This window comes from Actinopolymorpha sp. NPDC004070, assembly GCF_040610475.1.
Lineage (GTDB): Bacteria > Actinomycetota > Actinomycetes > Propionibacteriales > Actinopolymorphaceae > Actinopolymorpha.
On sequence record NZ_JBEXMJ010000014.1, the window covers coordinates 1 to 57,062 of the forward strand.

Sequence of the window (57,062 nt, forward strand, 5' to 3'; positions counted from 1 at the left end):
CCCACCCCGGCCAACCCATCCTCACCACCCACCCCACCCCCCACCCCCACGACACCATCCCCCCCAACACCACCGTCTGGTACCACCACGACGCGCACGCGGAGAACTGAACCGGCCGGCGCGCAGGTCACACGCGATCGCCCATCGTCGAAGAGATCGCGGACTCCTCAGGAGTCGCGCGGGATGACCAGGCCGGACTCGTAGGCGAGGACGACGAGCTGGGCGCGGTCGCGAGCACCCAGCTTGACCATGGCCCGGTTGACGTGGGTCTTCGCGGTCAGCGGGCTGATCACCATCCGGTCGGCGATCTCGTTGTTGGACAGGCCTTTCGCCACCAGGGCGACGGCCTCGCACTCCCGGTTGGTCAGGTCTGTCAGCCGCGGGTTGACACCGGCACCGGGCGGCGGCTGGGCGACGTACCGGCTGATCAGCTTGCGGGTGATCGACGGCGCGAGGAGTGCGTCGCCGCGCGCGGCAACGCGTACGGCGTGCAGGAAGTCCTCGGGCAGGATGTCCTTGACGAGGAACCCCGCAGCTCCGGCACGCAGCGCGTCGAAGACGTACTCGTCCAGGCCGTAGTTGGTGAGGATGACGACGTGCACCCGCGCCAGGGCCGGGTCCGCCGCGATCCGCCGGGTGGCCTCGATGCCGTCGAGGACCGGCATCGAGACGTCCACGAGCGCCACGTCCGGTACGTGCTGGGCGGCCATCGCCAGGCCCTCGGCGCCGTCGGCGGCCTCGGCCACCACCTCGATGTCGTCCTCGGCGTCGAGCAGCGCGCGGAACCCGCTGCGCACCAGCGGCTGGTCGTCGACGAGCAGCACCCGGATCACGGCGCTGGTTCCGTGGACACGGGGCGTTCGGGGGACGCGGGGAGTTCGGGGGACGCGGGGAGTTCGGCGGACATGGGAAGTTCGGCGGGTACCGGCAGTTCCGCGTGCACGGTGAAGCCGCCCTCGCCGCGCGGCGCCGCCCGCAGCCGACCGCCGAGGGCGGTGACGCGTTCGCGCATGCCGAGCAGCCCGACACCGGGCGCCGGCGGGGTGTCCGCCGCGGCCTGCCCGTCGTCGTCGACGCGTACGACCACGGCATCTCGCCGGTGTTCGATCCGGACCGACGCGGTGGTGGCGGCGGCATGGCGGGCAACGTTGGTCAGCGACTCCTGGACGATCCGGTAGGCGGTGCGGTCCACAGCCGCCGGCACGCCACGGCGTACTCCCGCGATCGTCAGCTGCGCGTCCAGCCCCGCCGCCCGGGCTCGCCGCACCAGGTCCGGAACCTGGTCGAGCCCGTTCGGCGGGCTCAACTCGTCGTCGCGCAGCGCTTCGAGAGTCGCCCGTAGTTCCCGCGCCGCTTCCCGGCTGGCCTCGCGGATCGCGACCAGGGCCTCCGGCACCGGTTCACCTCGCTTGCCGGCCAGGTGAACTGCGGCCTCGGCCTGCACCTTGATGACGGAGATCTGGTGAGTCAGGGAGTCGTGGAGTTCCCGCGCGATGTGCAGCCGCTCCTCGTCGGCACGGCGGCGCGCCGTCTCCTCCCGGGTGCGTTCGGCCTCGTCCGCCCGGCGTTCGGCCTGCCGCAGGGCCTCACCGGCCGCCCCGGCGGCGATCAGCCAGGCGATCTGGAGGACGTCCCGGGCCTGGGTGAACGCCTTGCTCACCGAGGCGTCCTGGGGTGAGACCACGATGGCGAACGGGAGTACGGCGAGCATGATCACCGAGGCTGCCACGGTGACGAGGTGGTGGCCCGCCCGCACCGCGGCGTACACCGCGAAGAGGTACGCCACCACGGGCACGTCGAAGCCGACGACCTGGTAGCCCAGCGCGCACAGGCCGGTGACCATCAAGACGGCGACTGGCGACCGGCGGCGCGCGACGAGCGCCAGCCCACCGGCCGCCAGCAACGCGTAGCCCAGCGGGTCGAGACTCGTCGCGGACCGCGTCTCGGACAGCCCGGCGGCGACCAGGGCGCCGGCCACGCCCACGGCGATCACGACGTCCCTGACCACGGGGTTCCGGGTTCGTCCGGGTGCACTGGTCACCTGCGCACCATAACCGCGGGCCCGCACGCGTGGCTCCCCCTTGGGAACCAGGATCAACTACCGCGACCGCGGTAGCCGGGCGGTTCGTACGGCATCCGCGGCAGCCGGCTACGGCACCGGCAGCAGCCCGAACTGTCGTCGTCCGTACGACGACCGGGAGCGACCGGCGCGACATGCTCGAGGCGTCCGGTCGTGGACCCACGACGTCGGTCCGCACACGTGAGAAGGAGCCCTGATGTTCGCCCCACACCTGCTTGCCGGGTACGTCCTGGCCCAGCCGGCCTCACCCGGCGCGTACACCCTGACCGCCGGCCGTTCCTGGGCCATGGTCGCCATGCTGTTGGGAGTTGCCGGTGCGGCCACCGGCGGGCTGGCGCTGGCCAACCGGGCCGGCACGGTCACCCGCAGGAGACGGGCCGTCGCGGCCCTGGTCGCGGGCTCGGCCGGCACGGTCGTCGGCGGACTGGTCGTCGCGGCCGCCGACGGCGGTCCCGGCACCGGTTACGGGATCGTCGGCGGGGTGATGGCCCTGCCGGTCGGGTTGGCCGCCATCGTGCTCGGCGGGCTGGCGCTGGCCCGGGTCCGCCGCACGGTCTCGACGACCGCGGGGATGCCCGGCTGACGGACCGGCCCTACGCCGGGAGGAGGGGTTCGAGCAGCCGGTGCGGCTCGGCCATCGCGCGGTTGACGGCGTCGTCGCGGACCGGTCCGGCGCCCGGACCGAGACGGCTCTCCACCTCGCGGGCGGGAACGACATAGCCGCAGGCCGGGCACGCACCGGTGAGGTCGAGCCGCCGGCCGCACCCCGCGTGCCAGAACACCCGGCGCGGCTTTCCGGTGGTCCGGTGGCGTTCGCCCCAGCGGGACAGCGCGTACAGCGCGGGCCACAGCTCCTCGCCCACCTCGGTGAGGACGTACTCGTCGCGCGGGGGCGACTCCTGGTAACGCTGCCGGGCCAGGACGCCCGCGTCGACCAGGGCCTGCAGGCGCTCGGTGAGCACGGCGCGCGGGATGCCGAGGTGGTCGACGAAGTCGCTGAACCGGCGTACGCCGTAGAACGCGTCCCGCAGCACCAGCATCGTCCAGCGCTCGCCGACGAGCTCGAGCGCGCGGGCCAGCGAGCAGTCCTGTCCCTGGTAGTCCTTGCCGAGCGCCATGCCGTCGATCGTACTCCCAAATGAGTTCATTCACCGAACCGACACCTGCTACGGTGGGCAGCCTGACGTCAGTTCGTTCACCGAACTCACTACTCGGGAGCAGCCGCCATGCCGCACGTGCCGAACATGCCGGACAGATCGGACCTGCTGAGGGCGCCGGCAGCCACCGCGCCGAACCCACCAGCGGACGCTGCGCACGCACCGCCGGAACGCCCGGCCCTCACCCTGCTGGCCGCGTGCGTCTCGACGCTGCTGGTGCTGATGAACTACGTCCAGCCGATGACCGTGCTCCCGCAGATCGCCGCCGACCTGCACGCGGACACCACCGGGCAGACCTGGATCCTCAACGGCATCGCGCTCGGCCTGGCCTCCCTGCTCCTGGTCGCGGGCAGCCTGGCCGACAACCACGGCCGCCGGCGGCTGTTCCTGGTGGGCACGGCGGTGTCGGTGGCGGGAAGCGTCGTGGCCGCGACCGCGGGTACGACACTCGTCCTGGTGCTCGCCCGGGTGGTGCAGGGCGGGGCCGGCGCGGCGATCCTGGTCGCCACGCTGGGCATCATCGGCCACGAGTTTCCCGCCGGGCACCACCGGGTGCGCGCGACCGGACTGTGGGGCGCGAGCCTCGGCGCCGGCATCGCGCTCGGCCCGCTCGCCGCGGCCGGCCTGGCCGCGGCGTCCTCCTGGCGCGCGTTCTTCTGGGCGTACGCCCTCGCCGCGGCAGTCCTCGGCGTGCTCGGTGCGCTCGCGCTGCGGGAGTCCCGCGCCGCCGTCCGGCGCCGACCCGACGTGGCCGGCGTGGTGACGCTCGGCGCGGGCGTGGCCGTCCTGCTCGCCGCGGTCACGGCCGGGCGGCAGGGCTTCGGCCGGCCGCTGGTGCTGGTGCTGCTCGCGCTGGCCGTGCTGCTGCTCGGCGCGTTCGTGGCGGTCGAGGCCCGGACCCCGGAGCCCATGCTCGACCTCGGCCTGTTCACCCGGCCGGCGTTCCTGCTGTCGGTAGGCGGCGCCATGATCACCGGCTTCGGCGTGATCGGGGTGATGAGCTACCTCCCGACCGCCTGGGAACACACCCTCGGCTGGACTCCGCTGGCCACCGCCTGCTGGTTCGCGCTGTGGTCGGGTACGTCGTTCGTCGCGGCCACCCAGGCCCGCCGGGTGGGACTGGGCGCGGACCACCAGCTGGCCCTGGGCTTCGCCCTCGCCGGTGCGGGCAGCCTTCTCCTGCTCGGCTCGGCCGGCACCTGGTCACCGACGCGGCACGTCGCCGGGCTGGTCGTCGCCGGGGTGGGCAGCGGCCTGCTGAACTCCGCCCTGGCCCGGTTGGCCATCGAGTCGGTGCCGGCCGGGCGGGCCAGCATGGGCACCGGCGCGAACAACACCGCTCGCTACATCGGCTCCTCGCTCGGGGTCGCCGCCACGGTCGCCGTGGTGACCACCGCCGGGGGCGCCCGCGGCACCGGGTCCCCGATCGGGACCGGCATCGCCCACGGGGTCGACGTGGCCCTGGTCGCGGGCGCCGCGCTGCTTCTCGTCACCACGGCGGCGCTGGTCCTCGCCCTGTCGGCGGGCAGTGAGAGGATCACCGGGCTGAGAACGCTCCGGGCGGCTCCCCGGGGATCGGGCGGTGATCCCGGGAGCTGACGGGCAGTCGATCGTGGCCGAAGGCCGGAAGGGAAGGCGGGCGTGCTCGAGGAGGACGCGACGAGGCCGGAGGGCGACTGGCTGGCCCGCCAGGTCGGCGAGCGCGCCGCGTTCGTGCTGACGACCTACACCGTCCCCTGCCTGCACTTCGCGCACGCCGAGGCGGCCCGGCTGTACGACTCCACCGACTACCTCAACGCCACCGCCTACGGCCAGCTTCGCTACCACATCCTGTGCGAGGTGCTCGGCCGAGTGATCGAGCAACGCCTGCCGGCGGCCGACGTGCACCGGCCCAGCGACCGGATCGGCACCGCTTTCACGGTCGAGTTCGGCGGCCGGGTGGTCTACCCCTACAAGTACTCCGAGGGCGGAGCCGACCCCTACGCCGGTTTCCGGCTGGCCGACGACGACGCCCTCAAGGGCCGGTTGACTCCGGGCGACGTGCCCCGGCAGGGCATTCTGGCCGGCATGCCGGAGCTTCCGCCGGGCGAGCTTCTCGTGCTCGCCTGGGCCGGCAACCACCACGAGGGGCTCACCCGCGCGGTCCTCGGCGTCCCGATCCTGCACGCCGGCCGGCTGCGCTGGGCCCACGGCCAGGTGCTCGAACTCGACCTGCGCATCGGGCAGGACCACGCCGGACGCGACGACCAGGGGCGCCCCACCCTGGACCTGGACCGGATCGACGCCGAGCTGGGCATCGACTTCGACGCGATGTTTCCGCGCTACCGACGGGGCTGACCACAACCACCCGGCGCCAATGTCACCGGTCAGTTCGTCGGCCGCGACGCATTGCCGGCCACAATTGTCGGCCGAGATCACAACTGTTTTGGCCGGTCACAACTGTTTGGCCGGTCACAACTGTTTGGCCGGTCACACAACGCACCGTGTAGATAACGTTCCGAGGCCGGAAATAGCGCGCATTACCGTTTTCGAGCAATGGCGATTCCCCTGTCTATTTCGTTCCGGCCGGGATTCTCGATATTGCCGATTCACCCGCTCCCGCTCGCTTCCGCCAACCGCGACCGGGTATCCGCTAGCCCGTCGGCGAACGCGGGATATCGGCCCGCCGTGCCACACAAGTCTGCGGGGGTAAAAGCGCCATGCGAACAAGGCTGCTCATCGTGGTGGGCACATTCATGACCGCACTCGCGATGACGCTCGGAATGGTGCTCTATTTCGGCCGGGACAATTACACCCCGCCGCCCAGTCCCCCGCGCGCGCTCGACCACGGACCGATCGTCCTGGCCCCGCCCAACGCCAGCATCGGCCAGCTCCAGGACCACCTGCGCAAGCAGCCCCGGGACTACGAGGGCTGGGCACGGCTCGGGGTGTCCTTGATCGAGCGGGGGCACGACACCGTTGACCACACGCTCTACACCCAAGCCGACCGCGCGCTGGCGAACTCGCTGCGGATCGAGCCCGACTACAACGACGTCGCCCTCCGGGGGCGGGCACGACTCGCTTATCTGCGCAACGACTTCACCGGCGCGCTCGACTGGACCGACCGGGCCCTGTCGGTCAACGCCCGCGACGAGAGCAGCAACCTGTTGCGGATCGACTCCCTGATCAGCCTCGGCCACTACGACGAGGCGCTGCTCGCGGCGAAGGAGCTGCACGCCATGGACCCGTCGGCGGGCTCGGTGATCCGCCTCGCCCGGCTGTCCGAACTCGACGGGGACGCGGCCCGGGCGAAGGTGCTGCTCGCCCACGCCGGCGAGCTCGCCACCGCCAAGGCCGACAAGCTTCAGGTCTTCACCGCCCAGGGCGACCTCGCCCTCCGGCAGGGCGACTTCACCGCCGCCACGGCCGCCTACCGCGAGGCCCGCCGGACCGACCCCGCGTACCCGCCCGCGGTGGCCGGTACGGCACAGACGCTGTACGCCCAGGGCAAGCTCGCGACCGCGATCCGGTGGTACCGCGACCTCGCCCAGCGGGTTCCCGAGCCGGAGTACGTCGCCGAGCTCGGCGACCTCTACACCGCCGCCGGCAAGAACGTCAGCGCCGCCAGCCAGTACGACGTGGTGAGCACGTGGCAGGCCATCGCCGCCGAAAACGGCGTCCGGGTGACCATGGACCTGGCCAACTTCGCCGCCGACCACGGCAAGCACTCGCTCGCGCTGCGGCTGGCGAAGGCGGAGTGGAAGAAGCGGCAGAGCATCGAGGTGGCCGACGCGGTGGCCTGGGCGCTGCACGTGTCGGGCAAGGACAAGGAGGCGCTGCCGTACGCCAACCGCGCCGCCCGCACCGGCTACAAGGACGCGACGCTCCTCTACCACCGCGGCATGATCGAGCGGGGAGTCGGCAACACCGCCCGCGCCCGCGCGCTGCTGACCCAGGCGCTGAGGCTGAACCCGCGCTTCTCGCCGGTCCAGGCGCCGCTGGCCCGCGAGGCCCTGGCGGAGCTGAAGAAGTCGACCAGCACGGCGAAGCCCACGAAAGCCACGAAACCGACGAAAGCTATGAAGCCCACGAAGCCGAGCGCCTGACGGGCGCCTGACGGGCGGGATTCTTCCGCGGAAGAATCCCGCGGCGCGAACCAGCGACCGGGAGCTCAGGCGCCGAGCGTTCGCAGGCCGTCGCGTACGGCCTGGACGTGGCCGGCGAACCAGTCCCCGCCGGCCGTGTGCTCCCAGACCAGCGCGTACAACGACCACAGCACGCGGTAGAGCACGATCCGGCGGTCGAAGTCCGTGTCCCGGTCGGGCTGGTAGCCACGCAGGACGAGCGCCAGCGAGTCGTCGCCGGCCCGTGAGTAGCGGCCGAACTCGTACGCCGGGTCGCCAGCCGTCGCGTCGCCCCAGTCGATGATGCCGGTCAGCCGCCCCTGCTCGGCGAACACGTGCCGCGGATGCAGGTCCGCGTGCAGGAGCACGCCACGACTCTCGTACGCCAGCAGGCCGGCGCCGGCAGCGAACGCCGCGCGCACCCGGGCGGCCAGCGGCTCGTCCATGATCCGCGCGGCCACCAGGTCGGCAAGCCTGCCCAGCGGGTGGGCGACGACGTCGGCCCAGCTGGACTCCCGGCCCCGTACGGATCCCCAGCTCCCGTCGCTTTCGGAGCGCGTGGACGCGGTGAGCAGGCCGTAGCCGTCGACCTCGATCTCGTGCACCGCGCGCAGCCACCGCCCGGCCGACTCCAGTGCGGTGTCCGCGTCGCCGACCGGACCGCCGGGCAGGCGGCGCATCAGCAGGTACGGCAGGGGCAGGGTGTCCCGGCCGGTGTCGACGGCCACCACCTCCGGCGCCGGCACGCCCACCGCCCGGACGCGTTCGCAGGCCCACGCCTCCGACACGACCGCGTGGGCGTCGCCGGCCTTGAGCACGAAGTCGCCCTGCCCGGTGATCACGAGGAAGTCCTGGTTGCCGACGAACCCGGCGAGCGGCCGGACCACCTCGACGGTCGCGCCCACCTGCGTGCGTACCGCGGCGGCGACCGCCGCGTCCGGCAGGCGCTCACCCATCGCCTCGTACGCGTTCGCGTTCACGTCGGTGTCCGCCATCGCACCCATCCCTTCCGCCGAAACCGCAGTGACACTACCCGACCTGCGGCCCGCGGCAAGCTCGCCCGATAGCGGTCACTCGGCGAAGATCCGTAGTCACGCCCCGGTCCGAACGCCTACAGTCACGCCGACTGTTCGCTCGGTGTTTCGCCGGTGGTCAGCTCACTCCCAGGTGGACGCCGGATCATCGCCGTCGCGTACGTCGCACGTACGGATGCTTCAGTGGAGGGGCACGCAAATGCGAATCAGACGAATCGCCGGAGCGGGTGCCGCGGTCGCGGCCGCCGCGTTCCTGGCGGCCGGCACGATGGCGCCGGCACAGGCGAACGGACCGGGTGACGGGCACCACGCTCCGGGCGCGGCAACGGCGACACCCATCAAGCATCTGGTGGTCATCTTCGGCGAGAACGTCTCGTTCGACCACTACTTCGGCACCTATCCCAACGCCGCGAACCCCGCGGGCGAGCCGGCGTTCCACGCCGCCCCGGGAACCCCCACAGTGAACGGCCTCAGCCCGCTGCTTCTCGAGCACAACCCGAACGTCATGGACGGGCACCGGGTCAACCCCACCCGGCTGGGCCGCGACCAGGCGCTGACCTGCGACATGGACCACAACTACAAGGACGAGCAGGTCGCGGTCGACCGCGGGCTGATGGACCAGTTCGTGCCGGCGACCAACCGGACGTGCAAGGACCCCAAGCACTACTCCTCGCCGACGCAGGTGCTCGACTACTACGACGGCAACACCGTGACGGCGTACTGGAACTACGCGCAGCGGTTCGCCATGAACGACAACTCCTTCGACACCAACTTCGGGCCCTCCTCACCCGGCGCGATCAACCTGGTGTCCGGGCAGACGTCAGGCATCTACTCGGTGGGCGCCGACCGCAAGAAGACCGCCACGCCGGACCCGTACGTCGTCATCGCGCCGAACGCCGAGGGCGTGGGCACGATGATCAACGACCCGGACCCGGCCTGGGACGACTGCTCCAACGCGTCCCGCAACCTCGCGGTGATGACCGGCACGAACGTCGGCGACATGCTCAACAAGAAGAACGTCACCTGGGGCTGGTTCCAGGGCGGGTTCCGGCCGCAGTCCTACACCGGCTCCTCGACGTACGACCCGGAGTTCGGCAAGACCGCCCAGTGCACCGCCAGGCACCCGGTCGGGGCCGCGCTCGGCTACACCGGCGAGGCGGGCTTCACCGGTGACTACAACCCGCACCACGAGCCCTTCCAGTACTACAAGTCCACCGCCAACCCGCACCACCTCCCGCCGACCAGCGTGGACATGGTGGGCAAGCAGGACCAGGCCAACCACCAGTACGACATGACCGACTGGTACGACGCCCTCGGCAACGGCAACCTGCCCGCGGTGAGCTTCCTCAAGGCGGCCAACTACCAGGACGGGCACGCGGGCTACTCCGACCCGCTGGACGAGCAGCAGTTCGTCGTCAACGTCGTGAACAAGCTGCAGAAGTCCCGCGACTGGGCCTCGACCGCGGTCGTCATCGCCTACGACGACAGCGACGGATGGTACGACCACGTCGTACCGCCGATCGTGAACACCTCCCAGACCGACCAGGACGCGCTGAACGCACCCGGCCAGTGCGGGGCCGGCGAGCCGATGGGTGGCTACCAGGCCCGGTGTGGTTACGGTCCCAGGTTGCCGCTGCTGGTGCTCTCGCCGTACGCCAGGCGTAACTTCGTGGACGGCACCATCACCGACCAGACCTCCATCATGCGGTTCGTGGAGGACAACTGGCTGGACGGCCGGCGGCTCGGTGAGGACTCCGGCGCCGCGATCGACAAGGCGTCGTTCGACACCTTGGCGAACAGCCTGGACGCGATGTTCGACTGGCGGAACCGCGACCTGCGGCCGCTGCTGCTCGACCCGGCGAGCGGCCAGCCGGTGAGGGGCCACCACGGCACCTGACCCAGGCCGCGAGAAAGTCGAACCACACAAGGGGGTTCCGGTGCGGACGCGCCGGAACCCCCTTGTTTCGTGCGGGCTCTCAGTCGGCCGAGGCCGGTGCGGCACGCCACCAGCGGCGCGACGCCAACCCCGCCAGCACGGCTCCGGCCGCGTTGACCAGGACGTCGTCCACCGACGACACCCGGTCCAGCCAGAAGACGTACTGCGCGATCTCGACCAGGGCCGAGCAGGCCGCCCCGAGCACCAGGATCCGCGGTACGGACGCCAGCACCGCGAACCGCATCGGGGCGAAGAACCCCAGCGCGGCGAAGAGCACCAGGTTGCCGCCGACCCCGAGCGGCCCCATCGTGGCCAGGTCCCGCAGCGGGACCACACTCAGCCGGCCGGGGACGACGCCGGCCCCGGGCCCGGGCATCAGGGCCAGCCACACCATCGGCACCGTGCCGTAGACCATGCCCACCTCGGCCAGCGACGTCCGCCACGCCGACGCGACCCCGGTGGCCCGCCGGCGCACGGCCAGCGCGCACACCACCAGCGCGGGCAGCGGCAGCGCGACCAGCATCATCAGCAGGACGCCGTTCTCGGTGTCCAGGCAGCCGTGCCACCGCCCGGCCGCGCACGCCGGAGCGGCCATCAGCAGTGGCCGCCGCACGGCGAACAGCACGACGGCCAGGCCGAGGACCGCCAGGCCGGCGAGCACGGTGCGGCGCATCCGCCGGGACCGTGCGGCCCGGGCTGACCGGGCGGGGGGCGCCGGCGCGGCCGGCGGGGCTGGGCTGTGGCTCACGCTCCCATTGGACGCCGGGAGGCGTCACCGCGGTGTATGCGTTTTTCGATACGCCCGCGATACACCGGTCTCCGAACGTCAGCCCCGGCGGTCGGGCACAAGTGTCACCTCGACGAACCGCGGCCGGTAGATGGTCACGTCGTCGTACAGGTCGGCGTTCGGGTCCAGACTGTTGACGTTGTACGTCACCAGCAGGCGGTCACCTCGGCGCAGGTCCGGGTGCTCGTGCGCGTTGTAGGTGAAGATGTCCGGATCCGCGTACGAACCGGAAGCGCCCGTCTCCGGCGTCGTGTAGAGCGTCGCGGCCTCGGTGAACGGCCCCGTCGGGGAGCAGCCCACGTAGGCGAGGATGCGTGAGCTGAACAGCTCCCGGGTGTCCTGGGTGACCAGCAGGTAGCCGTCGCGCCAGCGGGAGACGCTGTACTCGTTGGCGACTCCGGACATCAGCCGGGCCGAGTCGGTCTCGGTGGGCGACCAGGAACTTCCGGTCCAGTACTCCCAGCCCCCGGTCGCGAGGTCGGTACCGGGCACCCGCGCGAGGTGCATGTACTTCGTCAGGCCGAGGTCCGCCACGCCGTACACGTAAGTGAATCCGTCCGACCGCAGCAGCCAGGACGCCCACTGCACACCGGCCGCCGACGGCAGCGGAACGACCTCGCGCAGCCGCAACGTGTCCGGGTGGAACCGGCCCAGCTTGTTCTCCCGCCAGGCGAAGTCCAGCGGCCCGGAGCCGGTGCGGGCGAACTCGAGGAACATCACGTCCAGGGACGCGGGCGTCGCCTGACCCGCGCCCAGCCAGTTCCAGGTGCCCGGCTCGTCCGGCGGAACCAGTGAGTCGGGTTCCTGCGGGTTTCCGCCCGCGACCGTGCGCAGGTACCCGCCACGCTCGACCACGAACGAGTTGTTGAGGAACGGAACGGTCGTGGGCCGGCTGAGGTCGGAGTTCACCGGACCCCAGAACGTGTCGGAGAACAACCACACGGTGCGGTTGCCGGTCAGCCGCACCGAGTAGGTGCTGTCGCCGCCGGTCCACCCGACGCCGCTGTTGCCGTACGCCGCGAACCGCTCGGTGCGGGCGCTGTCGACCCGGGCGTGCGCGGTCCAGTGCCGGCCGGTCAGCGAGCAGGTCGCTCTCCCGGACACCGGGCCCGGGTCGGCGGCCGCGGCGGGTGGGCCGGCACCGAGCAGCGTGCCCGCGCCGACCAGCAGGCCGAGTCCGCTCGCCACCAAAGCCGCGCGGGTGGAACGGCCGGCGGATGGTGTCGTCGCGGCGTCCGTCATGTCGGCTCCCGGGGCTCGCGCGTCGATCGGTGGACGCCTTCACCTCAGCGCCCCGACGGGCGCTGGTCAACGGAAGCGGGCCGATGTCGGGCGCTTTCGGCCACGGGCCGGCGCGACCGGACCGGTCAGAGCCGGTCAGTTGCCGGTCAGCGCCGAGCGGGATCGGGTGGCTCGGGGGTGTAGCCGTCGGTGTAGCCGTCCAGTTCGTCGCGTCCGGACCCGTCGTGCCACGACACGTCGGCGGACCAGCCCGGTCGCTGTGCCTCCGACAGGTCGGGCACCTGACCGAGTCGGTCGACCTGTTCGCTCAGCGCCTCCAGCACCGAGCGGAACTGCACCTGCGCGACCCGGGCGAACGTACGGACGTACTCGAGGTCGGGCACCGGGGTGTCGTACCCACCCCCGCCGTGGCCCGCTCGGCGCTCCGCCGCCCCGCCGGGCGAACGGGTACCGGCCTCGCGCGCGGCCGACTGCGCCGCCTCGTTCGCCCGCTGAATGATCTCCCGCTCCTGCGCCCGCGCCGCGGCCATCAGGTCACGGGCGTGCTGCACCGCCTCCTCGACCAGCCGGTCGGCGACCTGCTGGGCCTGGCTGAACAACGCCACCGCGCGCTCGTTGATCTCGGGCGGGTTCTCCTCGCGCTGTACGAGTTCGGTGCGCCACCGGTCCACGTCGGCCCGCAGCTGCTCGTTCTCGGCGCGCAGGTCGGCGCACTCGGCCTCGGCGGCTTCCACCTGGCTCGCGACCTGGCCCAGGAAGCCACGGACCTCGACCTCGTCGAAACCGCGCCTGCGCTGGGAGAACGTGGCGGACCGGATCACCTGCGGCGACCGCCTGGGCGCACGCGGCCCACGGGGGAAGTCACTCACTGCCCATCACCTTGCCTGTGGCTTCCTGCTGTGACTGGTTGACGTCCCCCGCCGCTCCGAAGGACTCGAAACGGATGTGCTCGCGTGAGATCCCTGCTTCGACCAGCTTGGCGACGGTGTGCTCGACCATCGCCGGCGAACCACACACCAGCGCCGTCCGGCCCCGCCAGTTTCCCCCACGTGCCGCCACGGTGCCGACCGGTCCCCGCGGGCCAGGATAGGACGCGTCGTCGGAGACGGCCTCGGTGTAGTCGAACCACGGCCGGTGCGCCAGCTGGGACAGGAGCTCGCGCTCGTAGAGACTCCACGGCAGGCGTACGCCGTGGAAGAGGTGCGTCCGGGGCGCCTCACCGGTGACCTGCCACCGCCGATCGAGTTGCTCGAGGACCGCACGCAGCGGTGCGAGTCCGGTCCCGCCCGCCACCATCAGCAGGTCGCCGGCGAAGTCGTCGGGCAGCGTGAGCGCGGTGCCGATCGGCGCACCGAGCCGCACCGTGTCGCCGACCCTGGTGGACCGGACGATGGACGTGCTGACCTGGCCGCCGTCGACGAGCTGGACGTGAAGCTCGATCGAGCCGTCCCGGCGCGGGGCATTGGCCGGGCTGAAGTAACGCCACTGCCGTGGCCGCTGCGGGACCTCCATGGCGAACGACTGACCCGCGCGGTAGTCGTAGCGCTCGTGTGGCTCCAGCCGCAGCACCGAGACGTCCAGCGTGCGGCGTTCGATCGCGGTCACCTCGGCCGACCACCAGGCGGGGGTGGTGTCGGCGGCCTCCTCCGCGGCCTGCACCATCGTCTGCGCGATCAGGCCGTACGCCGCGGACCAGTCGGCGGCGAGCTCCGGCGTCCAGGCCGGGCCGAGGAAGTGTTTCAGCGTGGCCAGCAACGACGCGCCGACCGCGCCGTAGTGCTCGGCGACGACGGAGAACCTGCGGTGTTCGCGGCCGAGCTGGGCGATGAACGGCGCGACCTCGCCCAGCTGGTCCACCTGGCTGACGATACGGCCGAGGGCACCCACCAGCTTGTCCCGCTGCGCGGACATCGAGATGGGAAACAGCTCCCGCAGCTCCGGATGGGACAGGAACAGGTGGGAGTAGAAGTACAGCGGGACGTCGTCGCCGGACTTCGCGACGATCTGCCAGCTGCTCTGGAGTGCGGCGGTGTCCATGTCCGGTCAGCCCACGGGCTGGGTGACGATGTCCTTCTCGGTGGCACCGAGCGCCGCACCGACCCGGGCGATCACCTCAGGGGGAACGCCGGCCTCGGTCAGCGCCGTGACCAGGTGAGCCACGACGGCACCGAAGTGCTCTGCGGTGATCTGCAGGTGCTCGTGCGCGACGCGCAGCTCCCGGCCGGTGAACTCCGCCGGACCGCCGAGCACCTGGGAGATGAGCAGCGCCTGGTGCCGCTTGAGGCCGGACATGTCGACACCGACGAAGAACGGCGCGAGGTCGGCGTCGGTGAGAACCAGCTCGTAGAAGCGGTCGACCACGCGGCTCACCGCGGGCCCGCCACCGATCCGGTCGTAGTCGCTCTCGATCCCCGTGCCGTTGTGGTCGGCCATCCGATTTGCCTCATTTCGTCCCGAACGGCAAAGATCAAGGGCATTGGTACCAGCGTGGCACCTTTGGGCGCAAGCGCAGGTTGGCAGTCGGACACCGCCGGTCTCCGCGCATCGTGGTGAAACCGCCGATCACAGGGCACTTCCGGCCTTGTGCACAAGGAGATTCGGCACCGTCTGACGTGGCGGCATACCATGCGGTTGTCGGGCGGCAACCGTTCGTGGCCGTCCGCACCTCGCCACATGACCAGGCCCGGATCGGACGCCGCCGCGCAGGTGGGCAACCTCCCTGCGGACACGACCAGCTTCGTCGGCAGACGACGGGAGCTGGCCGAGGTCAAACGGCTGCTGTCGAGCACCCGGATGGTGACGCTCACCGGCTTCGGCGGCGTCGGTAAGACCCGGCTCGCCCTGCGTGCCGCGCATGCCTTTCGCCGGTCGTTTCGCGACGGCGTGTGGCTGGCCGACCTCGCCAACGTCACCGATCCCGCGCTGGTCGCACCGACGGTGGCGGAGTCTCTGCGGGTCCTGGAACGCTCCCGGCGTGAACCGGCCAGGATGCTCGCCGACCACCTGCGCGACCGGCAGCTCCTCGTGGTGCTGGACAACTGCGAGCACCTCCCCGGGGCCTGCGCCGAGCTCGCCGACCGGCTGTTGTCCGCGGCACCCGGTCTGCACCTGCTGGTCACCACCCGGCAGCGGCTGGGCGTCGCCTCCGAGCACACCCTCGCGGTGCCCCCACTCCCGCTTCCGGAGGCACACGAGCGGGCAGTCGGCGACGTCGCCGACGGTCACGGGGAGGCGGGTGCACGGCAGGTGCCCGGGCGGTTCGACGCGGTCGCGTTGTTCGTCGACCGGGCCGCCGCCGTCCAGCACGACTTCGCTCTCACCGAGGAGAACCAGGACGCCGTGGTGACGATCTGCCGGCGGCTGGACGGCATCCCGCTGGCCATCGAGCTCGCCGCCGCGCGGGTGCGGGCGCTCACTCCCGCCCAGATCCGGGACCGGCTCGACCGCAGTTACGGCGTACTGACGACGGGTCCCGGCTGCGGCGACCCGCGGCACCGGACGCTCGCGGCGATGCTGGACCGGAGCTACGACCTGTGCTCGGCGGGCGAGCAGGCGATGTGGGCCCGGTCGGCGGTGTTCGTCAACGGGTTCGACCTCGACGCCGCCGAAGCGGTGTGTGCCGACGACGACCTGCCCCGCGAGGACGTGATGGACCTCGTGACCGGGCTCATCGACAAGTCCGTGCTGATCCGGGAGGACCACGCGGGCCGGGCGAGATACCACCAGCTCACCCTCGTCCGCGACCACGGCCTGCGCCGGCTGGCCGAACAGGACCGGCTGGACGCCACCCGCCGGCGGCACTTCGCCTACTTCCGCCAGGAGGGTGCCCGCACCGCGCGGCAGGCGTTTGCGCCGCACCAGGTGGAGTGGTTCGCCCGGTTGCGCCGCGAACACGACGACCTGCGGGCGGCGCTGGACTACGCGCTGGCCCGTCCGGACCTGCGGCAGGAAGGGACCGGGCTGGCCGCCGACCTGCTCTTCCACTGGCTGAACGGCTACCTGAACGAGGGCCGGGAGTGGCTGGGCCGGATGCTCGCCGCCGACACCACCCCCACCGCGGCCCGGGCCGACGCGTTGTGGACGAACGCGTGGCTGGCCGTCATCCAGGCCGACTTCCCGGCGGCGCGCACGATGCTGGCCGAGGCGCGGTCGATCCTCGCGACGGTGGACGCACCGAGCACGCTGGGGTACGTCGAACTGTTCTCCGGAATGCTCGCCACCGCGACCGGCGACGCCGACGCCGGCCTCGCGCACTACGCCCGGGCGCTGGAGATTCACCGCGCGAGCCGGAACCAGCACGGGATCGCCGCCACCCTGATCCGGTCCTCCATGGCCCACTCCGCGCTCGGTGACGCAGCCCGCGCCGTCGAACTCGCCGAGGAGGCCCTGTCGCTGTGCGCCGCCGCCGGCGACATCTGGCACCGGGCGTACGTCCTGCTCGCGCTGGGGATCGAGGTCTGGCGGGAGGGCGACGTCGCCCGGGCGACCGCGCTGGAACGAGAAAGCCTGCGGTACAACCAGCGGCTGGACGACCAGGTGGGCGTGGCACTGAACCTCCAGGTGCTGGCACTCGCGGCGGCCTCTGCCGGGCAGCCCGCCCGGGCCGCCGGCTTGTTCGGCGCGCTGGACACGTTGAGCCGAGCGCTCGGGGTCTCCCTCACCGGCTACACGTACCTGTCGGAGTACCAGGACCGGTGCGTGCGCGAACTGCGGGCGACGCTGGGCGAGGACGCATACGCGAAAGCCTTCGCCGAGGGCGCCGAACGCGGATACGACCACGCGGTCGCCACCGCCCTGCAGGAGGAGCCGGACCGGCGCGGCGTGCGCAGCACTCCGGGCAAGTCGCCGTTGACACGGCGCGAACGCGAGATCGCCGATCTGATCGCACAGGGGCGTACGAACAGGCAGATCGCCAGCGCACTCGTCATCGCCCAGCGGACGGCGGAAAGCCACGTGGAGAACATCCTCGTCAAACTGGGCTTCACCTCCCGCGCCCAGGTCGCCGCGTGGACCGCCGAACAGGGCCACACCGACGTGGGTCGCCACGACCGCTGACACAGGCACCGACCAGGGCATGTTCTAGGCTGCGGCATGGTCTGGCGGAGGGTTCCGTGAAAGTCACGGCGGTGGTGGTGCGTCCGGACGACGGTGCGGTGCTCGTGTTGCCCACCGGACTCCCACGGGTGGCCGTCGCCGAGAAAATCTGGTTCCCCGACGTCGAAGCTCCGGTGCGGGCCCTGCGAACACTGCTGGGGCTCGAGGCCTGCGTCCTCGTCTGCCTCGACGACTCCCCGGACGCGACGGCCTACCTGATGACCGTGGTCGGCGCGGTGCCCGAGGAGGCTCGCTGGGTGAGCGACCTCGACGATCCGCTGGTCCTTACCGCGCGCAAACACCTCGCGCTGTCGCCGGACTCCCCGGCGACTCCTGCCTGGGCGATGCCCGGGTGGTACGCCGAGGCGATGCCGTGGATCGACGCACACCTCGAGGCGGCCGGCATGCCGCGTACCGGCCTGCCGGTACAGGTGCGGTCGTGGGGACTGTCGAACGTCCTGCGGAGCCCGACGGCCGAGGGGGACGTGTTCTTCAAGGCGCTCGCGCACGCCACGACGGTCCGGCCCGCGCGACCGGACGCGTTGCCGTTGTTGTTCGCCCACGAGCCCCTGCTGCTCCGCAAGCTCTCCGACGAGCGGCCCGCCGCGGTTCCGGCGCCGCTGGCGATCGACGAGGAGAGGGCCTGGATGCTGCTGCCGGACCTCGGATCGGCCCTGGCCCACGAGCCGGACCGCTCGCTGTGGGTCGAGGCGGTCCGGGGGCATGCCCGGTTGCAGCGCAGCTACGCCGGCCAGGCGGATCGCCTGCTGGCGTTCGGTTGTGTCGATCGCCGGCTCGCGGTGCTGGACGGCGAGATCGACCGTTTGCTCGGTCCGAATCCGGCGACCGAGCGGCTCGAACCCGCCGAGCGCGCGGTGCTGCCCCGCCGGGCGGAGCAGTTGCGCGAGGCGATCGCCGAACTCGCTGCGATCGGCGTACCGGAGACCTTGCTGCACGGCGATCTGCACCCACGCAACGTCGCCGTCCGCGAGGGCCGCGTCCTGGCCTTCGACTGGACCGACGCGGCGGTCTCGCACCCGTTCCTCGATCTGGTGACGTTCACCGAGCAACGCTCACCGACCTCGCAGAGCCCCCGGCTACAGGACGCCTACCTCGCCGAGTGGGAGGACTACGCCACACCCGCCGACCTGCGGCGGGCGTTGTCGCTGGCGGAGGAACTCGGTGCGCTCCACCAGACGATGACGTCCCTGCACCTGCGCGACCACGTGGCCGACGCGAGCGCCGAGTCGATGTTGCGGGGCGCCACCTGGTGGCTCCGACGCCTCCTCACCTGATCAGCGTCAAGGAGAACTTGACAGGCTTGCTCGCCTACTGAGCCGATTACTGGGCCGACTACTGGGCCTTGCTGGGCGTGGGGGCCGGTGCGGCGAACGACCCGGAGACCGTGAGACCGCCGGCCATGCCCTGCTTCTGGTGGCCGGTCGAGTAGAACGCCACGTTGCCGTGGGCGGGAAGGGTGAACGCCAGCCGGTAGAGCGAACCCGGCTGCAGCTGCACGTCCAGGGTCTGGTCCGAAGTGGTGAACGTGTGCGGCGTCTGGCTCTCGTTCTCCACCACCAGGGTGATCTTCTGCCGCGGCCGGCCCCGGATGATGGTGGGCGAGAAGTAGAAGTCCTCGATCTCGACGTAGACGCTGCGCGCCTTACGGACGTCCTTGGTGCCGTGGTAGTTCGCGCGTATTCCCGCGACCTTCACCTTGGCGCCGTACGACAGCGGCTTCGGCGCCATCGACTCCGGCGTCGTCTTCGGCATGGGCGTCCTCGCCGGCTCCGGCCCTCCGCCACACCCGGTGACCGCCGCCAGCGCACACGCCCCGACGACCAACCCGGCGAACAGCATCCGTGCCCGCATGGGAACCCCCCGATACCCAGTGGCCAGGTCCGACGCAACGTGTGGGCGCAGGCCGCCGCGAACAGTCCGACCCTAGGTCACCGCGGGGACGTGCGGATGCCGTTCGGCCGAACTGCGCGGTCAGCTGCCCACGCCGAGCGCGGCCAGCAGGACCAGGATGATCGTGATCACCGCGAACACGCCGTGGGGGTAGACCAACTGGCGGGGCAGCCGGGACTCAGTGCCCGACCCGGACTTGCGCCACCGCAGGAACATCACGTCGCCGAGCACCGCCCCCACGATCAACGTCGCGAACGCCACCCAGGTCAGCACGTCGTTGTCGACGGCGAAGTAGATGATCCACACAACCAGCCCGGCCACCACCACCAGGAAGTGCCCGAAGACCACCCCCGGAGGGAACGACGTCGCCCCCGCGCTCCCGGGGGCAGCACCACCGGGAGCCGTGCCACCACCGGCCGTCGTGCCGGGCGCGGCCTCCGCCGTACCGGCGGCATCCGCCCGCGCCGCGGCCAGCCCCCCGCCGGACACCCACTTCCGCAGCATCGTGGCACCCAGGATCGCGGTGATCACCCAGGTGATCAGTGCGGCAACAGCCATCGTTCCGGTCCTTTCCTATTCGCCCTTCTCCTGGTCGCGCTTCGGCGACTCATCGCCCGAACCGCCCGTCGCGAAACCGGACGCCTGGGTGGATTCGGCCGCGACCCGGACGCCGTAGCGGTAGGCGAGTTCGCCGCCGAGGTAGCCCGAGCCGCCCAGCAGGGAGAGCCCGACCGCGGAGAGGATCAGCTGTCCCCACCCCACCGGGCCGAGCGGGTTGCCCCGGATGAAGAAGTTCACGATGTAGAGGACGATCACCACGAGGTTGAGCGACATGTGCAGGACCGCGAGGCGGTAGACACGGGTCCGGCCCGGGATGACCAGGAAGTCGAGCAGCCCGACGGCCGCGGCGACCACCGCGCCGACCAGACCGATCCCGATCAGCCAGTGCGAGCCCTCGGCGAACAGCACCGGCATGCTGGAGAACCTCGAGACCACGTCGAAGACGAAGCTCGCCACCCAGCATCCGATCGGGATCGTGACCAGCGCCGGATGGACCGGATGGCCGTACGGTCCGGCCGCCAGCGTGGCCGGACGCTTCGCCGGCAGCCGACTTGTCCCGGCGCCCGCCATCTGCCCTCCCGTACCCCGCCGTGTCCCCCGTGACCTCACCGCGGCATCGTCGACCTGTTCCCTTACCCCTCCGGCCGGCGGCTAGTCTCGCTGTTGTGGCCGCACCCGCACCCTCGCACGTCGAGCTGTTCACCGACGGGTCGTGCCGGCCCAACCCCGGACCCGGCGGCTGGGCGTACCTGCTGCGGCATCCGGCCAGCGGCAAGACCCAGGAGCGCTCGGGTGCCGTGCCGATGGCGACCAACCAGCGGATGGAACTGCAGGCGGTGATCGAGGGGCTGGCCGCACTCCGGCGACCGTCGGTGGTCGACCTGACCTCGGACTCGCAGTACGTCCTGCGCGGTCTGCGCGACTGGATGCCGCGCTGGAAGGCCCGCGGCTGGCGCAAGGCCGACAACAAGCCGGTGGAGAATCTCGACCTGTGGCAGCGGCTGGACGAGTTGGTCGCGCCCCACGACGTCCGCTTCCACTGGATCAAGGGGCACAGCGGCCACCCCGAGAACGAACGCTGCGACGAGCTCGCCAACGCCGCCCGGGAGAGCCTCGCCCACACCCCATGAGGCAGGCCCGCCTGCGTCAGCCGCGGTGCCGGCGCAGGAAGTCCTCGAGAACGTCGACATAGGGTCCGGGCCGGTCCCTGCGTACCGAATGGCCGGCGCCGTCGATCCTGGCGACCTCCACGTCCCCGCCGGCCGCCATCGCGCACGCGGCCGCGACCGCCGGCTGCAGCAGCGCGCCCCGGTCGACGTCGCCGTGGATCAGCAGTACCGGACAGGTCACCTTCGCCAGCAGCTCGCGCAGCGGCACGAACGGCTCGCTCGGCCGCTCGAACACTCGCGGATCGAACTGCTCCTTGGATTTCGCCCAGGGGACCAGCTCCTCCTCCGACCACCCCGGGTTGTCGGCGCGGCCGCGGGCGATCCGGGCCGCCGGGTCGAGTGCGCGGACGGCCCGCAGCCACTCCGGCATCTGCCGCGGCGGCCCCGGTCGCGGCGGCGCGGGAGGCGTCGGCGACTTGGCACCGGGTGTGCCGTCGCGTTCTCCCGGCGGCGGGTCCTCCAGCACCACCGCGCGCACCAGGTCCGGTCGCAGCCCGGCCAGCGCGGCGGCGGTCACCGCTCCCATCGAGTGCCCGACCACGAGGACGCCGTCGGGGTCGAGGTCGGGCTGGTCGTCCAGGACGGCGGCAGCGTCGCGGGCATGCGCGGTGTGACCGAAGGGTTCCTCCGGCAGTCCGGACTCACCGTGGCCGCGGGCGTCGGTGGCGAGGACGCTCCAGTCCGGGCCGAGCGCGGACACCACCGGGTCCCAGCAGGCACCGGAGTCGCTGAAGCCGTGCAGGAAGAGGATCTCCGCCCGGCCGCCGCGGCGCGTCCAGGCGATGGGCCCGGTTCGGCCGGATTCGGGCCGCGGGTTCGGGGTCTCGGATTCGCGTGCGGTGCTCATCGTTCGACGCTAGTGCCGGTCGGTACTCCTGGACAGTCGGGCGGCCACCACCGGTCGCCGACCGGTCGCCGGCCCGATCTCCGACCCCGTGGGCGAACGATCGGGTGAGTGAGAGGATCGGTGCCGGTCCACCCGTACCCCGGGTGGACCGAGCAGGTTCGGCGAACACGAGAGCGGAGAGGGAACCCCGATGCCCGGCCCACGGATGAGCTCCACACCACTGCCCGGGATCGGGGTCCAGTACGACCTCACGACCCGCGACGACCGGCACCTGTCGGTGGTGGCGCACCGCGACGGCGCCCGGACGCTTTCCGCCTACCGCGGTGACGACCCGGACGCGTGCGCGCTCTCCCTGCAGCTCACCGGGCCGGAGGCGGCCACCCTGGCCGAGGCGCTGCTGCCCACGCACAAGAGCCCGAGCCTGCTGCACAACACCGACCTCGGCCTGGTCGCGGACCGGATCCCACTGTCGGCCACCTCGTTCTGGAACGGCCGGCTGCTCGGCGAGACCCGGATGCGCACGGAGACCGGGGCGTCGATCGTCGCGGTGCTCCGGCGTACGGACGCGATCCCGTCCCCTCGCCCCGACTTCCGGCTGGCCGGGGGTGACACCCTCATCGTGATCGGCACCCGGGAGGGGGTGGACGCGGCCGCGGCGATCCTCGAGCAGGAGTGACGCGGTGCACTCGACTCTCCTGCTGATCGAGCTGGGCGCCGTCATCTTGGGGTTGGGTCTGCTCGGCCGGTTCGCCGGCCGCTACGGCCTGTCCCCCATCCCTCTCTACCTGCTGGCCGGGCTGGCGTTCGGCCACGGCGGGCTGCTGCCACTGGACGCCAGCGAGGAGTTCGTGTCCGTCGGGGCCGAGATCGGCGTCATCCTGCTGTTGCTGATGCTGGGGCTGGAATACACCGCCGCCGACCTGGTGACCAACCTCAAGACGCAGTTCCCGGCCGGCATCGTCGACTTCACGCTGAACGCGGTGCCCGGTGCGCTGGCCGCGTTGCTGCTCGGCTGGGGTCCGGTCGCGGCGGTCGTGCTCGCGGGCGTCACCTGGATCTCCTCCTCCGGCGTGATCGCCAAGGTGCTGGGCGACCTCGGCCGGGTCGGAAACCGCGAGACACCGGTGATCCTGAGCGTGCTGGTCCTCGAGGACCTCTCGATGGCGGTCTACCTGCCGATCCTCACCGCGGTCCTGGCCGGGGCCGGGCTGGTCACCGGCAGCATCACGCTGGTGATCGCGCTCGGTGCCGCCGGGGCGGTCCTGTTCGTCGCGCTGCGCTACGGCCGGCGAATCTCCCAGTTCGTCTCCAGTGACGACCCGGAGAAGCTGCTGCTGGTGGTGTTCGGGCTGACCCTGCTGGTCGCGGGGATCGCCCAGCAGCTGCAGGTGTCCGCGGCGGTCGGCGCGTTCCTGGTCGGCATCGCGCTGTCCGGTGAGGTGGCCGAGGGCGCGCACACGCTGCTCAGCCCACTGCGTGACCTGTTCGCCGCGGTGTTCTTCGTGTTCTTCGGGCTGAACACCGATCCGGCGAGCATCCCGCCGGTCCTCGTCCCCGCCCTGCTGCTGGCGATCGTCACGGTGTTCACCAAGATCGCGACCGGCTACTGGGCGGCGCGGCGGGCCGGCATCGGTGAACGCGGTCGGTGGCGGGCCGGCGGCGCCCTGGTCGCCCGGGGCGAGTTCTCCATCGTCATCGCCGGACTCGGGGTCACCGCCGGTCTGCGGCCCGAGCTCGGCCCGCTGGCCACGGCGTACGTCCTGCTGCTGGTGATCGCCGGGCCGCTCACCGCGCGGTACGTCGAACCCGCCGCCGGCCGGCTCCGGCGTGCCCTTAACCCTCCGCCTCCTCCACCGCCGGCACCGGACAGCGAGGCCCAGCAGGAGACCGTCGCCCCACAGGAGCCGGAGTACGCGCCGGTGGAGGGTCAGCCGGCCGACGTGGACGAGGGAGCACCGCCCCGGCGCCGCGCCCGGTAGGCCGCGGCCCGCCGACCTCGTGGGAGCAGGCGCCGCCGCGACCGTCGCCGAACGACGGCGGCTCGACCGATGACCGGCCGGCCGCCGGTCACATGTTGATCATGTGACCCGCGAGCCCGTGGATCGCCTCCTTGACGGCCTCGCCGAGCGTCGGGTGGGCGTGCACGTTGCGGGCGATCTCGTTGACGGTGAGGTCCCACTGCTGGGCGAGAGTGAGCTCGGGCAGCAGCTCGCTGGCGTCCGGCCCGATGATGTGGGCGCCGAGCAGTTCGCCGTACTTGTTGTCGCTGAGAATCTTCACGAAGCCGCCGGGGTCGCCGAGCCCGTGCGCCTTGCCGTTGGCGGTGAACGGGAACTTCGCCACCTTGACGTCGTGACCGGCCGCGCGCGCCTGCTCCTCGGTCAGTCCGAAGCTCGCGATCTGCGGCTGGCAGTAGGTGGCCCGTGGGATCATCACGAACTCGAGTTCCTGCGTCTCGGCGTCGCCGATCGTCTCCGCCGCGACGATGCCCATCGCCTCCGCGGCGTGGGCGAGCATCAGCTGGGCGGTCACGTCGCCGATGGCGAAGATGTGCGGGACGCTGGTGCGGCCGCGCCGGTCGACGGCGATGGCACCGCGGTCGGTCAGCTCGACGCCGGTGGCGTCCAGGCCGTAGCCCTCGACCCGGGGCGCGAAGCCGATCGCCTGCAACACCTTGTCGGCCTTCAGGGTCTGCTTCTCCCCGTCGCGGGTGACCAGCACCTCCACCTGGTCGCCGCTCTCGTCGATCGACTCCACCCGGGTCGAGGTGAGGATGTCGATGCCGAGCTTGCGGAAGCGGCGGTTGAGCTCCGCGGACACCTCGGCGTCCTCGGTGGGGACCACCCGGTCGAGGAACTCCACGATGGTCACCTTCACGCCGTAGGCGTTCAGGACGTACGCGAACTCCACCCCGATCGCACCCGCGCCGGCGATGATGATGCTGCCCGGGAGCTCCTCGCTGAGGATCTGCCCCTCGTAGGTCACCACCCGGTCGCTGAGGGAGGTGCCGGGGAGCAGCCGGGTCTCCGCCCCGACGGCGATGATGCAGTTGTCGAACGTGATCGTCTCGGTGCCGCCGTCGGACTTGTCGACCCGGATGGTGTTGGCGTCGGTGAAGGTGCCGCGGCCGTCGTACTCGGTGATCGCGTTCTTCTTCATGAGGTAGTGGACGCCCTTGACCCGGCCGTCGGCGACCTTCCGGCTGCGGGTGTACGCCGCACCGTAGTCGACTCGTACCTCACCGTCGGTCTCGATGCCGAAGGCCTTGGCCTCCCGGGTGACGAGGTTGGCCAGTTCGGCGTTGCGCAGCAGCGCCTTGGACGGGATGCACCCGATGTTGAGGCAGACACCGCCCCAGAACTTCTCCTCCACGACCGCGGTCTTCTGACCGAGTTGTGCGGCTCGTACCGCCGCCGTGTAGCCGCCCGGACCCGAACCCAGCACCACCACGTCAAAGTGTGTCGACATGCCCCAGACGGTAGCTCGCCCCCAGGTCAGCGGTAGGCACGGGCCTGCATCTGGAACAGCTCGGCGTAACGGCCGCCCAGGGCCACCAGTTCTTCGTGCGAGCCGACCTCGGCGACCCGCCCGTCGGCCATCACCACGATCAGGTCGGCCATCCGGACGGTGGAGAACCGGTGGGACACCAGGATGGTCACCCCGCCGGTCTCCGCGGCCGCCAGCCGGGACGCCTGCGCGAAGCGCTCGAACAGCACGTGCTCGGCCTCGGGGTCGAGCGCGGCGGTGGGCTCGTCCAGCAGCAGCACCAGCGTGCGCCCGCGCATGAACGCCCGCGCCAGGGCGAGCCGCTGCCACTGCCCGCCGGACAGATCAACGCCGTCGGAGAACTTCCTGCCCAGCTGGGTGTCCAGCCCGCGCGGAAGCTTCTCCACCACCGCCTCGGCGTCGCCGCGGCGGATCGCCGCCGCCACCGCCTGCTCGTCGTCCATCCGGTCGGTGTCGCCGATGCCCACCACTTCCCGGGCGGTGAACTGGAACTTCACGAAGTCCTGGAAGCCGGCCGAGATCCGGGTCCGCCACCCCGCCGGGTCGAGGTCGCGCAGGTCGGTGCCGTCGACGCGGATCGATCCCGTCGTCGGGTCGTACAGCCTGGCCAGCAGCTTCACCAACGTGGTCTTCCCGGCGCCGTTCTCCCCCACCAGCGCGACGGTCGAGCCGGCCGGCAGATCCAGATCCACGTCGTGCAGGGTGGCCTGCTCCGACCCGGGGTAACGGAAGCCGACGCCGCGGAAGCTGATCCCCTCGGTCAGCCGGGGCGGGACGGGAGTGCGGCTGCCCGCCCAGGAGTTGCGCGCGGCGTACTCCTTCAGCCAGTCGTAGCGGCCGAAGCTGCGCAGGACCTCCCCCAGCCAGTAGACGTTGCCGGCCAGGCCGCCTGCGAGCTGGTCCACCTGCGGCGCGACCAGGATGAGGAGTACGACGTCGCCGGCGCTGACCTGGCCCGAACGCGCCCGTGACAGCACCCATACGATCGCGGCGGCGTAGACCAGGCCGAAGCCGGCCCGCACCGCACCGTCGAGCAGGGCGCCCTTGCGCAACGCCAAGGCCTGGATGTCGAACACCTCGTCGTGCAGCCGGGCGAGCCGGTCGACCAGCACCGGGCGCAGGCCGAACACCCGGACCTCCAGGCCGTTGCGGGCGTCCTTGGAGATCTCGATCAGCCGGTCGATCATCCGGTGGCGGGGCGCGACCTCCTCGACGGCGTCCTGCACCCGGCGGATGTTGCGGTACGACGACCACACCCGGCCCAGGCCGAGCAGCGGAAGCAGCAGCAGCGCCGGGTGCACCGAGCCGAGCAGGCCGAGGACCGCGATCGTGTTGGCGCCGATCCCGATGGCGAACAACAGCATCTCGAAGCTCATGCCGAGCCGCCACGCCTGCTCGCGGATCAGCTCCAGCCGGTCGGCGACCTTCGGGTCCTCGTGGTGGGTGATGCTCGGGATCGACACGGTGACGTCGAGCAGGTCGCGATAGACCCGGCCGGCGACGCGTTCGGCCGTGGTGTCCTGGATCGGGATGGAGACGACCGTCCCGAGGAAGTTCACCGCGAACCCGGCGAGGATGACGGCGGTGCCCACGGCGATGGTGGCCGTGTCCCGCCCGGTCAGCCCGTCGACGAGCAGTTTCACGCCGTACGTCTGGGCCGGCGCGGTCACCGCCTGCAGGATCGAGAGCAGGCACTGGACGACGACCAGCAGCGGAGCCGCCCGGAACGCGGTGACCATCCACAGGCGCAGGGCCCGCACCGCCTCGGGCATCGGCAGCGAGCGCTCCGCTTCCTTCCTGTCGTTCACTGTGCCGTCGTTCACGGTGCCGTCGTTCACGAGCCTCAGGCCTTCCCTTCCACCTCGGCCACGGCGTACCGCTCGGCCTGCAACGTGAACATGTCGGCGTACCGCCCGCCGGTGGCCAGCAGCTCCTCGTGCGTGCCCGACTCGACGATCCGGCCGTTCTCCAGCACGCAGATCCGGTGCGCGTCCCGGACGACGGAGAACCGGTGGGAGATGATCAGCGAGGTGAGCCCCGAGGTCAGGTCGAGGTAGCGCTCGACCAGTTCGGCCTCGGCGCGCACGTCGAGTGCGGCGGCCGGCTCGTCGAGCACGAGCACCCCGGCGCCGGCGTCCACCGCGAACAACGCGCGTGCCAGCGCGACCCGCTGCCACTCCCCGCCGGACAGGTCGACGCCGCCGGTGTAGGTCTTGTCCAGCACGGTGTTCCAGCCCGCGGGCAGCCGGGCCACGACGTCGGTGATCCCGGCCTCGGCGGCCACCCGGCCGACCGCGTCCCCGGGGTCGACCGCCGGGGACGCACCGGGCGGTCCGGCGTGCTCGACCGCGCCGAGGACGACGTTGTCGGTGGCCGACAGCGGGAACCGCAGGAAGTCCTGCACAATGGCGGCGATCCGCCGCTGCCACCGGGCCAGGTCGAGGTCGCGCAGGTCGACGCCATCGACGGTGATCCGGCCGGACGTGGGCTGGTAGACGCCGGCCAGCAGCTTGACCAGCGTGGACTTTCCGGCGCCGTTGACCCCGACCAGGGCCAGCGCCTCCCCGGCCCGGATCTCCAGGTCGAGACCGGACAGCACCTCCGCACCCTCCGCCGCACCGGGGTATCGGAAGCTGACGTTCTCGAACCGGACGCACTCCCGCGGCATCGCGGCGACGTCCGATGTGCGGCCGGCCCGTCCTTCCGGCCGCCCGGCCGTCTGCTCCGGGTGGTGCTCGGCGATGTAGCCCGGCAGCTCACGCAGCGCGCGAAGGGCGGTCTGCGCCCGCCGCACCTGCACCGCCGCGAAACCGTTGTACGACATGCCGACGGCGAGGATCGCGGGGACCGCGGTGGCCACCTGGGTCAGCGGCAGGTCACCGGCCAGCGCCGCCCGGGCCACCAGCACCACCGCGACCGCGTGCGCGGCCAGGTGCACCAGTGCCGCGCCTCCCGCCGCCACGGCGCCCTTGCGGCGGGCCGCCCACACCGGCCGCATCGCGTCCAACCACTCCCGCAGGTGGCGTCCGACCAGCCAGCGGTCGAGACCGAACACCCGCAGCTCCTTCGGCGCGTCCTTCATGCCGAGGTCGAAGAGGTACCACGTGCGGCGCTGCCCCTCGGTGAGTCCCCACCAGGTGTCGATCTCGCGCTCGACCACCCGGCGGCGGTCCCACTCCATGAGGAAGGTGACAGCGGCCAGCACGACCGCCATCGGCCAGGAGAACGTCCGGCCGACCAGAGCGGCCGAGCCCAGCAGCGTGAGCCGGCTGGACACCAGCCCGGGCAGGGTGTGCAGGCCGTTGCTGACCTGGTAGCCCTCCTTGCCCTTCGCGCGTTCCTGTTCGTCCTGCACCTTCGGGTCCTCGAGGTGGTGGATCCGGCGTGGCGCGAGGAGAGGGTCGACGACGCGGACGCCGATGTCACGCGAGACCCGGTTGGAGAGGTTCCACTGCGTCACCTGGGTGAACGCGGGAAGCGTGCTCTGCGCGACGAACACCACCAGCATCGCGGCGAGCAGAAAACCGAAGCCGGCAAGGGACATCGCGCGCGACCGGTCCGCGACGACGTCGGGCACCGCGCCGACGACCTGCCCGACGAGGTAGGTGAGCAGGACGCCGAGAACGGAGGAGGAGACGGCCAGGCCGAGCGTCAGGAGGGTGTTGCGGCGGGCGACCTGGTAGGCATACCCGATGAGTGCGAACACGCCGAGGACCGTAACGGCCACCACCGACAGGCACAACGGGATTACGAAACCACGCACCCACGACGTCGCCGTCGTCGCCGGTGACGGCATCGGCCGGGAGGTGGTGCCGGCTGCGATCCGGTGCCTGGACCTCGCCGCCGCCCGGCACGGCTTCGGGTTGGCCTGGACGGAGTACGACTGGGGCTCGGACCACTACCGCCGGTACGGCGCGATGATGCCGCCCGACGGACTGGACCGGCTGCACGCGCACGACGCCATCTTCCTCGGCGCGGTCGGCGCGCCGGACATCCCCGACACCGAAACCCTGTGGGGCTTGCTGATCCCGATCCGGCGCAGGTTCGGCCAGTACGTCAACCTGCGGCCGGTGCGTACGCTGCCCGGCGTGCCCAGCCCGGTGCGCGGCGCGGACACCATGGACCTGGTGATCGTGCGGGAGAACGTCGAGGGCGAGTACTCCGAGGTGGGCGGGCGGATCTACCGCGGCGAGCCGGCCGAGGCGGCGATCCAGGAGGCGGTGTTCACCCGCGCGGGCATCACCCGGGTGGCGGCGTTCGCGGCCGAACTCGCCGCCGGGCGGCGTGGCCTGGTCACCTCCGTCACCAAGTCCAACGGCATCGTGCACACCATGCCGTTCTGGGACGAGGTGGTGGAGCAGACGCTGGCCGGCCGTCCCGGCGTACGGCTGGAGAAGATCCTGGTGGACGCGATGGCGGCGAAGCTGGTGCTGGCGCCGACGGCCTTCGACGTCATCGTCGCGTCCAACCTCTTCGGCGACATCCTCTCCGACCTCGCGGGCGCGATCGCCGGGTCGATCGGGGTCGCGCCGAGCGCCAACCTCAATCCCGAACGCGACCACCCGTCGATGTTCGAGCCGGTGCACGGGTCGGCGCCGGACATCGCCGGCAAGGGCGTCGCCAACCCGGTCGGCCAGCTGTGGGCCGGTGCCATGATGCTCGACCACCTCGGTGAGCCGGCCGCCGCCGCGGAGGTGATCGGGGCGTTCGAGGCGGTGCTCGCCGCCGGCGTGCGTACGCCCGACCTCGGCGGAACGGCCGGTACGACGGAGTTCACCGACGCGGTCGCGCGGCACCTGGGCGAGGCGCCGCCTTCTCGGTGACCGTCGCGCGGTCCTCGAACCAGTCGAGGAGTCGGGGCTCCACGTCGTCCAGCCCGCGGCGGACCGCGCCGAGCACCACCGCGCGCTCGCCGAGGGTCGACGCCACCACCCGAGGCGGGGTGGCGATCCGGCCTCGCAGCAGCTGGTGGGTGATCCGGCGCAGCGGGTCGACCAGCACCTCGTCGGCCGCGGTGCCGCCGCCGACGACGACGAGCTCCGGGCTCACCAGCAAGGCCACCGTCACCAGGCCGTAACCCGCGCCGGCCAGGAAACGTTCCAGCGCGGCGCGGGCCTCGCCCGACCCGCCGGACGCCGCCTCGATCAGCGGCCTGGTCTCCACGCCCCAGGACAGCCTCTCCCGGTCCTCGGGCCGGCGCAGGCTGTCCCGGCTGGGCCTGCGGCTCCCCCAGCCGACGAACTCCGCGACCAGCTCCGCGCTGACCCGGGCGACGTCGCCGCGGGCCGTACGCGACTCCTCCCACAGGTCGAGGAAGCCGAGCTCGCCGGCCCCGCCGCCGTGGCCACGCAGCAGGCGCCCGTCGACCACGAACCCCGCGCCCGTACGAGGTCCCAGCAGCAGGAATGCGATGTCTCGGCAGCCCACGGCCGCTCCCCGCCACGCCTCGCCGACCGCGGCCAGGTTGGCGTCGTTCTCCACCAGGACCGGGAACCCGAACGCCGACCGCAGCGACGCCGCGAGGTCCAGGTCGGACCACTCCGGCAGCGCCGTGCAGAAGCGCACCCGGCCGGCCTCTGCGTCCACCGTGCCAGGCGTGCCCACTACCGCGGTCAGTACGTCACCGGCGCACACCCCCGGCGCGGACAGCGCCGCGCGCACGGTCGCCCGGACCACCCGCAGCCGGAGCCGGCGACCGGCGGCGCGGTCGACCCTGCGGGTGCGCTCGGCCACCAGGTCGCCGGCCAGGTCCGCGACCACCGCGTGCACGGACTCCTCGGCCACGTCCACGCCGAGCAGGTGACCGGCAGCCGCGCGGAACCGGAACCGCCGGGCGGGCCGTCCCCGTCGCGGCCGGGTGGGCGCGGACGCGGGACCGGTCTCCTCCACCACCGCACCCAGCCGCACCAGGTCGGCCATCGCCGCGTCGACGGTGGGGCGGGACAGCTCGGTCCGGGTGGCGACCTCGGCGACGCTCAGGTCGGGCTCCTCGTGCGGAGTGTGCAGGGCGCGCAGGGTGTCCAGCACCGTGCGCGCGTTGATACGACGCAGCAGGGCCGGTGTCGCGGGGTCGCTTACCTGCAAGGGTCCTCACTCCTTCGCGGCGTACCCGGACAGGGTTGAACGCCGGCCGCCTGGCTGTGGTCACCAGCATCACGACCGGGACCGGCCCACAGTGCCCCTCAGGGCGGAAACGGCCAGTAATTTCACAAGGCCTTTACCTAAAGAAGACTTGCTATCGCCGCCTCGGCGCGCGAATCTCGACTGCACCAGCAAGATCGGTTCCGATGCCGCACCGGATCTGCTGCGCGAGTTCCGCCGCTCCACCAGCTTCTGCTCCACCAGTTTCCGCTCCACCAGTTCCGCTCCACTCAGCTCTTCAGGTACGCCCGTCCCGGCGCGCAGGCACAGACGGTGAGGACGCGATGAAACGATCGGCAGTTGTACGACTTCTCGCAGGCGCGTGTGGCCTCGCTCTGGCCGCGACCGCCTGCGGCGGGCAGTCCGGCGAGGGCGGCGGCTCGGCGGGTGCCAGCACGCTGTCGGTGGTGAACGCCTCCGGCGCGTTGTGGACCTGCAACTTCAACCCCTATGCGCCCGCCTCAGGGCAGACCGCGGGCGCCATCTGGGAGCCCCTGATCTACGTCAACACCCTGACCGGCAAGGAGAAGCCCTGGCTGGCAACGGGCTACAAGTGGAGCTCGGATCGCAAGGAGCTCACCTTCACCACGCGTTCCGGCGTGAAGTGGACCGACGGCAAGCCGTTCACCGCCAAGGACGTCGCCTACACCTTCAACGCAGCCAAGGCCAACGACGCGCTGGACAGCTACGCCCTGTGGGGTGAGGGCGTCCTCGACAGCGTGACCGCGGTGAACGACAGCACGGTGAAGTTCCGGTTCAAGCGGGTGTCCACCTCGTCGTTCTACTACATCGCCGGCCAGACCTGGATCCTGCCCGAACACGTGTGGAGCAAGGTCAAGGATCCGGTGAAGGAGATGATGCGCAAGCCGGTCGGCACCGGGCCGTACACCATCGGCTCGTGCACACCGCAGGCCGTCACCTACACCAAGAACACGAAGTACTGGCAGAAGGGCAAGCCCAAGGTCGACAAGGTGCTCTACCCCGCCTTCGTCGACAACCAGCCGGCCAACCGCTATCTCGCGCAGGGCAAGGGCGACTGGGGCGGCCAGTTCGTCCCGAACATCGACAACTACTGGGTGGCCAAGGACAAGGCGCACCGCAAGTACTGGTATCCGCCGAGCGGCAACGTCTACATCGGCATCAACTCCGCCAAGCCCTACCTCGGTGACAAGCGGGTCCGCCAGGCGCTGTCGTTCGCGGTGGACCGGGACAAGGTGTCCAGCGACGCGATGTACGGCTACCAGCCGCCGGCCAACCAGGCCGCGATTCCCACGCCCACGTTCAAGGACTGGCTCGACCAGGCCGCCGTGTCGAAGTACGACTACGGCTTCGACCCGGCGAAGGTGGCGAGCAGGCTCCAGGCGGCCGGGTTCACCAAGGGCCCGGACGGGATGTTCAAGACGCCCGACGGCAAGCCGTTCAAGCTGAGCATCATCAACAACGGCGGGTTCACCGACTGGGTGGCCGCGGTGCAGGTGCTGACGGCGAGCTTCAAGAAGGCCGGCATCGCAGTGGAGGCGCTCAACCTCAACGGCAACGAGTACAACCGCCGGCTCAGTCAGGGCCAGTTCGACCTGGCGTACATGTCGGCGAGCTCCGGCCCGACGCCGTACTACGAACTCCGCGACGTTCTCTACGGCGCCTACGCCAAGCCGGTCGGGCAGGACACCAGCCGCAACTACGAGCGCTGGAAGAACCCGGCCACCGACGCCCTGATCCGCCAGTACGACACGTTGACCGACCAGCAGGCCCAGATCGGCGTGATCAAGAAGCTGGAGCAGGTGATGCTGGACCAGGTGCCGGTCATCCCGGTCACCCAGTCGGTCTCGTGGAGCCAGATGGACAGCACGAGGTTCACCAACTGGCCGTCGAAGCAGAACCCCTACGCCAACCCGGCGCCGTACGCGGCACCCGACTGGGGCGTCGTCCTGCTCAACCTCGAGCCCGTGCAGAAGAAGTGACGAAGGCGCAGGCATGCCTCGACTGATCCGCAGGCTGGAGTTCTTCGTCGTCACGTTCTGGGCAGCGGTGAGCATCAACTTCCTGCTGCCCAGGATGATGCCCGGAGACCCGATCCAGCAGATGATGGCCCGGATGAAGGGCCAGATCACCGGTTCCCGACGACACTCGCTGGAGGTGATGCTGGGCCTGAACACCCACGAACCCCTGTGGAAGCAGTACATCTCCTACTGGGGCCAGGTGTTCCGGTTCGACTTCGGCTCCTCCATCACCTACTTCCCCGACAGTGTGACCAGCGTGATCTCGATCGCGATCCCGTGGACGCTGGGGCTGGTCGGGGTCACCACGATCCTGGCGTTCCTGCTCGGAACCCTGCTGGGCGCGGTCGCCGCCTGGCGGCGCGGTGGCGTGCTCGACAGCGTGCTGCCGCCGGTGTTCACCGTGGTCGGCGCGCTGCCGTTCTTCTGGGTGGGACTGCTGTTCCTGTACGTCTTCGGCGTCCTGCTCCCGTGGGCGCCGATCGGGTTCGGGTACGACATCACCGCGGGCCAGTTGTCGTTCAACTGGCAGACGATCAGCCAGATCGTCTCGCACGCGATACTCCCGGCCACGGTGATCGTGCTGACCTCCATCGGCGGCTGGATCCTCACCATGCGCAACACGATGATCGGCGTGCTGTCGGAGGACTACGTGAAGATGGCGCGGGCCAAGGGCCTGCCGTCGGGCCGGATCATGTTGCAGTACGCCAGCCGCAACGCCATCTTGCCCAACCTCACCGGGTTCGCCATGTCGCTCGGCTTCGTCATCAGCGGCGCGCTGCTGGTGGAGCTGGTGTTCACCTACCCGGGGGTCGGCTACCTGCTGGTGCAGGCGGTGACCGGGCAGGACTACCCGCTGATGCAGGCGCTGTTCCTGCTCATCACCGCGGCGACGCTGGTGTCGGTGCTGATCGCCGACGCCGTGACGTTCGTCCTCGACCCACGGACCCGGGGCAGGGCGTGATGAGCACCGACCTCAACCACACCGAGGACACCGGCAGCATCAGCACCGCGGTGGGGGCGGCGGCCGACCAGGATGACGGCAACCGTCACCGGGGTGCGATCGGCCAGTTGCTCGGCTCGATCGCGCACAATCCGAAGGCACTCACCGGTGCCGCCATCCTGGGCCTGTTCGTGGTGGTCGCGGTGTTCGCACCGCTGGTCGCGCCGTACGACCCGCACGTCACCGACTACGGCCGCGGTGTCGGCCCGAGCGGCGCGCACTGGCTCGGCACCACGACGTACGGCCAGGACATCTTCTCCCAGCTGGTGTACGGCACCCGCCAGTCGCTGCTGATCGCGTTCCTCGTCGGCGGGGTGGCCACCGTGGTGTCGGCACTCATCGGCGTGGGCGCGGCGTACGTCGGCAACCTGGTCGACCACGGGCTGTCCCTGTTCACCGACATCTTCCTGGTGATCCCGGGCCTGCCGCTGCTGATCGTCATCTCCTCCTACATCCGCGGCGGCGGCATCATGGTGATGGTCGGCGTCATCGCGGTGACCAGCTGGGCCTACGGCGCGCGCCAGTTCCGGGCGCAGGCGCTGTCGCTGCGCAACCGGGAGTTCCTGGATGCCGCACGGGTGCGTGGGGAACGCACCTCCTACACCGTGGTCTTCGAGATCCTGCCCACCATGTCGGGGCTGTTGGTGGCCAACTTCCTCGGCGCCGCGGTGTACGGCGTGCTGGCGGTGGCCGGCCTGCAGTTCATCGGCCTGGGCGACATCACCTCGATCAGCTGGGGCTCGATGATGCACTGGGCGGAGAACAACGAGGCCCTGCAGGCGGGAACGCCGTTGTGGGACCTCGCGCCCGGCCTGTGCATCGCCTTGCTGGGTGCGAGTTTCTCCCTCATCAACTACGCCTTCGACGAGGTGAGCAACCCGGCCCTGCGCCCGCCGCGACGGCGCCGGCCGCAGCGCAACCAGCAGAACCCGAAGGAGGTGGCCGGTGCAACCACTGTCCAGCAGGCCTGACACCGCACCGAGGACCGGGCAAGCGCTGCTTGACGTCACCGACCTGGTGGTCGACTACGGCGTGGACGAGCCGGTCCGCGCGGTCGACCACGTGAGCCTGCGGGTGCGCCGGGGCGAGTTCGTGGGCATCGTCGGCGAGTCCGGGTGCGGCAAGTCCACGTTGCTGTACGCCGTGGCCCGGCTGCTCAGCCCGCCCGCGCGCATCGTGTCCGGGCAGGTCGACTTCGCCGGTCACCAGATGGTCCGGCTCACCGAGGACGAGCTGCGGCCGATCCGCTGGCGCGACTACTCCGTGGTGATGCAGAGCGCGATGAACGCGCTCAATCCCGTCCTCAGCATCGGCGCCCAACTGCGCGACGCGATGGCCGCACACGAACGCATCCCGGCCGCACAGATGCGGCAGCGGTCGGAGGAGGTGCTGCGGCTGGTCGGCATCGACCCGATCCACCTGACCAGCTACCCACACCAGCTGTCCGGCGGCATGCGGCAGCGCGCCATGATCGCGATGGCGCTGGTGTTCCGGCCCGACCTGATCATCATGGACGAGCCGACGTCCGCGCTCGACGTGGTGGCCCAGCGGTCGTTGATGCGGCGGGTCAAGGCGCTGCAGGAGGAGTTCGGCTTCGCGGTCGTGTTCGTCACCCACGACATGTCGCTGGTCAGCCACTACTCCGACCGGCTGGCGATCATGTACGCCGGACAGCTGGTCGAGCTCGGCCCCACCCGCGAGGTGTTCGCACACGCCCGGCATCCCTACAGCGAGGGCCTGCTCGGCGCGTTCCCCTCCCTGCGGGGCGAACGCCGCGAGCTGACCGGCATCCCGGGCGCCCCGCCGGACCTGCGGCACCCGCCGCGCGGGTGCCGCTTCCAGCCGCGCTGCCCGAAGGTGATGGACATCTGCCGCGAGGACCCGCCGCCCTACCAGGTCGGGGCCGCCGAACTCGTCCGCTGCCATCTCTACGGACCCGACGCCGCGCCCGAACGACAGGAGCCGCGATGACCGCCGCACCGAACCCCGTCGTACGCGAGGAGCCCGGCCCGGTCCTAAGGGCCACCAACCTCACCCGCCACTTCCGCGTCGGCGGCCGGCTGGGACGCAACACCCTGCACGCCGTCGATGGTGTGGACCTCACGATCGGGCGGCGCGAGATCGTCGCCCTGGTGGGTGAGAGCGGCAGCGGCAAGAGCACGGTCGCGAGGTTGCTCGCGCTGCTGCACCCGGTGACCGCGGGCGAGATCCACTACCACGGCCGGCCGGTGGGATCGCTCCGCGGACGAAGGCAGCACCTGGACTACCGCCGCCGGGTGCAGATGGTCTTCCAGGACCCCTACAGCTCACTGAGCCCGGTCTATCCCGTCTCGCACGCGATCATGCGCTCGCTGCGGTTGCACCGCAGCGACCTGTCCGCGTCCGAGCGCACGAAGGAGGCCGAACGCCTCCTCGCGCTGGTGGGGCTCACCCCGCCCGGTGAGGTGCTGCGGAAGTACCCCCACGAGCTCAGCGGCGGCCAGCGGCAGCGCGTCGGCTTCGCGGCGGCGCTGGCCTGCCGGCCGGAGGTGATCCTGGCCGACGAGCCGGTGTCGATGCTGGACGTCTCGATTCGGATCGGGCTGCTCAACCTGATGGCCAGGCTGCGCGAGCAAGAGGACGTGTCGTTCCTCTACATCACCCACGACCTGGCCAGCGCGCGGTACGTCGCCGACCGAATGATGGTGATGTACGCCGGGCAGGTGGTGGAGAGCGGGCCGGCCGAACAGGTGCTCGCCGACCCGCGTCATCCGTACACCCAACTGCTGCTGTCGGCCGCACCGGACCCGGACGCGATGCGGGAGGAGAGCGGCCCGGACGACTACGGCGAACCGCCCCGGGTCGTCGACCCGGAGGAGGGCTGCCGGTTCAGGCCGCGTTGCCCGCTGGCGATTCCGGTGTGCGAGAACGTCACGCCACCCCTGGGTGCGCTGACCCCGGGTCACTCCGCGGCCTGCCACGTCGCGGCCATGAACGCGGGCACCCCGGCGGCACCCGCGTCGCCAACCGCGGGTTGACAAGCTGCCTCAGGGCACCGGCTGGGCCACCGGCGGGCGGGCCGGGGCGACCGGCTGCAGGATCCGCCGCCGCTCCGGGGTCAGCCGGTCCAGCAGCTCCGGTGAGTACTCGTAGTTGAACCGCGTACGCGCCCACGACGGGCCGTAGCGGTAGATGAGGACGCGGCGCTCGCCCGGGTTGGTGCGGCTGCTCCCGCCGTGCATCAGCCCGTCCACGAACAACAGCGCGTCGCCCTTCTCAAGGTGCAACGGGATCGCGCCCTCGAGGGTGTCCATCCGGTCCCCGGCCGCGTAGTCACCGGCCAGCGGGTGCGGGAAGTTCGACTTGTGGCTGCCCGGGATCACCATCGTGGGGCCGTCGCCCTCGCCCACGTCGGTGAGCGCCAGGATGATGTTGACCTGTCCGCAGCGAAAGACGCCGTTCTTGTACTGGTAGGCGCCGCGCATGGCGCCCTGGAAACCGCCGCTGTGCACCGGGTGGTGGCCACCGGAGGTGCGGATCGAGGCGATGCACTCGTCGATGAAGACGCCTTCCACGTAACACTTCTCCTCACCGGCGAAGTGCGTGACCAGGCTGACCCAGGACGGGTGGTCGATGAGCCGCTCGAACGGCTCGCCGGCCTCGACGACGTTGTGCAGTTCGAAACCGGTCTCGTCGGTGTAGTCGCGGCGCTGCGCGTTGCCCCACCACTGGCCGGGGGCGAGGTCGGGGAAGTTGTCGAACGCGTGGTTGAGGTCGGCCAGAAGCTCCGGCTCGACGGCGTTCTTCAGCACCAGGTAACCACGAAGGTCGAACAGGAAGTCGTCCAACGGGGTCGGCTGCTTTCGTTCCACGGGTCTCCACCTCTTCCGAGCACGGCTGTACGCCTGGTTCGCCACCGACCATAGGGGCGGAGGATCCGGGCGCGCCTCCAGCATCCTCCGCCCTGCTTCCCGGATCGTCCGGGCGTCCGCCATCGGACAGTCCCGTGAGGGTGCGACCTCAGAAGACGGTGTAACCGCCGTCGACGACGAGCACGGAACCGGTCATGAACGACGCCGCCGGACTGGCCAGGAACACCACGCTCGGCGCGATCTCCGAAGGTGAGGCGTACCGCTGCTGGGGCGCGTCCTCGATCCACTGCCGCCGGAACTCCGGCCGGTCCACCGGCGCCATCTCCGTCTTGACGTAGCCGGGCGCGAGCGCGTTGACCCGGATGCCGTTCGGCGCCCACTCCGCCGCCAGCGACTTCGTCAACTGGTGCACGGCCGCCTTGGACGCGTTGTAGGCGGGCTGCCACTGCGGGCGGTTGACGATCATGCCGGAAATCGAACCCACGTTGACGATCGACCCGCCACCGTTATCGGCCATGTGGCGGCCGGCCACCCGGCAGCAACGCCACAGCGCACGGACGTTGAGGTCGAACACCTGGTCCCACACCTCGTCGGTGACCTCCCACGACGGTGCGTGGAAGCACACCCCCGCGTTGTTGACGAGGATGTCCAGTCCGCCGAGTGCGGCGACGGTCTCCTCCACCGCACGGTCCACGTCGGCGGCCACGGTGATGTCCCCGGTGATCGGTACGGCACGTACGCCGATTTCGGCCAGATCCGCGGCGGCCTGCTTGTTGCGGTCGGCGTGCCGGGACACGAAGGCGACCTCTGCACCGGCCTGGGCCAAGGCGACCGTGAAGGCCCTGCCCAGGCCGCGGTTGCCGCCGGTGACCAGGGCCTTGCGACCCTCGAGGCTGAAGCTGTCGAAGACGTTCACGCGCTGTCCCTTCCGTTGGCCGGTCCGGCCCCAAAGCTATCCGGCCCGGTGCCGACCCGCCGGAGCTGCCGGTAGCGTCGGTAGCCGCAGCCGCGGCGAGTGGAGGACGGATGAGCAAGGTGGTCAGCGCGTCGGCGTACCTCGTCGACCTGGAGGTGGAGACCCCGCGCACCGACGCGGTGCAGTCGTTCGTCAAGCAGGAGACGGTGTTCGTCGAGATCACCACCGACGACGGTCACACCGGGCTCGGCTACAGCTACACGATCGGCACCGGCGGACACGCCGTCCTGGCGCTCCTGCGGCACGACCTGCTGCCGCGGCTGGTGGGCACCGAGGCCGGCGACATCGAGGCGCGGTGGAACGACCTGTACGCCCTGACCCGGGCGACCAGCATCGGCGTCATCACCGCGCTCGCACTCGCCGCGGTCGACACCGCGTTGTGGGACGTCCGCTGCCGGCGTGCCGGGGAGCCGCTGTGGCGGATGGCCGGCGGGTTCCGGCAGCAGGTGCCGGTCTACGACACCGAGGGCGGCTGGTTGCACCTGCCGACCGAGGAACTCGTCGCCGGCGCGGCCGCCTCCCGCGACGCCGGGTTGTTCGGGGTGAAGCTGAAGGTGGGCAAGCCGCGCGTCGCCGAGGACGTCGCCCGCGTCGCCGCGGTCCGGGCCGAGCTCGGCCCCGGCACGGAGATCATGGTCGATGCCAACCAGTCGTTGACAGTGGCCGGTGCGACCCGGCGGGCGCGGGCGTTCGAGGAGCTGGACGTCGCCTGGCTGGAGGAGCCGTTGCCGGCCGACGACGTGTCCGGCCACGCGTTGCTCGCCCGGGCTAGCTCGGTCCCGGTCGCGGTGGGTGAGTCGCTGTACTCCCTCGGACAGTTCCGGGGCTACCTCGAGGCGGGTGCGGCCGGGATCGTGCAGGTCGACGTGGCCCGGATCGGCGGGATCACGCCCTGGTTGAAGGTCGCTCACCTGGCCGAGGCGTTCAACGTCGCGGTGGCGCCGCACTTCCTGATGGAGCTGCACGTGAGTCTCGCCGCCGCGGTTCCCAACGGCTCCTACGTCGAGCACATCCCTCAGCTGCGGGCGATCACCACCGAGGAGCTGCGGATCGTCGACGGGCACGCGGTCGCGCCGGACGTGCCGGGGCTGGGCATCGCGTGGGACGCCGACGCCATCGACAACCGCCGGGTGGCGTGAGGTCGCCTGACGGCTGCGGCCGGCCGGTGAGTCAGCGGCGGCGGCCGACGGTGAGCACCGACATCCAGTGGCGGGTCAGCAGGCCGTCGGGGCGGGCCGCGAGCCGGCGGCGGATCTCGCCGTACAGCCGTTCCCGCTTCGCGGGCCCCATCGCGATGTGGCCGGAAAACGTGTCCAGCAAGGCGATGTACTCCTCGGCGGTGTAGCGAAGGCCCCACACGTAACGGTGCACTGCCACCGGCTCGAAGTGGCCCGACTCCTCGAACTCCGCCGAGAGGTCCGGCGCGTCCTCCGGCGGAGGCGGTGGCCACCGGTCGTCGGGCTTGTCCTCCCCGAGCTCGACGTAGACCTCCTGGATCTGTTCGAAGAACGGGTCGTACCCGGCCGGGAAGCCGTGCACGGCGTTCCATACCGCGAGGTGTCCACCCGGTCGCAGCAACTCCGCAGCCCTGGCGTACTTCACCGCCGGGTCGATCCAGGCCCAGGCGGTCGCGGCGTAGGCGAGACCGAACCGCGTCCCATCGGCCGGGCCCGGCCAGTCCTCGAAGGACGCGGTGACGACCTCGACGTCGGGGAAGGCGGCCAGGTTGTGCCGGGCCTGCTCGGCCAGCGCCGGCCCCAGCTCCACGGCGGTGATCGCGAACCCCGCCCGTGCCAGCGGCAAGGTGGCCTTGCCCGGGCCACAGCCCACCTCCAGCAGGTGGTCCGGGGGTTGCAGTCCGGTGAGGCCGAGCAGGTCGGCGTACAACTGCTCGGGATAGTCGGGACGGGCCGACTGGTACGTCACCGCCGCCTCGTCGAAGGTGGTCCGCAGCCGCCGATCGTCAGGCATCGCGCCATCATGCACCGGACCGGCCCGCGGAGCACCCCAATTAGGCGACCGTGGGCATCGCCGCGGCCGGCACCTCCAGGGTCTCCTCCCGGGCGAAGGTGAAGCCGGCGTCGACGGAGGTGACCGTCGCCAGCCCGTACGCGTCCAGTGCCTCCAGTGAGATCTCGTGCAGGCGTGGCGTCTGCGCCGCGCAGCAGTCGGACAGCACCGTGACCCCGTAGTCGTGCATGAACGCCGACCGCACCGTCGACTCCACGCAGATGTTGGTGACGACGCCGGCGAAGACGAGGTCGGTGACGCCGAGCCCGCGCAGCAGCGGGTCCAGCGACGTCCACAAGAACGCGTCGAAGCGCACCTTGTCGACCACCAGGTCGTCGGGCAGCGCGCCGAGTTCGGCGACGAGCGCCGCGTCCCAGGTGCCCGCGACCAGTCCGTCCAACTGCGCGAGGCGGGGGTTCAGCCGGGCGGCGTTGACTCCCTCGTCGGCCCGGCCGGGTCGGTAGACGTGCCGGGTGAAGATCACCGGCGCGCGGTTGCGGCGCGCGTCGGCTACCACCTCGGCGGTGGTCGCGACGGCCTGGTCCACGTCCGCGAGTTTCATCCCCACGTGCGCGAGTGATCCCTCCGGATGACAGAAGCCGTTCTGCATGTCGATGACGACGAGCGCTCTCATGGCGCCACCTTCCCCAGGTGAGTGGCAGGTTCCACGACGACTTCCTCCGGACGGTAGGAAGCCGGTGTTGCCGCGAGGTGAACTCCCGTACGCCGGGGGTTACAAGCTGAAGTCACCCGTCGTGCCGTACCCCCCAACAATCATTTGACGGTACGTCCACCGAGCCGCTACCGTCCCGGCATGCCGTCGGAGATCAAGAGCATGCGGGCCGTCGCCCATCCGGTCCGGCTGCGCATGCTGTCCCTGCTCACCGGTGCGGCCATGTCGGCCGCCGAGCTGGCCCAGGAGCTGGGCATCACCCACGCCAACGCGTCCTACCACCTGCGCCTGCTGGTGGCAGCCGGGATGCTGGAGCCGGCCGGTGAGGAGAACGTGCGCGGCGGAGTGGCCAAGCGCTACCGCTATCTCGTCCGCGCACCCGGGACGCCCGGAGCAGCGGGGTCGCCCGCGACGTCGGCCCCGACCACCACCCCGACGGCGACCGGCGAGGTCGACCTCGAGCAGCTGCCGGTCTGGCAGGCGATAGCCGACGAGCTCGTCCGGCGCGCGCACCACCAGGTCCGCACCGAGCACCCGGTGCTGCTCTCCGACGCCGAGTTGTGGGTCGAACCCGAAACCTGGCAGCGGGTGGTGGCCCTGGCCGCCGAGGCGTCCAACCTCCTGCACACCAACGCCCGCCGGGCGCGCACGTCCGGCACCATCCGGGTCAACGCGACCATGGCGCTGTTCGAGCTCGCCCAAAGGGACGCGCAGAAGAACGCCCGGAAGAACGCACAGAAGGAGCACGGGCGATGATCGACCGGCACTCGCTGGCGCCGCTGCGCCACCGACGTTTCCGCTACTTCCTCGGCGCCCGCTTCTCCACCCTGCTGGGCAGCGCGATCGCGCCGATCGCCGTGGCGTTCGCGGTGCTCGACCTCACCCACTCCCCGTCGGCCCTGGGCATGGTCCTCGCCGCCCGGACGATCCCGATGGTCGTGCTGGTGCTGTTCGGCGGAGTGCTCGCCGACCGGATCCGCCGCGACGTCGTGCTGCTCACCGCCAACCTCCTGTGCTTCGGCACCCAGTCGCTGGCGGCGATTCTGCTGCTCACCGGCACCGCCGACATCTGGCAGATCGCCGCGATCGAGGCGGTCAACGGCGCGGCCGCCGCGTTCACCTTCCCGGCGCTGCAGGGACTGATGCCGCAACTCGTGGACCGCACCGAACTCCAGCAGGCGAACGCGCTGAACGGCCTGAGCCGCAACATCACCATGATCGGCGGCGGGGCGGTGGGTGGTGCGCTGGTCGGCTTCCTCGGACCCGGTTGGGGGCTGGCCGTGGACGCGGTGACGTTCGGAGTGGCGGCGGTGCTGATCTCCCGGCTCCGGCTGGCCCGGGTCCCCCGCGAGCCTCAGCAGCGGTCCTCCACCTGGACCGACCTGCGGGTGGGCTGGCAGGAGTTCGTGTCCAGGCGCTGGGTCTGGGTGATCGTCGCGGCGTTCAGCGTGTTCAACGCGGTGACCGCGGGCGCCGTCCAGACCCTCGGACCGGTCATCGCCGACGAGACCTTCGGCCGGGTGGGCTGGGGACTGGTGCAGTCGGCGGGCGGTGTGGGCCTGGTGGTCGGCGCACTCGTCATGCTGCGCTGGCGGCCGCGCAGGCCGCTCGTGGTCGGCATGCTCGGCTGCGGGGTCGCGGTGATCGAGCTTCTGGTGCTGGGGTTGTCGCCCACCCTCGCGCCCCTGCTCGCGATCGGTTTCCTGGTCGGCGTCGGCACCGACCTGTTCGGCATCGGCTGGGAGACCGCGTTGCAGGAACACGTCCCGACCGAACGGCTGTCCCGGGTCGCCTCCTACGACATGCTGGGGTCGCTGGTCGCCGTGCCGGTCGGGCAGCTCACCGCCGGGCCGCTGGCCGCGGTGTTCGGCGCTTCCGATGTGGTGGTGGGTGGCGCCGTCGTCCTCGCGGTGGTCGTGACGCTGACCGTCGCGGACTCCTCCGTACGTGGGCTGCGCCGAACGCCCACCACTGCGCGAGTCGACACCCCGGCGTAGGCCCGCGTCTGTTCCGGGGTCACTGGTAGGAGACGAACAGCGGGGCCGGGTCGACGTCCATGGTCTGCCGCGGGGTGAACGTCGGGCTGTCCGCCCGGTAGAAGTTCTTCCATCCCCACCGGACGCCCGCCGGGGCGTCGCGGTGCAGCGTCTTCCAGGTCTCGAACTTCTGGCCGGGAGTGCCGAACCCGTCGGCGTGGATGAGGACCTGGATGTCGTCGTAGCCGGTGCGTACGTCGGACCGGTTCTTGATCATGCTCAGCTTGAACTGGTGCAGGATCAGCAGCTTCTGTGGCAGGTGGTGCGTCCGGGTGAAGTCGGCCAGCCATTCGGTCGTCCGGTTGATCTCGGCGGCCTGGACCGACCCGATCACCTTCATCGGCCGCTCGGGCGGCACGAGCCGCCACTCCGGGTCCAGCGCCAGGCCGACGTTCGGCAGCGCGAGCAGCGGGGCGTACTGCTTGGCCTGGGTCAGGAAGTCGGTGTAGCCGGGCTGCAGGTCCAGCACGACGTACAGGCCCTCCCGGTGCGCGGCGTCGACCCACGGCCGCAGCTTGCTGACCGGCGCCTCGCTGGAGTAGTTGCCGTCCGCTCCGGCGGAGGCGGAGGACACGGTGGTGATGATCTCGAAGGCGGGTACGACCTTCTCCTTGCTCAGCGGCTGGTAGTCGGCCGCGACCCGCTTGGCCCGGGCGATGGCGTCGGCGAGCGGCTGCTGCCCGAGCGAGCCGAGCGCCGAGCTGCCCGGGTGGCCGTAGAGCGCCACCATGCGCCGGCCGGGGAACAGCAGTTGGCCGCCGCCGGGCAACTGGACCCCGGTCGCGGCCACGGCAACGCGGTCGCGCAGCTGGTCGGCGGTCCCGAACGCACTGCCCAGCGCGAGGACCCGGGGCGCACCGTCCTTGGCGAGTGCGGTGATCGCACTGCCGTCGGCGCGCGGGTCGGCCGTGCTGGTCCGCACCACCCGCGCACCGCCGGCGCGCGCAGTCGCCGTGGCCGCCTGGCCTGCGGGCTGGTCGAGTGCGAGGACCACCAGATCCTTCAGAGGGGCGGGCGGTCGGATCCCGGCCACGGCGTCGCCGGACGCGTTCGGTGCCACCGTCGGCGACGGCGACGCAGCTGGATGCTGTCGCGCCCACGCCGTGGCCCTGGCACCCACCGGCAGGACCGTGCGTACCTTCAGCCGGCTCAGCTCGGCGCGCACCGCGTCTCCGGCCGCACTGCTTCCGGTGGCACCGCCTCCGGCCGCCGGAGTGACCAGCAGGGGTACGCCGAGCCGTTCGGCGGTCTCGGTGGCCTTGGCGAGGCCGGCCCGGTCGCCGTCGGCAACCAGGACCGCGGCCGGTGACCGCTGATAGAGAGCCCGGCTCGCGCCGAGTGCCAGCTGTGCCGCGGTCGTTCCGGCGACCACCGTGGTCGCGTCCTTCGGCACGGCGGTGACGGCCTGCACCTGCTTCGGACCCGCGTCGGCATTGCCACCCGCGTCCGCCCCCGCGCCCGCCTTCGGGCCGCCACCTGCATCGCCACGCTGCTCCGTCGCCCCCGATGTACACCCGGCGACCGCTAGCACGCCGACGAGCACGGCCATCAGCAGACGCGAGCGACTCCGGGCAGGGATCGCCCGGGCCGCGCCCGTCCACCGACCGCAGCCCCCGTTGAAGATCATGGCCCGAGCCTAACGGTCGCATGCGGTAGGCGGGCGCGCACACGCCGCCGCACCGGCCGAACGCCGACGCCTCGATTCCGGGCTCACTCCGGGCTCACTCCGGGCTCACTCCGTTGGCGCCCCGGTGATGCTCGTACCTTGCTTGGTCAGCGTGTAGTCGACGACCTCACCACTCCAGAAGTGGAACCGCAGGTGCACCACGCCGTCGTCGAGTTCGGCGAAGAACGCCGGCAGCAGCCTGATCTCGCCGGTGTCGTAGGAGGGAACGAAGGACGCACCGAACTCCTTGTAGGACGTCCAGTTCGCCGGTCCAGCGTTGCTCCCGTCGGGGTAGACGGCCTCCATCGTGGCCAGCCGGTCGCCGTTGAACGCGGTCGGGACGGCGAATGTGCCCGACGTACCCGTCGCCGCCCTCACCATCGGCCGGTCCACCACCACGACCTCGAACTTCCAGGTCGAGCCGGCGGAGAACCTCGCGGTCAGGACGGCGTTCGTGCCGTAGGCTCCGCCCTCGGTCAGCGACGCCAGCAGGCCTGCACGGAACGTCAGCCGGTCACCGTCCAGCACGTAGTACCGCCCGGCCCGCAGCACCCGGTCGGCGTACTCGATCCGGACCAGCCGGTTGCCGTTGAGGTTCAGGGTGACCGACTGGTCGGCGGGTGCCGCGCCCTTGCCCACGAACACCAGGTCGCTGCTCGCGGTGGACGAACGCGCCACCCAGCTCGTCCGCATCACGTCGTAGAGGTCGGTGTCGCGCCACCGGTAGGCGACCCGGTCGAAGTGCTGGCCGTTGTCCCACAACATCGTGGTGATGTGCCGCTGCCGGGCGTAGTAGCCGAGGTACTCGAAGAACTTCAGCTTCTCGCCCTGCTCGATCGTGCCGGTGAACTTGTCGAAACCCAACAGGCCGTACTCCCCCAACACGACCGGGATGCCGGCCGCGACCAGCGTGTCGTGCACCCGGTCGAAGGCGTCGGTCAGGTCCTGCTCAGCGGCGTCGTCGAAGCGGGTGCCACCGGCGACGTTCACGCTGAACGGGTAGTACCCGTAGTAGTGCACGGTGGCGATGATCCGGTTGTCGTGCAGCGTGTCGATGGTCTTCTTCAGTTCGTCCAGGCGGGCCTGTGACGGCGAGCCGGTGAGCGTGGGCAGCACCAGCGGCCGGTCGGCGTTGCGCCCGCCGGAGTCGCGCACGATCTGGTGGAACGACGTGTTCAGCTCGTCCAGCCACCGGAAGTACTCCGGCGCGTCGGCGTTCCAGTCGCCGGAGAAGCGCGGCTCGTTGATGCTCTCCAGCATCAGCCGGTCCGGCTTGTCCCGCAGCCGCTCGGCGATCTGCGTCCAGCCCGCGCGGTACTTCGCCAGCACCTCGTCGTGCTTCGCCGGCATCTCGATGACCCAGGTGCTCGAGTCGTGGTGCATGTTGACCATCACGTAGAAACCGGTCTGCAACGCCCAGTCCACGACCTGTTCCACCCGGTCCAGGTAGGCCGGGTCGATCGTGTAGTCGGGCGCGGGACCCATGTGCTGGAACCACGTCACCGGAATCCGGATGCTGCGGTAGCCCTGCGCCCTCAGCTTCTGCAGGAACTCCCTCGTCACCCGCGGGTTGCCCCACGACGTCTCGTCCGGGCCGGTGGAGTCGAAGGTGTTGCCGAGGTTCCATCCCGGCTGCATGGCGTCGACATAGGCCTGCAGGTCACCGGCCTGCGCTGCGTTGACCTGCGCGGCGCTGGCCTGTGCGTCACTGGCCTGCGCGTCGTTGGCTGACATGGCACGTCCCTGGGCGAGAGCGGGTCCGCCGGCGGACGACAACGCCAGGGCCAGTGCGATCGTGAACACCGCGACAAGGGCCTGCCTGGTACGTCCGAACATGCGGCACGACCTTTCCGGTGGACCTTTCCCGGACACGAACGCACCGGAGCGTAGTTACGCGTACCCGCTTGTTCCAGGGGTGACGACGTTCCGGGTCGGCCGGGTTCGGCCCTGCGCTCACACGGTCGCGGTGTCCGGGTCCTCCTCGGCCTCCACCACCAGCTCCTCCGCCCACAGCCGGCGCATCTCCGGGCAGGTTTCCAGCAGGTGCGGCAGCGGTCCGCTCCCGACGACCCGGCCGCGGTCGAGCACCACCACCTGGTCGGCGCGTTGCAGCGCCGCCTTTCGGTGGGACACCACCAGTACCGTCTCCGGCCCGCGTCCTTCCTTGGCGGCGTCGGCGATCCGGTCCCACAGCAGATGCTCGGTCTCCACGTCCAGCGCGGACGACAGGTCGTCGACCACCAGCAGGTCGGGATTGCGTACGAGAGCCCGGGCCGCGGTCGCCCGCTGCACCTGGCCGCCGGACAGCCGGACGCCGCGCGGTCCGACCACCGTCTCCAGCCCTTCGGGCATCTCGGCGAGGTCGCGCTCCAGCGCGGCCAGCCGCATCGCGCCGGCGAGGGTCTCGGCGTCGGCGGGCCAGCCCAGCAGGAGGTTCTCCTGTAGTGAGTCCGAGAACAGCCGCGGCACCTGTCCGGCGTAGGCGACCCGCCCGGGCACCAGGAACGTGCCCGGGTCGTCCACCTGTTCGTCGTTCCAGCGCACCATGCCGGAGGTGGCCGGCAGCAGACCGAGCAGCGCCCGCACCAGCGTCGTCTTGCCCGCGCCGACGGCGCCGGTGACGACGGTGAAGGATCCGCGTTCGACCCGCAGGTCGACATCACTGATCCCGCCGGCGCCGTCGTGGTGGCGTACGGTCAGCCCGCGTACCTCCAGGGAGCGCAGCCGGTCACCTGCCCCGGCCCGGTCCGGCACCTCGGTGAGCACCGGCGGGGGCTCTTCGTCGAACCACACCTGACTGTGCCGGGCCAGGTCGTCGGCGGTCTCGTGGTCGGCCATCAGCCGGGTGAGCCGCTCGGTGGCGACCGCGCCCTGGGGGATGCGGTAGAGCATCCGGCCGAGGATGCGCGGCAGCATGGTCAGCCAGCCGACGTAGCTGGTGAACAACGCCAGGTCGCCGACGGTGAAGTCGCCGCGCCGCATCGCCGGTGCGGCCAGCAGCAGCACCAGGCCGATGCTCACCTCGACGGTCGCACCGGTGACCGTGTCCAGCATGTCCATCGCCAACCGGTCCTTGACGGCGGCCTGACGTCGGCGCCGGTTGTGCGCCCGCAGCCGGTCCAGGACGGCGTTCTCCGCACCGGCGGTCTTGATCGCGAGTACGCCCGCGAACGTCTCGCCCACGAACGCCGTCACCGCCGCACCGAGCTCGCGTGCCCGGGCGTGGATGCGCCGGATCACCTCGCTCAGCACCCGGATGAGGACCACCACGACTGTCAGCGGTAGCACCAGGACCACGGTGATCACCGGGTCGATCGAGGTCATGATGGCGAACGCCCCGATGCCGAACAGCACCGCACCGATCAGGTCGACGCCGTTGTCCGTGGCGATCACGAGGTCCTCGACGTCGTCGCGGAAGCGCGACACGGCCTCACCGGAGGAGTGCGGCAGCCGGCTCGCGGCCGGGCCGCGCGCGGTGAGGATCGACCTGAGCGCGTTCGACCGCAGCATGGTGCCCGCACCGATCCACCAGTACGGCCAGATGTTCACCGCGAACCAGAACACCCCGCCACGTGCCGCCTCCGCCGCGACGAACGCCGCGCACAGCCACAGCGCGGTGTCCAGGCCGGCGGCGCTGTGGCCGCTGATCTGGTCGAACAGCCCCTTGAGGATCAGCCCGGTGAGCAGCGGTACGACGAAGAACAGCGACCACAGCAGGCCGCCCACGACGTAGCGGCGCAGGTCGAACCCCACCAGCCGGCGCATGACGAGGAGCACGCCGGACCGCCAGCTCACCGGCGGCCGGGTCGCCCGCGGCCCGGTGGTGGTCTCGGTCGGGGTGCTCATCGGCGTACTCCACTCATCACTTCGTGCTCGGGCCGGTCCGGCCTGCCAGGTCCCGGCACGGTCAGGCCCGCGGCGGCCAGCAGGTGCGCGAACCTGCTGTCGGGGTCCGCGGCCAGCGCCTCGCGCCGGCCGTACTCCACCACCCGGCCGTCGTCGACGACGGCGATCTTGTCCACCCGGGCGAGGGAGGACAACCGGTGGGCGATCAGTACGGCCGTACGGTCGGTCAGCAGCCGGTCGATCGCGCCCTCGATGTGGTGCTCGGTCGCCGGGTCGAGCCGGCTGGACGCCTCGTCCAGCACGACCAGCCCCGGGTCGGACAGGAACGCCCGGGCGAAGGCCAGCAGCTGCGCCTCGCCGGCGGACACCCCACCGCCCTGGGAGCCGAGCACGGTGTCCAGGCCGTCGGGCAGGGACGCCAGCCAGTCGCCCAGCCCGACCTCGGCGACCACCTCCCGCAGCAGGTCGTCGTCGGCGCCCTGGCGGAACATCATCAGGTTGTCGCGCACGCTGGCGGCGAACAGCTGGACGTCCTGGGTGACCACGCAGATCCGGCGATGCACCGAGGCGAGGTCGGTGTCGCGCAGGTCGACCCCGCCGAGCCGGACGCTTCCCCGGGTCGGGTCGTACAGCCGCAGCACCATCCGGGCGATCGTGGTCTTCCCGCTGCCCGTACGCCCCACCAGGCCGAGTGTCTCCCCCGGTGACAACTCGATGTTGACATCGGTAAGCACCGGCTCGTCGTCGTCGGCGTAGGCGAAGTGCACGCCGGACAGCTCCAGCCGCAGCGGCCCGGTCGCGGGCAGCGGCGTGGGGTCGGCGGGTTCGGGCAGGGTGCGTTCCTCCGCGAGCAGTCCGCCGATCCGGGCCACGCCCGCGAGCGCCTTCTGGTACTGCTGCAGCTGGTCGATGATCCGCTCGAACGGCGCCCGCACCATCTGGGTGTACTGGAACAACAGCACGGCCGTTCCCACGGTCAGCGTGCCCGACTGCTGCACCCAGGCGGCGAGCCCCAGCACGAGCGCGGTCCCGGCGGCGAACGCGAGGTTGGTGAGGGCGAACAGCCCGCCGCCGACGCGTTCGGCGCGCAGTTCGGCGCGGTAGACGTCGGCGCTGGTGCGGTGGAACCTCCTCACCACGTGCTCCCCCGCGCCGTTGGCCCGGATGTCCTCGGCCCCGGCCAGCCGCTCCTCCAGGGCGCCGAACAACGCGGCGAACTTCTCGCGTACGCGGGTCATCGCGGGCACCGCGACGCGCTGGGCGCGCACCATGAACCAGCCGATGAGGACGCAGTACGCCAGCAGGACGGCGCCGATGCGCAGGTCGACGTTGAGCACCACGACCAGCACGCCGACCAGGAGCAGCAGGCTGGCGACGACGTCGAGCAGGAACGCCACCACGAAGTCGGCCAGCGCCACCACGTCACCGTCGACGCGCTCGATCATCTCGCCCGGGGTGCGCTTGCCGTGGTAGGCCATGTCCAGGCCTAGGGCGTGCTCGGCGAGGCGTTCGCGCAGCCGGTTGGTGCCGTCCCAGGCGAGCCGGCTGGCCAGCCAGGCGGTCAGCATCCGGGCCAGCTGGCCGAACACCGCGAGCCCGAGGTATCCCACCGCGAGGAACGTGAGCTGGCCCGTGCCCGCACCGGCGATCGCGTCGTCGACGAACCTGCGGGTGAGCTGCGGCGCCAGCAGCGGCAACACGGTGGCGACCAGGATCACCACGGCCAGGGCGAGCGCCGCCCGCCGCCCGGGCCAGAGCAGGCGCAGGACGACACGACGGGGGGAGGGGGAAGTAGACATGACCGCCTCGACGCTACGAGGCGGACCGCCGCGCGGCAATTGGTTTACGGGGGAGGCGACACCCTAGGTCTTCCCCTACCGCGCGTACAACTCGGTGAGCCCTGCCACGACGTCGTCGCACTCGGGTCCCGGGCGGTCCGCCAGCGCCGCAGCCAGCCGGTCGAGGTAGTAGTGCCAGCCGGCGGCCACGTCGGTCACGTCGCCGGCCGACGCCAGCCGATGGACGAAGAGCAGGCTGGTGCCGGTGTTCTCGCCGGTGTTCTCGCCGGTGCCGCCGGTGTTCTCGTCGATGCCCTCCGGGCTGAGCGTGACCTCGACCCGCCACCGGGGCTGCCCGGGGACGGACCAGTCGACCACCAGCCGTCGCGGCGGCTCGCACTCCAGGATCTGCACCGGCTCCGGCCCCGCGCCGTCCTCGCCGGTCATCGTGAACTCCACGGTCGACCCGACGCCCCGACGTCCGGTCCAGGTGCCGATCCAGCGGGCCGAGCGATCGGACTCGGTGACGGCCGCCCACACCTCCTCGATCGGGTCCGGGTAGGTCCTGCGGAACTCCAGGCGTACTCCCGCTCCCTCGCCATCGCCTTCGGGACCACCCGGCCGAGGTCGGCATGCGTGTCGGTCATGAACGCTCCTGTTGGTCGTACGAGCCGAAGCCCCGACCATAAGGCCAGACTTAAATATCCACCACTGTCTCCTCGGCGCGTTCCACCGGCGCGTTCCACCGGCGCGTCCGGCGAAGAAGTCCGAGAAAAAGGTTCGGGCACCGTGTCGAACCGGTGCCCGGCCGTTCGAAGTGTGGTTGGAAGGTGCCCCGAAGCCCCAATCAGACAGAGGGAGATCGACATGCGGGTGATGGTTCTGGTCAAGGCGACCGACGACTCCGAGGCCGGCGTGATGCCGGAGGAACAGTTGCTGACCGAGATGGGGAAGTACAACGAGGAGCTCGTCAAGGCCGGGATCATGCTCGCCGGCGACGGGTTGCACCCGAGCTCCAGGGGTGTCCGGGTGCGCTTCTCCGGTAAGGAGCGGTCGGTGATCGACGGGCCGTTCGCCGAGACGAAGGAACTCGTCGCCGGCTACTGGCTGTGGCAGGTGCGCTCGATGGACGAGGCGGTCGAGTGGGTGAAGAGGTGCCCCAACCCGATGCTCAGCGACTCCGAGATCGAGATCCGCCCGGTGTTCGAGGCCGACGACTTCGGTGAGGCGTACACCCCCGAAGCCCGGGAGCGGGCCGAGCGCGTGCGTGCACAGACCGCCCAACAGCAGTAGTTCGACGGGTTGGGCCGGGGGGCGGGCTCGCGATCGACCGGTGACGTTCGGTCGCGGCCGCTCGCGCCCCCCCCGCGCCCGCCCCGGCATCCGGCGGCGGGCATGGTCTGATGGGGCCGTGAGGGCAGAATCCCAGCTCGCCGGCGATCGGACGGACGTCCATCGGGCGATCGAGACGGTCTGGCGGATGGAGTCCGCGAAACTGATCGCCGGGCTGGCCCGGATCGTGCGCGACGTGGGCCTGGCCGAGGAACTCGCCCAGGAGGCGCTCGTCGCCGCTTTGGAGCAGTGGCCCACCGAGGGGGTTCCGCCCAAGCCGGCCGCGTGGCTGATGACGATCGCCAAGCGGCGCGGCATCGACCGGCTGCGGCGGGAGGAACGCCGCGACCAGAAGTACGTCGAGATCGCCCGCGACCTCGACGTCGAGCAGGGCGACCACGCGGCCGAGGTGGCCGCAGCGCTCGACGATCACATCGAGGACGACCTGCTCCGGCTGATCTTCGTCGCCTGCCACCCGGTGCTGTCCACCGATGCCCGGCTGGCGATGACGTTGCGGGTGGTCGGCGGCCTGCGTACGGACGAGATCGCCCGCGCCTTCCTCGTACCGGAACCCACGATCGCCCAGCGCATCGTGCGCGCGAAACGCACCCTCGCGCAGTCCGGTGTGCCCTTTGAGATCCCCGAGGGAGCCGACCGCGCGGCCCGGCTGTCGTCGGTGCTCGAGGTGATCTACCTGATCTTCAACGAGGGGTACGCGGCGACCGCCGGCGACGACTGGCTGCGGCCGGCGCTGTGCGACGAGGCGTTGCGGTTGGGGCGGATCCTGGCCGAGCTCGCACCGGACGAGGCCGAAGTGCACGGACTGGTCGCGCTGATGGAGATCCAGGCGTCGCGGGCGAACGCGCGGGTGGACGCGTCCGGGCAACCGGTGCTGCTGCTCGACCAGGACCGCGGGCGCTGGGACCAGCTGCTCATCCGGCGGGGGCTGGCCGCACTGGAACGAGCCGACTCGCTGGACCAACCCGCCGGACCGTATGTCGTCCAGGCCGCGATCGCCGCCTGTCACGCGCGCGCCCGTACGCCGGAGGAGACCGACTGGACCCGGATCGCCGGACTGTACGGCGTACTCGCCGCGATGGTCTCCTCGCCGGTGGTCGAACTCAACCGGGCGGTCGCGGTGGGGATGGCCCGGGGACCGGCTGAGGGGCTCGCCCTGGTGGACGTGCTGGTCGCCGAAGGTGCGCTGGCGGAGTACCACCTGTTGCCGTCGGTACGCGGGGACCTGCTGGTGAAGCTGGACCGGCGGGCGGAGGCGCGGGCGGAGTTCGAGCGCGCGGCTTCCCTTACCCGCAACGAACGTGAGCGTTCCTTGCTTCTGCGCCGCGCCGCCGACTGTTCCGCCGGCTGAGCCGGGCGCGGCTGCTCTCGTCGGACGCGGCTGTCCTCAGAACGGTGGCAGGTCATCCTCGGCCGTCCTCGTACCGGCGGTAGCCGTCGCGGGTTCGACCGGCACCACGGGCTCGGTGAGCGATGGTGCCCGGCTGCTGTAGCTGCGGCCGAAGGGGTCGGTGAGGGTGTGTTCGCCGGGCCCGGTCTGCTTCAGTTTCCAGTCGCGTTCGGTTTTGGCCTTGTGGTGGCGTGGGCACAGGGGTGCGATGTTGTCCACACCGGTTTCCCCGCCGTCGGCGTACTCGGTGTTGTGGTCCAGGTGGCAGGTGGCGGCGGGTCTGCGGCACGTGGTCCACACGCACCGCTGGTCGCGGGCAGCCACCAGCTCTGCTTGGAGTCCGCGCAGGAACCTTGCCGGTATCGGATGCAAGTGGAGTAGGCGCCCCGTGACCGGATGGGTGACCCCGACGCTGAATCTGCCTTCGGGGTTGGTGAGGTTGTTCGCCACCAACCGCTCGGCCACCTCGGTGATGACGGGTCCGAACCCGCCGAGCTCACCTGGCCGGGCAGACAGCCCCATCAGCGTGGTCAGCGGGATGTTCAGCTGAATCTTGGCGCACGTTCGTATCGGCCCCCAGCTCGGCTGCGTGGAAGACCACGGCGGCGGTGGTGGTGGTGGTGGTGGTGGTGGTGGTGGTGGTGGTGGTGGTGGTGTCGAGTTGTCCGGTGGCGGGTCGGGTGGATCAGGTGGACCCGGCGGGTCGGCCGTTTCATCCGGAGGGCGGTTCTGGCGCGGGATCTGCCCCGCAGCCGAAGGCCCGTTCGTGGAAGCGGCGCTCTCACCGGTTGCGCTGCTTCCGGCAACGTTCTTCCCGGCTACGTCGCACTCCGTCGCGGTCTCCCCGGCCGAGCTGCGGTCGGCGGCAAGGTGAGCTGCGGTGTCGTGGACCGGGACGCCGGTCACCGCGGGCCCGCCGCACACCGTGCAGCTGGGAACCGGCACGGGAGAACAGTCGCCACACTCACACCAACTGTCGTGCAGATCGTGGTCGGGGAACCGGTGAACACCACAGTGCCCCTGCCCGCCCTGCTCGTCCGCCGACTGCTGACCGTCGACCTGCTCGGGGTCCGCCTGCTCGGGGTCGGTGTGTTCCTGCGGCGTCTCGTTCTCCGCGGCCCACTGCCCAGACTCGTCCGGCTCGGCCTCGCCCTGCTCAGAGCCGTCCCGCGCAGACTGCTCCCGCCCAGGCTCGTCATGTGCAGTTTCTGCTTGCGCCTGACCTGGCTCAGCGTGGTCGTCGGTCGCTGTGGGGGCGGAGCAGTCAACGATGTCGGCGGCACCGGCGAGCAGGGAGTAGGCCACGTCGGCGCGCAGTTGGCTGAGCTTGCGGGAATCACCGGAGGACTTCACCGCGCGGGCGATGGCGTCGATGTAGCCGTACGCCTCCGCCGCTTGATCGGCGGACAGTCCTCGGACGGCGAGGTCGGCGACTCCGTCGACGGCGGGCCAGATCGCGACGTTGCGCCCGGTGCGGGCGGCACGGTGTCGTTTGGCGGCGGCTTCGGGGTCGGCCCTGACCACCTCCGCCTCCACCTTCGCCCGAAGTAGTCCGCCACGCAGTTCGAGCACCTTGGGGAAGAGGGCGTCCTCGATCACACCCCACAGGTCCAGTTTGGCGTCGGTGATCCGGTCGATGATGATGCGGACCTCATTGAGCTCCAACCGCCCAGACGCCAATGCCTCACCCACCCGTGGGAGCCGGGACACGGTGGCGGCCATCCCCACGTACTGAGCCGCCCGGTAACCGGTCCACCCCAGCAACGGCTCCAGCACCACCGACGTCATCGGGTCCGGCTCGACGTTACGCTCCGCCGGGTCGCCGGGCATACCGTCGGCGGCATAGGTCAGCTCGTTCACTCCCGTCAGGCTGGCCGACTCCGCCCAGCAAACCATCCGCCGCGTCCCCTTGACGTACTCCTCCAACTCCCACCCGTTACACGCGGCCAGGTCCACCGAGGCGATCGCGGCCGCCAACTCCGGACCACCCGGCAAATCCGCGAAACCGGCAGGCAGCACCCCACGACCACCCGGGTCCCCACCCAGGTGGTCGTCGCCGAAGCCCACACCGCCGTCGCTCACGCGTTCGATTCTACCCGACAAGATCGGCTAACTCTCGCCGGAAACCGCTTGTCCACAAGGAGAATCTGCGTCAACCTCGACCTGCCTGAAGGCCAGGGCAGGCGGTCGTGGATACGTCGACTTCCTTGCTCCTGCGCCGGGCCGCCGACTGCGCCACCGGATGAGTGGCCCCAAGCCGAATCCGCGTCAACCTCACCTTGCGCGGGAGCGATAGCGGCCCACCGTCGTCCCTGCCAGCCGGTCGTAGGGCGTGCGCCCCGAACTCCGGAACACGCCGACCACATAGGTCGCGGCAAGGACGTACACAGCACCGAGCAACACCGCGTCGACGACCGGCGACCCAATCCGAAGCGTCAGGTCCCAGATTGCCGTGTGCGCGAGTTCCCATGGCAGTAGCACCTTGAGACAGTTGCGCGCTGCCGCGCGAGCGAATCCGACGCGGCCGCCCGACGTGCGGCGTACCTCCACCGCGAGCAGTCGCTTGCCGACCGTGGCGCCGTGCCGGGCCTCCTGCACCGCCAGCCACGACGTCACCGGCACACTCAGCAGCAGGCTCGCCGCAAGTTGTGCGAGCACCCGGCCGCTGACGCCGGATATCTCCGGAGCGAAGCCAAGTACCCGGGCGGTGAACCCGATCCCAACGAGGATGCCGACGTACCCGAGGATCACGGCATAGTCGAGTGCCGTCGCCGCTACCCGCCGCCACGCCGTCGACTCACCCATCGCTCCGCCCCCGTAGGTTCGTCCCGGTGTGTCCTGGCACGATACGCCGCACGCCGAGTGGCTCGGCGTCTCGGCGAGGAAGGGTGGGCGACGATGATCACTGCGGTGACGG

Annotated in this window: 50 protein-coding genes (1 of these 50 running past the window's edge); 22 read left to right on the plus strand and 28 right to left on the minus strand. The window is 71.2% G+C overall.

The window, feature by feature from the left end; all coding sequences use genetic code 11:
• Nucleotides 1–167 precede the first annotated feature (167 nt).
• Nucleotides 168–833: a response regulator transcription factor gene (locus ABZV93_RS23465; RefSeq protein WP_354939656.1), complete on the minus strand. Its 666-nt coding sequence runs from the start codon at nt 831–833 to the stop codon at nt 168–170.
• A complete protein-coding gene (locus ABZV93_RS23470) occupies nt 830–2,041 on the minus strand; it encodes a histidine kinase (RefSeq protein ID WP_354939658.1) in 1,212 nt (403 codons plus the stop codon). Before ABZV93_RS23470 ends, ABZV93_RS23465 begins: the two co-directional genes overlap by 4 nt.
• Before the next feature lie 235 nt (nt 2,042–2,276).
• Here ABZV93_RS23470 and ABZV93_RS23475 point away from each other — a divergent pair, with 235 nt between their 5' ends.
• Entirely contained in the window at nt 2,277–2,663 is a 387-nt protein-coding gene (locus tag ABZV93_RS23475; RefSeq protein ID WP_354939660.1) for a DUF6223 family protein, read from the plus strand.
• 10 nt (nt 2,664–2,673) lie between these two features.
• Here ABZV93_RS23475 and ABZV93_RS23480 read toward each other — a convergent pair whose 3' ends face one another.
• Nucleotides 2,674–3,198: a helix-turn-helix domain-containing protein gene (locus tag ABZV93_RS23480; protein ID WP_354939662.1), complete on the minus strand. Its 525-nt coding sequence runs from the start codon at nt 3,196–3,198 to the stop codon at nt 2,674–2,676.
• 126 nt (nt 3,199–3,324) lie between these two features.
• Here ABZV93_RS23480 and ABZV93_RS23485 point away from each other — a divergent pair, with 126 nt between their 5' ends.
• The 3 genes from ABZV93_RS23485 to ABZV93_RS23495 all read left to right on the plus strand — a co-directional run bounded on the left by ABZV93_RS23485 (nt 3,325) and on the right by ABZV93_RS23495 (nt 7,322).
• Entirely contained in the window at nt 3,325–4,836 is a 1,512-nt protein-coding gene (locus ABZV93_RS23485) for an MFS transporter (RefSeq protein WP_354939663.1), read from the plus strand.
• Between the two features lie 42 nt (nt 4,837–4,878).
• Entirely contained in the window at nt 4,879–5,574 is a 696-nt protein-coding gene (locus ABZV93_RS23490) for a hypothetical protein (protein ID WP_354939665.1), read from the plus strand.
• Between the two features lie 362 nt (nt 5,575–5,936).
• Nucleotides 5,937–7,322, plus strand: a complete 1,386-nt coding sequence (locus tag ABZV93_RS23495) for a tetratricopeptide repeat protein (protein WP_354939667.1) — start codon at nt 5,937–5,939, stop codon at nt 7,320–7,322.
• A gap of 65 nt (nt 7,323–7,387) precedes the next feature.
• Here ABZV93_RS23495 and ABZV93_RS23500 read toward each other — a convergent pair whose 3' ends face one another.
• On the minus strand, nt 7,388–8,335 hold the full coding sequence (locus ABZV93_RS23500; protein ID WP_354939669.1) for an aminoglycoside phosphotransferase family protein: 948 nt from the start codon (nt 8,333–8,335) through the stop codon (nt 7,388–7,390).
• A gap of 238 nt (nt 8,336–8,573) precedes the next feature.
• Between ABZV93_RS23500 and ABZV93_RS23505 the strand changes: the two genes are divergently transcribed.
• Complete coding sequence (locus ABZV93_RS23505; protein WP_354939671.1) at nt 8,574–10,271, plus strand: alkaline phosphatase family protein; 1,698 nt, start codon at nt 8,574–8,576, stop codon at nt 10,269–10,271.
• Between the two features lie 79 nt (nt 10,272–10,350).
• Here the strand turns inward: ABZV93_RS23505 and ABZV93_RS23510 are convergent, their stop codons facing one another.
• The 5 genes from ABZV93_RS23510 to ABZV93_RS23530 form a co-directional block, all read right to left on the minus strand.
• The gene (locus tag ABZV93_RS23510; RefSeq protein ID WP_354939673.1) at nt 10,351–10,983 is read right to left on the minus strand and encodes a VanZ family protein; all 633 of its coding nucleotides are present in this window, start codon (nt 10,981–10,983) and stop codon (nt 10,351–10,353) included.
• A gap of 153 nt (nt 10,984–11,136) precedes the next feature.
• Complete coding sequence (locus ABZV93_RS23515; protein WP_354939675.1) at nt 11,137–12,339, minus strand: DUF4185 domain-containing protein; 1,203 nt, start codon at nt 12,337–12,339, stop codon at nt 11,137–11,139.
• A 146-nt stretch (nt 12,340–12,485) separates the two neighbouring features.
• Complete coding sequence (locus ABZV93_RS23520) at nt 12,486–13,208, minus strand: DivIVA domain-containing protein (RefSeq protein WP_354939677.1); 723 nt, start codon at nt 13,206–13,208, stop codon at nt 12,486–12,488.
• A complete protein-coding gene (locus ABZV93_RS23525; protein WP_354939678.1) occupies nt 13,201–14,376 on the minus strand; it encodes a globin domain-containing protein in 1,176 nt (391 codons plus the stop codon). Before ABZV93_RS23525 ends, ABZV93_RS23520 begins: the two co-directional genes overlap by 8 nt.
• A 6-nt stretch (nt 14,377–14,382) precedes the next feature.
• Nucleotides 14,383–14,772 (minus strand): group 1 truncated hemoglobin, encoded by a 390-nt coding sequence (locus tag ABZV93_RS23530; protein ID WP_354939680.1) that lies wholly within the window; start codon nt 14,770–14,772, stop codon nt 14,383–14,385.
• A 240-nt stretch (nt 14,773–15,012) separates the two neighbouring features.
• On the opposite strand from ABZV93_RS23530, the gene ABZV93_RS23535 reads away from it, so the two are divergent.
• Nucleotides 15,013–17,394 (plus strand): LuxR C-terminal-related transcriptional regulator, encoded by a 2,382-nt coding sequence (locus ABZV93_RS23535; RefSeq protein ID WP_354939682.1) that lies wholly within the window; start codon nt 15,013–15,015, stop codon nt 17,392–17,394.
• Between the two features lie 56 nt (nt 17,395–17,450).
• Nucleotides 17,451–18,728, plus strand: a complete 1,278-nt coding sequence (locus ABZV93_RS23540; protein WP_354939684.1) for an aminoglycoside phosphotransferase family protein — start codon at nt 17,451–17,453, stop codon at nt 18,726–18,728.
• Nucleotides 18,729–18,786: 58 nt separating this feature from the next.
• Here the strand turns inward: ABZV93_RS23540 and ABZV93_RS23545 are convergent, their stop codons facing one another.
• The 3 genes from ABZV93_RS23545 to ABZV93_RS23555 form a co-directional block, all read right to left on the minus strand.
• Nucleotides 18,787–19,206 (minus strand): cupredoxin domain-containing protein, encoded by a 420-nt coding sequence (locus tag ABZV93_RS23545; protein WP_354939686.1) that lies wholly within the window; start codon nt 19,204–19,206, stop codon nt 18,787–18,789.
• Nucleotides 19,207–19,425: 219 nt separating this feature from the next.
• On the minus strand, nt 19,426–19,902 hold the full coding sequence (locus ABZV93_RS23550; RefSeq protein WP_354939688.1) for a hypothetical protein: 477 nt from the start codon (nt 19,900–19,902) through the stop codon (nt 19,426–19,428).
• 15 nt (nt 19,903–19,917) lie between these two features.
• On the minus strand, nt 19,918–20,475 hold the full coding sequence (locus ABZV93_RS23555) for a DUF2231 domain-containing protein (protein WP_354939690.1): 558 nt from the start codon (nt 20,473–20,475) through the stop codon (nt 19,918–19,920).
• A gap of 95 nt (nt 20,476–20,570) precedes the next feature.
• Between ABZV93_RS23555 and rnhA the strand changes: the two genes are divergently transcribed.
• Entirely contained in the window at nt 20,571–21,035 is a 465-nt protein-coding gene (gene rnhA, locus ABZV93_RS23560) for a ribonuclease HI (protein ID WP_354939692.1), read from the plus strand.
• 16 nt (nt 21,036–21,051) lie between these two features.
• On the opposite strand, the gene ABZV93_RS23565 is transcribed toward rnhA, so the two are convergent.
• Nucleotides 21,052–21,921 carry an alpha/beta hydrolase gene (locus ABZV93_RS23565; protein WP_354939694.1) on the minus strand — a complete coding sequence of 290 codons (870 nt, stop codon included), beginning with the start codon at nt 21,919–21,921 and terminating at the stop codon, nt 21,052–21,054.
• Nucleotides 21,922–22,111: 190 nt separating this feature from the next.
• Here ABZV93_RS23565 and ABZV93_RS23570 point away from each other — a divergent pair, with 190 nt between their 5' ends.
• Both ABZV93_RS23570 and ABZV93_RS23575 read left to right on the plus strand, forming a co-directional pair.
• A complete protein-coding gene (locus tag ABZV93_RS23570; protein ID WP_354939696.1) occupies nt 22,112–22,597 on the plus strand; it encodes a TrkA C-terminal domain-containing protein in 486 nt (161 codons plus the stop codon).
• A gap of 4 nt (nt 22,598–22,601) precedes the next feature.
• Complete coding sequence (locus ABZV93_RS23575) at nt 22,602–23,900, plus strand: cation:proton antiporter (RefSeq protein ID WP_354939698.1); 1,299 nt, start codon at nt 22,602–22,604, stop codon at nt 23,898–23,900.
• An 88-nt stretch (nt 23,901–23,988) separates the two neighbouring features.
• On the opposite strand, the gene lpdA is transcribed toward ABZV93_RS23575, so the two are convergent.
• Genes lpdA through ABZV93_RS23590 form a run of 3 tightly spaced genes read right to left on the minus strand, consistent with a single transcriptional unit; the run spans nt 23,989 to nt 29,134 of the window.
• Nucleotides 23,989–25,389, minus strand: coding sequence for a dihydrolipoyl dehydrogenase (gene lpdA, locus ABZV93_RS23580; RefSeq protein WP_354939700.1), 1,401 nt, complete (start codon nt 25,387–25,389; stop codon nt 23,989–23,991).
• Between the two features lie 26 nt (nt 25,390–25,415).
• Nucleotides 25,416–27,266: an ABC transporter ATP-binding protein gene (locus tag ABZV93_RS23585; RefSeq protein WP_354939702.1), complete on the minus strand. Its 1,851-nt coding sequence runs from the start codon at nt 27,264–27,266 to the stop codon at nt 25,416–25,418.
• A 5-nt stretch (nt 27,267–27,271) separates the two neighbouring features.
• Nucleotides 27,272–29,134: an ABC transporter ATP-binding protein gene (locus ABZV93_RS23590; RefSeq protein WP_354939704.1), complete on the minus strand. Its 1,863-nt coding sequence runs from the start codon at nt 29,132–29,134 to the stop codon at nt 27,272–27,274.
• On the opposite strand from ABZV93_RS23590, the gene ABZV93_RS23595 reads away from it, so the two are divergent.
• Complete coding sequence (locus ABZV93_RS23595; protein ID WP_354939706.1) at nt 29,121–30,251, plus strand: tartrate dehydrogenase; 1,131 nt, start codon at nt 29,121–29,123, stop codon at nt 30,249–30,251. The genes ABZV93_RS23590 and ABZV93_RS23595 overlap by 14 nt on opposite strands.
• Here ABZV93_RS23595 and ABZV93_RS23600 read toward each other — a convergent pair.
• Nucleotides 30,202–31,512, minus strand: coding sequence for an ROK family protein (locus ABZV93_RS23600; protein WP_354939708.1), 1,311 nt, complete (start codon nt 31,510–31,512; stop codon nt 30,202–30,204). The two genes, ABZV93_RS23595 and ABZV93_RS23600, sit on opposite strands and share 50 nt — an antisense overlap.
• 341 nt (nt 31,513–31,853) lie before the next feature.
• Here ABZV93_RS23600 and ABZV93_RS23605 point away from each other — a divergent pair, with 341 nt between their 5' ends.
• Genes ABZV93_RS23605 through ABZV93_RS23625 form a run of 5 tightly spaced genes read left to right on the plus strand, consistent with a single transcriptional unit; the run spans nt 31,854 to nt 37,586 of the window.
• Entirely contained in the window at nt 31,854–33,530 is a 1,677-nt protein-coding gene (locus ABZV93_RS23605) for an ABC transporter substrate-binding protein (RefSeq protein ID WP_354939710.1), read from the plus strand.
• A gap of 13 nt (nt 33,531–33,543) precedes the next feature.
• Nucleotides 33,544–34,530, plus strand: coding sequence for an ABC transporter permease (locus ABZV93_RS23610; protein WP_354939712.1), 987 nt, complete (start codon nt 33,544–33,546; stop codon nt 34,528–34,530).
• Entirely contained in the window at nt 34,530–35,540 is a 1,011-nt protein-coding gene (locus tag ABZV93_RS23615) for an ABC transporter permease (protein WP_354939714.1), read from the plus strand. Before ABZV93_RS23610 ends, ABZV93_RS23615 begins: the two co-directional genes overlap by 1 nt.
• Complete coding sequence (locus ABZV93_RS23620; RefSeq protein WP_354939716.1) at nt 35,515–36,540, plus strand: ABC transporter ATP-binding protein; 1,026 nt, start codon at nt 35,515–35,517, stop codon at nt 36,538–36,540. The genes ABZV93_RS23615 and ABZV93_RS23620 overlap by 26 nt, the downstream gene beginning before the upstream one ends.
• A complete protein-coding gene (locus ABZV93_RS23625; RefSeq protein WP_354939718.1) occupies nt 36,537–37,586 on the plus strand; it encodes an ABC transporter ATP-binding protein in 1,050 nt (349 codons plus the stop codon). Before ABZV93_RS23620 ends, ABZV93_RS23625 begins: the two co-directional genes overlap by 4 nt.
• A 9-nt stretch (nt 37,587–37,595) precedes the next feature.
• Here ABZV93_RS23625 and ABZV93_RS23630 read toward each other — a convergent pair whose 3' ends face one another.
• Nucleotides 37,596–38,420: a phytanoyl-CoA dioxygenase family protein gene (locus tag ABZV93_RS23630; protein ID WP_354939720.1), complete on the minus strand. Its 825-nt coding sequence runs from the start codon at nt 38,418–38,420 to the stop codon at nt 37,596–37,598.
• A gap of 148 nt (nt 38,421–38,568) precedes the next feature.
• Nucleotides 38,569–39,336 (minus strand): glucose 1-dehydrogenase, encoded by a 768-nt coding sequence (locus tag ABZV93_RS23635; RefSeq protein ID WP_354939722.1) that lies wholly within the window; start codon nt 39,334–39,336, stop codon nt 38,569–38,571.
• A 110-nt stretch (nt 39,337–39,446) separates the two neighbouring features.
• Between ABZV93_RS23635 and ABZV93_RS23640 the strand changes: the two genes are divergently transcribed.
• Complete coding sequence (locus tag ABZV93_RS23640) at nt 39,447–40,535, plus strand: mandelate racemase/muconate lactonizing enzyme family protein (RefSeq protein WP_354939724.1); 1,089 nt, start codon at nt 39,447–39,449, stop codon at nt 40,533–40,535.
• A 31-nt stretch (nt 40,536–40,566) separates the two neighbouring features.
• Here ABZV93_RS23640 and ABZV93_RS23645 read toward each other — a convergent pair whose 3' ends face one another.
• Nucleotides 40,567–41,367, minus strand: a complete 801-nt coding sequence (locus ABZV93_RS23645; protein WP_354939726.1) for a class I SAM-dependent methyltransferase — start codon at nt 41,365–41,367, stop codon at nt 40,567–40,569.
• Nucleotides 41,368–41,407: 40 nt separating this feature from the next.
• Nucleotides 41,408–42,040: an isochorismatase family cysteine hydrolase gene (locus ABZV93_RS23650; protein WP_354939728.1), complete on the minus strand. Its 633-nt coding sequence runs from the start codon at nt 42,038–42,040 to the stop codon at nt 41,408–41,410.
• A gap of 180 nt (nt 42,041–42,220) precedes the next feature.
• Here ABZV93_RS23650 and ABZV93_RS23655 point away from each other — a divergent pair, with 180 nt between their 5' ends.
• Both ABZV93_RS23655 and ABZV93_RS23660 read left to right on the plus strand, forming a co-directional pair.
• The gene (locus ABZV93_RS23655) at nt 42,221–42,835 is read left to right on the plus strand and encodes a helix-turn-helix domain-containing protein (protein WP_354939730.1); all 615 of its coding nucleotides are present in this window, start codon (nt 42,221–42,223) and stop codon (nt 42,833–42,835) included.
• Nucleotides 42,832–44,076, plus strand: coding sequence for an MFS transporter (locus ABZV93_RS23660; RefSeq protein WP_354939732.1), 1,245 nt, complete (start codon nt 42,832–42,834; stop codon nt 44,074–44,076). The genes ABZV93_RS23655 and ABZV93_RS23660 overlap by 4 nt, the downstream gene beginning before the upstream one ends.
• Before the next feature lie 19 nt (nt 44,077–44,095).
• On the opposite strand, the gene ABZV93_RS23665 is transcribed toward ABZV93_RS23660, so the two are convergent.
• The 5 genes from ABZV93_RS23665 to ABZV93_RS23685 all read right to left on the minus strand — a co-directional run bounded on the left by ABZV93_RS23665 (nt 44,096) and on the right by ABZV93_RS23685 (nt 52,092).
• A complete protein-coding gene (locus ABZV93_RS23665) occupies nt 44,096–45,742 on the minus strand; it encodes a hypothetical protein (protein WP_354939734.1) in 1,647 nt (548 codons plus the stop codon).
• Nucleotides 45,743–45,847: 105 nt separating this feature from the next.
• On the minus strand, nt 45,848–47,617 hold the full coding sequence (locus tag ABZV93_RS23670) for a cellulase family glycosylhydrolase (protein ID WP_354939736.1): 1,770 nt from the start codon (nt 47,615–47,617) through the stop codon (nt 45,848–45,850).
• Between the two features lie 117 nt (nt 47,618–47,734).
• A complete protein-coding gene (locus ABZV93_RS23675) occupies nt 47,735–49,627 on the minus strand; it encodes an ABC transporter ATP-binding protein (RefSeq protein ID WP_354939738.1) in 1,893 nt (630 codons plus the stop codon).
• Complete coding sequence (locus tag ABZV93_RS23680; RefSeq protein ID WP_354939740.1) at nt 49,624–51,426, minus strand: ABC transporter ATP-binding protein; 1,803 nt, start codon at nt 51,424–51,426, stop codon at nt 49,624–49,626. The genes ABZV93_RS23675 and ABZV93_RS23680 overlap by 4 nt, the downstream gene beginning before the upstream one ends.
• Before the next feature lie 75 nt (nt 51,427–51,501).
• Nucleotides 51,502–52,092, minus strand: a complete 591-nt coding sequence (locus tag ABZV93_RS23685; RefSeq protein ID WP_354939742.1) for an SRPBCC family protein — start codon at nt 52,090–52,092, stop codon at nt 51,502–51,504.
• Between the two features lie 180 nt (nt 52,093–52,272).
• On the opposite strand from ABZV93_RS23685, the gene ABZV93_RS23690 reads away from it, so the two are divergent.
• Complete coding sequence (locus ABZV93_RS23690; RefSeq protein WP_354939744.1) at nt 52,273–52,698, plus strand: YciI family protein; 426 nt, start codon at nt 52,273–52,275, stop codon at nt 52,696–52,698.
• A gap of 187 nt (nt 52,699–52,885) precedes the next feature.
• The gene (locus ABZV93_RS23695) at nt 52,886–54,106 is read left to right on the plus strand and encodes an RNA polymerase sigma factor (RefSeq protein ID WP_354939998.1); all 1,221 of its coding nucleotides are present in this window, start codon (nt 52,886–52,888) and stop codon (nt 54,104–54,106) included.
• 36 nt (nt 54,107–54,142) lie between these two features.
• Here ABZV93_RS23695 and ABZV93_RS23700 read toward each other — a convergent pair whose 3' ends face one another.
• Together ABZV93_RS23700 and ABZV93_RS23705 are read right to left on the minus strand one after the other, a co-directional pair.
• The gene (locus ABZV93_RS23700) at nt 54,143–56,227 is read right to left on the minus strand and encodes a DUF222 domain-containing protein (RefSeq protein ID WP_354939746.1); all 2,085 of its coding nucleotides are present in this window, start codon (nt 56,225–56,227) and stop codon (nt 54,143–54,145) included.
• A 192-nt stretch (nt 56,228–56,419) separates the two neighbouring features.
• A complete protein-coding gene (locus ABZV93_RS23705; protein WP_354939748.1) occupies nt 56,420–56,950 on the minus strand; it encodes an RDD family protein in 531 nt (176 codons plus the stop codon).
• Nucleotides 56,951–57,043: 93 nt separating this feature from the next.
• Here ABZV93_RS23705 and ABZV93_RS23710 point away from each other — a divergent pair, with 93 nt between their 5' ends.
• Nucleotides 57,044–57,062, plus strand: partial view of a GNAT family N-acetyltransferase gene (locus tag ABZV93_RS23710; RefSeq protein ID WP_354939750.1) — the 5' portion only. It continues 581 nt past the right edge of the window; the window shows 19 of its 600 coding nt (coding positions 1–19); its start codon is at nt 57,044–57,046; the stop codon falls past the right edge of the window.

Coding starts and splice junctions, on each gene's coding strand:
- ABZV93_RS23475 (WP_354939660.1), top strand. CDS start 2,277: ATGTTCGCCCCACACCTGCTTGCCGGGTACGTCCTGGCCCAGCCGGCC.
- ABZV93_RS23480 (WP_354939662.1), bottom strand. CDS start 3,198: ATGGCGCTCGGCAAGGACTACCAGGGACAGGACTGCTCGCTGGCCCGC.
- ABZV93_RS23485 (WP_354939663.1), top strand. CDS start 3,325: ATGCCGGACAGATCGGACCTGCTGAGGGCGCCGGCAGCCACCGCGCCG.
- ABZV93_RS23495 (WP_354939667.1), top strand. CDS start 5,937: ATGCGAACAAGGCTGCTCATCGTGGTGGGCACATTCATGACCGCACTC.
- ABZV93_RS23500 (WP_354939669.1), bottom strand. CDS start 8,335: ATGGCGGACACCGACGTGAACGCGAACGCGTACGAGGCGATGGGTGAG.
- ABZV93_RS23505 (WP_354939671.1), top strand. CDS start 8,574: ATGCGAATCAGACGAATCGCCGGAGCGGGTGCCGCGGTCGCGGCCGCC.
- ABZV93_RS23510 (WP_354939673.1), bottom strand. CDS start 10,983: ATGCGCCGCACCGTGCTCGCCGGCCTGGCGGTCCTCGGCCTGGCCGTC.
- ABZV93_RS23515 (WP_354939675.1), bottom strand. CDS start 12,339: ATGACGGACGCCGCGACGACACCATCCGCCGGCCGTTCCACCCGCGCG.
- ABZV93_RS23525 (WP_354939678.1), bottom strand. CDS start 14,376: ATGGACACCGCCGCACTCCAGAGCAGCTGGCAGATCGTCGCGAAGTCC.
- ABZV93_RS23530 (WP_354939680.1), bottom strand. CDS start 14,772: ATGGCCGACCACAACGGCACGGGGATCGAGAGCGACTACGACCGGATC.
- ABZV93_RS23535 (WP_354939682.1), top strand. CDS start 15,013: ATGACCAGGCCCGGATCGGACGCCGCCGCGCAGGTGGGCAACCTCCCT.
- ABZV93_RS23545 (WP_354939686.1), bottom strand. CDS start 19,206: ATGCCGAAGACGACGCCGGAGTCGATGGCGCCGAAGCCGCTGTCGTAC.
- ABZV93_RS23550 (WP_354939688.1), bottom strand. CDS start 19,902: ATGGCTGTTGCCGCACTGATCACCTGGGTGATCACCGCGATCCTGGGT.
- ABZV93_RS23555 (WP_354939690.1), bottom strand. CDS start 20,475: ATGGCGGGCGCCGGGACAAGTCGGCTGCCGGCGAAGCGTCCGGCCACG.
- ABZV93_RS23565 (WP_354939694.1), bottom strand. CDS start 21,921: ATGAGCACCGCACGCGAATCCGAGACCCCGAACCCGCGGCCCGAATCC.
- ABZV93_RS23570 (WP_354939696.1), top strand. CDS start 22,112: ATGCCCGGCCCACGGATGAGCTCCACACCACTGCCCGGGATCGGGGTC.
- lpdA (WP_354939700.1), bottom strand. CDS start 25,389: ATGTCGACACACTTTGACGTGGTGGTGCTGGGTTCGGGTCCGGGCGGC.
- ABZV93_RS23595 (WP_354939706.1), top strand. CDS start 29,121: ATGAGTGCGAACACGCCGAGGACCGTAACGGCCACCACCGACAGGCAC.
- ABZV93_RS23605 (WP_354939710.1), top strand. CDS start 31,854: ATGAAACGATCGGCAGTTGTACGACTTCTCGCAGGCGCGTGTGGCCTC.
- ABZV93_RS23610 (WP_354939712.1), top strand. CDS start 33,544: ATGCCTCGACTGATCCGCAGGCTGGAGTTCTTCGTCGTCACGTTCTGG.
- ABZV93_RS23615 (WP_354939714.1), top strand. CDS start 34,530: ATGAGCACCGACCTCAACCACACCGAGGACACCGGCAGCATCAGCACC.
- ABZV93_RS23625 (WP_354939718.1), top strand. CDS start 36,537: ATGACCGCCGCACCGAACCCCGTCGTACGCGAGGAGCCCGGCCCGGTC.
- ABZV93_RS23640 (WP_354939724.1), top strand. CDS start 39,447: ATGAGCAAGGTGGTCAGCGCGTCGGCGTACCTCGTCGACCTGGAGGTG.
- ABZV93_RS23645 (WP_354939726.1), bottom strand. CDS start 41,367: ATGCCTGACGATCGGCGGCTGCGGACCACCTTCGACGAGGCGGCGGTG.
- ABZV93_RS23650 (WP_354939728.1), bottom strand. CDS start 42,040: ATGAGAGCGCTCGTCGTCATCGACATGCAGAACGGCTTCTGTCATCCG.
- ABZV93_RS23655 (WP_354939730.1), top strand. CDS start 42,221: ATGCCGTCGGAGATCAAGAGCATGCGGGCCGTCGCCCATCCGGTCCGG.
- ABZV93_RS23660 (WP_354939732.1), top strand. CDS start 42,832: ATGATCGACCGGCACTCGCTGGCGCCGCTGCGCCACCGACGTTTCCGC.
- ABZV93_RS23665 (WP_354939734.1), bottom strand. CDS start 45,742: ATGATCTTCAACGGGGGCTGCGGTCGGTGGACGGGCGCGGCCCGGGCG.
- ABZV93_RS23670 (WP_354939736.1), bottom strand. CDS start 47,617: ATGTTCGGACGTACCAGGCAGGCCCTTGTCGCGGTGTTCACGATCGCA.
- ABZV93_RS23675 (WP_354939738.1), bottom strand. CDS start 49,627: ATGAGCACCCCGACCGAGACCACCACCGGGCCGCGGGCGACCCGGCCG.
- ABZV93_RS23680 (WP_354939740.1), bottom strand. CDS start 51,426: ATGTCTACTTCCCCCTCCCCCCGTCGTGTCGTCCTGCGCCTGCTCTGG.
- ABZV93_RS23685 (WP_354939742.1), bottom strand. CDS start 52,092: ATGGTCGGGGCTTCGGCTCGTACGACCAACAGGAGCGTTCATGACCGA.
- ABZV93_RS23690 (WP_354939744.1), top strand. CDS start 52,273: ATGCGGGTGATGGTTCTGGTCAAGGCGACCGACGACTCCGAGGCCGGC.
- ABZV93_RS23695 (WP_354939998.1), top strand. CDS start 52,886: ATGGAGTCCGCGAAACTGATCGCCGGGCTGGCCCGGATCGTGCGCGAC.
- ABZV93_RS23705 (WP_354939748.1), bottom strand. CDS start 56,950: ATGGGTGAGTCGACGGCGTGGCGGCGGGTAGCGGCGACGGCACTCGAC.